Source organism: Clostridium thermobutyricum (assembly GCF_000371465.1).
Classification (GTDB): domain Bacteria; phylum Bacillota; class Clostridia; order Clostridiales; family Clostridiaceae; genus Clostridium; species Clostridium thermobutyricum.
Map to the genome: position 1 here is coordinate 1,493,989 of NZ_KB850956.1, position 57,671 is coordinate 1,551,659.

Below are 57,671 nucleotides of genomic sequence, written 5' to 3' on the forward strand. Positions count from 1 at the left end.
AAACTTTTTGGCTTTCTTGAATAATTAGTTGATATAAAATATAGGTTTATTTTTTCAATTTGCTTTTTTATATCACCTGATAATTTCATCATATATATTCTACTTGCATCAATCTTATTTAAAAATTTTAAAGCTGCATATGCTTCTTTAGATATATGAATACTATGGTCCTTATTACAATTTTCACAAATTCCACCATAGCTTTGTAAATTTATATACTTTGAAGTTCTAATTTTCCTTTTGCAAATAGAACATGTTTCAAGATTTATTCCATATCCAGTTGCTTTTAATAGTTTAAGTTCAAATGACCTTATTAAAAGCTCATAGTCTATTGCATCTGTATTTAAAAGATATAAAGTTTTAATAAATTCTATATACAAGTTCTTGTCTATTTCTCCATCTTCTAAACCTATATCTATAAGTTCACAAACATAAGATGCATATGTTAATTTATCTAAATTGCTCATTAATCCTTTAAAAGAATTTATTATCTTTCCTTCTTGAAGATTAAAAAGATTTTTTCCTTTAAATACCACATAATCACTATAACAAAGAGGAGATGTTACTGAAAATAATCTACTTTTATTTTTTTTTGCTCCTTTTGCTATAGCTGTAATTTTTCCAAGCTCCTCTGTATAAATCCAGAGAAGCTTATCATTTTCTTTATAATCAGCTGATTTTATTATTACCCCACTGGTTTTAAATAAAGACATTTTAAAGCTCCCAACAAACTTTATTTTACGTTTTTATAACCTAACTCTTTTAATAAGTTATTATTATCACGCCATTCTTTTCTTACTTTAACCCAAAGTTTTAGCATAACTTTAGTTCTTAAAAATCTTTCTAATTCATATCTTGAAGTTTCCCCTATCTTTTTAAGAACTGCTCCATTTTTCCCAATTATTATTCCTTTATGTGAATCTTTTTCACAAATTATATCTGCTTCTATATGATATATACCTTTTTCATTCTTTTTCATTCTTATTATGTCTACTGCAATTCCATGTGGAACTTCATCTCTTAAACATCTTAATGCTTTCTCTCTTACTATTTCTGATACAACAAATCTTTCTTGAACATCTGTTATCATATCGTCTGGATAATATTTAGGTCCTTCGGGTAATTTATCTACCATTAATTTAAGTAAAGTATCTACGTTTTTCCCTTTTATCGCTGATATAGGAATTATTTCATCAAATTCAAAAGCTTTTGAATATTTAGATAATGTTTCTGCAACTTTATCTTGTGTAAATTCATCAACTTTATTTAAAACTAAAAATATTGGACATTGTTTTCCTTTTAAACTTTCTAAAATAAAACTATCTCCTTTACCTAATTCTCCATCTGGATTAGTTAAGAAAAGGATTAAATCAACATCTTTGGTTGAGTCTTTAGCTGAGTTTACCATGTATTCTCCTAATTTATGTTTAGGCTTGTGTATACCTGGCGTATCAACAAACACCATTTGATAGTCATCTGTTGTTTTTATTGTTTGAATATTATTTCTTGTTGTCTGTGGTTTATTAGATACAATAGAAAGTTTTTCTCCCATAATATAGTTCATAAGTGTTGATTTTCCTACATTTGGTCTTCCTACTATTGATACAAATCCTGATTTAAACATTATTTCCTCCTACTCAAGATCTTTTCTAGTAAAGCTTCCTGGCATTAATTCATCTAAAGTTTTTACTAAATAATCTGTTTCATTTTTTACTATATATACTTTAATATCTCCATTTTCTGCAAATTCACTCATTACCTGTCTACACATACCACAAGGATAAGTGTAACCATTTAAATCTCCAATTAAAGCAATTGCTTTTAATTTTGTATTTCCTTTTGATACAGCAGTAAAAATAGCTGTTCTTTCTGCACACATTGTAGCTCCAAAAGAAGCATTTTCAACATTGCATCCTGTATAAATTTCATCATCTTCAAATAATACAGCCGCTCCAACTTTAAAATTTGAATATGGACAATAAGCATTCTCTCTTGCTTTTATAGCCTCTTTTATAAGTATTTTTTCTTTCATAAAAAACCCTCCCCTAGCCTTAAGTATATACTATTTTTATTTATTGTGCATAATATTATATCATTATTTTTATTAATAACAATATTTATTTTATATTTTTTATCTAAAAATAGTAAAAATTAATATTGTTATTAACATACCAAATATAGCTCCAACTATAACTTCAAAAAGTGAATGAACTTCTGCATCTACTCTACTTTGTGCTGTAATAAATGCCATTAAAAAACTTAACATCATACAAATTGGCTCTTCTGTTATAAATGAAATTGCTGTTGCTATTGAAAAAGCTAATGCACTATGTCCACTCGGCATTCCACCTTTTAATGGTGTTCCTTCTCCAAAAATAGCTTTTGCAATTATTGTAGCTATACTAACTATTACAAGTAATATAAATATTGTATGTGGTTCTGATTCTTTTATTTTATTTAAAAGTATATAAGATAAATTACTTAATTTATCCCAAAATATTATATACCCAACTAAAACTGCATTTAAGGCTGTTACTACTACTGCTCCTGCTGCTACATTTTTAGCTATTTTAGCTAAAGGATGATAATAATTTGTATTCATATCTATTACTGCTTCAATTGCTGTATTAAAAAGTTCTGCTCCTATAACCATTGCAATTGTTATGGCAAGTATTAACATTTCTATTTTCGATATATCGAAGAAAAGACATAAAATTAAAACTAATAATGTTACACACATATGTATTTTCATATTTCTTTGCGTTCTCACAGTGTATATAATTCCATCTATTGCATAATTAAAACTATCTACTATTTTTTTTAATTTCATGTCCAACCACCCTCTATCTTCTAATATCTAATTTATTTAATATTTCTTCTTCTCTTTTTCTCATTATAATTTTTTCTTCTTCTATCATATGATCATAACCCAATAAATGAAGTATTGAATGAACTATAAGATAAAAAACTTCTCTTTCATAACTATGATTATATTCCTTTGATTGCTCTAAAGCTTTCTCAAGTGATAGAACAATATCTCCTAACACAAGTTCTTCTCCATCTAAATATACTTCATCAAATTCTTTTTCTTTATATACATCTTTGAAAACTTTTCCTTTTGGATAATCTAGCATTGGAAATGAAAGCACATCTGTAGCCTTATCTATATTTCTAGTATCATTATTTATCTCTCTTATCTCATCATTATTAACAAGGACTAATGATACTTCACATTCATTCTCTACCTCTTCTTCTTTTAAAGCAAAATAAATTACTTTTTCCATATCTTTTATTAATTCTTCACTTACTTTTATTTCTTCTTGTCTGTTGTCTAAATAAATCATTTTTTACTCCTTATTTATATATATGTTAAAAGGGGAAGCTTAAAACCTCCCCTTTTTTTATTATTTTAAAGTTTTTACTTTTTCTGTTGGATACTCAATTCTTTGATGATATATCCCATTTAAAGCCTTAAGGAAGGATTTTCTTATTTTCTCTAAATCTTTTAATGTTAAATCACAATTATCAAGTTGGCCTGAATATAATTTATCTTTTATTATATTATTTACCATTTCTTCTATCTTTCCTTTACTTGGCTCTGATATTGATCTTACAGCTGCTTCTACACTATCAGCAAGCATTAATATTCCTGATTCTTTACTACTTGGAATAGGCCCTGGATATCTAAAATCTTCTTCTTTAACATCATCTGGATTTTCTGCTGAGTTTTTCATTTTATAATAAAAATATTTTACTAATGTAGTTCCGTGATGCTCTACTATCATGTCTTGAATTATTTTAGGAAGTTTATATTCTTTTGCAAGTTCAAGACCATCTTTAGCATGTGAAACTATTATTAAAGTACTTAAATTAGGCTTTATTTTATCATGTGGATTATCTTTTCCTAATTGATTTTCTTTAAAGAAATATGGTCTAATAGTTTTTCCAACATCATGATAATAAGCACCTACTCTAGCTACAACTGGATTAGCTTTTATATCTTCTGCTGCCATTTCAGCTAAATTTGCAACTAACATACTATGATGATAAGTTCCTGGTGCTTCCATTAATAATTTTTTCAATAATGGACTATTTGGATTTGAAAGTTCTAACAATTTTAGATTTGTTACTATATCAAATCCTGATTCAAAAAACGGTAAAACTCCAATAGCTAAAATGGATGATACTACTACTCCTACAGCTGATGCCATACTTAACAATATTATTTCACTTAAATTGTTTGATAATAATACTCCAGTTGAAAAAGTTAAAAATGCACTCATTATTATAAGCCCTATACTTGAGTATAAAATATCATTTCTTTGCTGCATCTTTCTTAATGAAGTTGCACCAATTATAGAATTTAGTATTCCAAGCATAATTATTTGAGGATTAAATCCAACTAGCGCTCCTATAATTATTACATCTAAACTTGTAACCATCATTGACAATCTATAATCTACAAGGAGAGTTAGAAGTATAGGCGCACATGCTAAAGGAATAGCAAAAGGTGTTATTATTCCTATAGCTCTTGCAACTATAAATGCTGTAATACTTATAGTATTTATCATTATTAACATTTTCTCATTTTTAAAAATTTCTCTATGATTTTTATAAATGTAAAAATGCTTTATAAAAATTATAAGTGCTGCAAATATTGCAATAACTAAGTAAAGAATAAATATACTTCCACCACCACTTTGATCTAAAAGACCTAAATCTTTTAATATGGCTATCTGTTCTGCTGTTACTGGCTCTCCTTCTGTAACAATTGTTTGGTTTTTCTTTATTATAACCTTACTAACTGCTTTTTCAGCTTCTTGTATCGCCTGTTCAGTCTTTTCTTTGTCATAGAAAAAGTTAGGTTGTATTTTTGGAATTATCATTTGTCTTAATACATTTTTTACAGCTAAACTTGTATCTACTTCATTTATTTTTTCTTCTGCAATTTCTATAGCATTATTTAAACTTGTTGGGTTATCTGCTGCTATATTATTGGCATATGCAGCTGATACAATTGACTTAACAGCAAATTTTAAATCTTTAATTTGATTTTGAGATAAATTTAATAAAGTTTTGTAGTTTTGTTCTGTTAAATTTGAATTTTCTATACTTGAAAGAATTTTTAATTGTTCACTTTGAGTATTTACATTAGTATCTACATCAAGAACTTTATTTAGTATTCCAATTAGATTCTCTTCTAGTTGAGGTTCAACCTCACTTTTTAATGTATATTGTTTATCTACAGCTTTTGCTGCTTCTTCTTCTCTTTTCTTTGTAGCAATTTGATCTACAGTATCTCTAGGAGCTTTAATAGTAACCTTTGCTATATCTCCCTCTTTCAAATCATATTCTTTTGGCGCAATTGCTGATATAAGTAATCCATATATAATTAAAAAACTAATTATATACATAAGAATTCTAATATTTTTTTCTTTTAAGTCTATATTAAATTTTATCCTTTTTTTCAATTCTCCACCTTCTCATCAAAACGCTGAATTACCTATGGGCTATATTTTGCTCCACAGTAAACTGTCCAATTATTTTTATCTTTCCATCCCCTAATTCTAAAACCTCATCCTCTGTATCTATTATTTTAGCATCTATCGGTAATTCTTTTTGTAATAACTTTTTTAATGACTCTAATGAACTTTTTATTTTTTCCTCTTTATTTACATTTATTTTTCTTTCTTCTTTTTCATAATAAGTAACTTCCTTTATTAATCCATCATTACTCTCTATTTTATCATAATTTTGGAATGAATTAGAGGATTTTTTCAAATAAATTTTCTTTCCCCACATATCTAAATAAATATCATTATCTTTTTTTCCTGTTCTAACACTCTCTTTTCCTGATACTAATACTTCAACTTCTTTTGTATAAAAAGTGTTGGCTAATACACTTCCATCTGCTTTTGTTTCAAAGACTGTATCTCCAGTTCCATTAATCCCTTCTATTAATAAATCACCTTTTCTCACTATATCTCCTGGCTTAGCTACTGCTGTCCCATTTTCAGCGTATATTCTTTTTATCTCACCATCCATTTTTGCATAAACATTTCCTTCTTCTACATTTAACTTCTCTGGTGGATTAACTTTTTCTTTTAAACTTATCTTAAGTGTAGATCCTTCTATTCTTGTTCTTATCCATAGCACTTCATCACATCTATTTTCTATTTCTTTCTCTATTTCATAAACATTTATTTTACTTTTTTGCATTCCCTGTTTAATACCTAATTGATTAAGGATTTCTCTTATTTCAAAAGGAGATAAATTTTTTTCTGTTTCTATATCTATAGCCCAAACAAAACTAGATAAAATAAATATTATTACTAAAAACCCTATTCCACTTACAAAAAAACTCAAACTTTTCTTTATTCTTTTAATTTTTATTATGTTCCCCATTTCCCTTGTTATTCTTATTTTTCCACCACATCTTTTAACTATTTTTTGTATGTCTTTATAATACTCATAAAATGTCTCAAAAGATATAAGTACTTTATTAATTTTTCTTACGTTACTTAATGGAATTCCATTTCGTGTACATAAATTTAGTATTTCTTCTATTTTTATTGCATTTATTTCTACTTCTATTTTATATCTAACTAAATTCTCTTTATTCATGGCTCTTTTCTCCATAATATATAGTATTAAAAGTTCCACTTACTATTATAGTTTCTTCTTCTATATACAGTATTTCAAGTCCAGTTCCTTCTATGGTTAATCTTCCAATAGTTGAATTTAAAGATATAAAATTATCATCAAACTTAATTATTCCTTTATGATTTTCTATATTTATTTCTTCTTTTCCTATAATTGTTATTTTAGGTTCTCCAGTCATAACTTCCTTTGGCAAATTAAGTTTTTTTATTACTTCATTTTTTCTATTTTTAAATTTATTTTCCATAAAATCTCCTTTTATTATTTCTATCATAGTAATCTATGTTAAAATAAAAAATTTTATGAATGATTTTAAATTAAAAAATAAGAGATATAAAGTTTCCTTTATATCTCTTATAAAAATAACAAAAAGGGCTCATAATGAACCCTTTTGCTATTTATTACTTAAATAATCTTTAACTATTTGACTTACAAGTTTACCATCAGCTTTACCTAAAGTTTTAGGTCTTACTAATGCCATTACTTTTCCCATGTCTTTTATGCAATTTGCACCCGCTTCTTCTGCTGAGTCTTTGACTATTTGTAATATTTCTTGTTCGCTTAATTGCTGAGGAAGGTAATCTAGCAAGATTTTAATTTCTTCATTAGTAGAATCTACTAAATCTTGTCTGTTACCTTTTTCAAACTCAAGCACAGCTTCTCTTCTTTGCTTGACTTCTTTAGCTAATATCTCTATAGCTTTTGCATCATCAACAACTATTTTATCAGTTTTTTCAACTAATAATATTGCTGCTTTAGCACTGCTTAAAACGTTAGCTTTAAACTTCTCTTTTGCTTTTAAAGCATTTTTCCAATCATTTTGAAGTCTGACTTTTATTTCTGGCATCTATTTCATACCTTCTTTCAAAAAGAAATCCTATTTGAACTTTCTCTTTCTAGCAGCTTCTGATTTCTTTTTCTTTTTTACACTTGGTTTTTCGTAGTGTTCTCTTTTTCTTACTTCAGTAAGAACTCCAGCTCTAGCACATTTTCTTTTAAATCTTCTTAATGCACTTTCAAGAGTTTCGTTTTCTCCAACTTTTATTTCTGACATTCATTATCCCTCCCTCCGCTAGCTTAAATTAATAAATTCAACTCAGCTACGGGCTTAATAACACACGCTAAATTATACAACATTTGCATAAGGTATGTCAATAATAAGATTTAACTTATTTTTCTTTAGCCTGGTGGCCATTTTAATTCTCTTCCACCTAAGACATGAAAATGTAAATGTTCTACAGTTTGCCCACCATCTACTCCACAGTTATTTACTACTCTATATCCTGCTTTGTCTATGTTAAGCTCACTAGCTAGTTTATTTATAATTTCAAATATATGTGATATATATTTGGAATTTTCATTATTTATATAATTTGCACTTTTAATGTGCTTTTTAGGAATTACTAAAAAATGAACTGGTGCTTCTGGATTTATATCATAAAAAGCATATACCATATCGTCTTCATATATCTTTTTTGATGGAATTTCTCCATTTATTATTTTACAAAAAATACAATCCAATTTTTTCACCTCCTTAAAATTCTAGTACTATTCTATTTTACCACGTTTCCTATAGAATAGTCACCCTTCTCTTCTAAAATTTTCACATTTATAATTTTTCCTATTTCTTTTTCACTTATTCCTTTTACATGAACTTTAACATAATTTCTTGTATATCCTTCATAAATGCCTTCTTCACCTTTAACTTCTTGTTCTATTAAAACATCCATTGTTCTACCAACTAAAGATTTAGTGAATTTTCTTTCATTTATCTTATTTAAAGCTATAAGTTTCTTACTTCTCTCTTCTTTTATCTTTCCATCTATTTGATTTTCCATATCATGTGCTTTTGTTCCTGTTCTAGGACTAAATTTAAATATATGAGTTTTTGTTAACTTATTTCTTTTTAAGAATTCATAAGTTTCATTAAACTCCTCCTCAGTTTCACCTGGGAATCCTACTATTACATCTGTAGTTATAGAAACATTCTTTAAATTATCTCTTAATACTTTTACTATTTCTTCATATTCATCAGCTGTATATCTTCTGTTCATTCTCTTTAAAGTACTTGTACATCCACTCTGAAGAGAAAGATGGAATTGTGGACAAAGCTTCTTCATATTTTTAATTTTTTCTACTACTTCTGGTGTAAAGAAAGCAGGTTCTATTGAACCAATTCTTACTCTTTCTATACCATCTATATTTTCTATTTCCTCTAAAAGAGAAATTAATGTAACATTTCCTTCTAAATCTAATCCATATGAAGCTGTATGTATTCCAGAAAGAATTATTTCTTTAAAACCATGCTCTGCTAATTGTTTTATTTCATTTAAAACTACTTTAAAATCTTTTGAGCAAACAGCGCCTCTTGTATAAGGAATTAAACAATATGTACAGAATCTATTACATCCATCCTGTATTTTTAAGAAAGCTCTAGTTTTTTCTCTATAATCTTCAATTTTTAAATTTTCAAATTTTTTATTTTTTAAAACTCCTGATACTTCTATTTGAGGTTTTCTTTCCTCTTTTGCTTTATTTACAAAATAAACTATATCACCTTTATTTCTTGTTCCTAACACAACATCTACACCTTCTATAGAAGAAACTTCTTTAGGTGCAATTTGTGAATAACAACCAACGGCAGCTATTATAGCTTCACTGTTTTGTCGTCTTGCTCTTCCTATTATTTGTCTTGACTTCTTATCTCCCATATTCGTTACAGAACATGTATTTATTACATATACATCAGCTTTTTCTGAAAAATCTACTACTTCATATCCTTCTCTAATAAATTTTTCTGTCATAGCTTCTGACTCATATACATTTACTCTACAACCTAATGTTGCAAATGCTACTTTCATTTATATTCCTCCTAAATCACCAAACTCATATTGAACTAGTGAAGTAGCTGTAAAACCTGCTGTTTCTGTTCTTAAAATTCTACTTCCTAAAGTGATAATATATGCTCCATTATCTTTCATTATTTCTATTTCTTTTTCTTCAAATCCACCTTCTGGACCTATAACTATTCCTATTTTAGATATTTCAGTTTTATCTATTTCTTGCATAAGTCTTTTTATACCAAAATTTTCTGCATTTTCATATGGAACTAAAATCAAATCAAAATTTTTCATTTCTTCTACTAAATTATCCATTGAAATTGGCTCTAAAACTTTAGGTATAATACTTCTTTTACTCTGCTTGCATGCTTCTAAAGCTATCCTATTTAATCTATCTAATTTTTTAAAATCACCTTTTAATTTAACATCTACTCTTTCAGTTAAAAGTGGCTGAAAAGTTTTTATACCTAATTCAGTTCCTTTTTGAACAATTAAATCCATCTTTTGTGATTTTGGTAAACCTTGAAAAAGAGTTATTTCTACTCCACTTTCATTATCAATATCAAGTTTTTCTATTATTTCTAATTCTACTTCTGTTTTTGTAATATCAATTATTTTCGCTAAATATTCATTTCCATTACAATCATTTAATTTAACTTTTTCACCCTCAGATAATCTCAGAACCTTATATATATGTTTTACGTCATCTCCTACTATTTTAGCTTTATTTTCTATAATATTATGGTCTGATGTAAAAAACTTGTGCATAAAAGTTCCCCCTTATTTTAATTTGGATACTATACAATTCCATTCTCCATCTTTATTTATTTCTTTAACCTCAAATCCTGATTCCTCTAATTTAGAAGTAACCATTTCGACTCTATCATGAATTATTCCAGATGTTATAAATAATCCATCCTCTTTTAAAACTCTCTTAACATCATCAATTAGTATACAAATTATTTCTGCTATTATATTTGCAACAACTATATCTGCTTTACCATTTATAACTTCTACTAAATTACCATAAAGAATTTCTATATTATCTAAATTATTGTAGCTTACATTTTCTTTTGCTGATTCTACTGCAACTGGATCTAAATCAACTCCTATAGCTTTTTTAGCTCCTAATTTAGCTGCTCCTATAGCAAGTATTCCTGAACCACAACCAACATCAAATACTGTACTATCTTTTTTTACATATTTGTCTAAAGCTTTTAAACACATACTAGTAGTTTCATGATCTCCTGTTCCAAAAGCCATTCCTGGATCAAGTTCTATAATAAGTTCCCCTTCATTTGCTTTATACTCTTCCCATATAGGTTTAACAACTAACTTATCAGTTATTTTTGAAGGCTTATAATATTTTTTCCAGTTATTTGCCCAATCTTCTTCATGAGTTTTTTCTATTTCAACAGCTCCTTCCCCTACATCTATCCCAAATCCTTTAAGTTCTTCAACTTTTTCTTTTACATAAGCTAAGATCTCTTCTAAATTATCTTCTTCAGCAAAATATCCTTTTACTACGGCATATTCACCTTTATGTTCTAATACATTTATATCTGCAAAATCCCAAGTTAATGGACCTTGTTCTCTTCCTAATATATCATTTGGATCTTCAATAGAAACACCTTTGCAATCTAGTCCATAAAATATTCCTGAAATAGGCTCTAATGCCTCACTAGTTGTTTTTATCTTAATTTCTGTCCATGTTCCTTCCATTATCGTCATTCCTTTCATTAATTCTGTTTATACTAATAATTTATTTTACACTTATGTAATGTTTATGTCTAGTTTTCTTATTAACATAAAGAAAGGTAGTTAAAATATTAACTACCCCAACTTAATATATAATTTTTATTTTATCTAAAAAAACCTTTTTTCTTGCTTGGCTCAGTAGAAGTTTCTTCTCCAGTTGCTTCCATAAATGCCTTCAATGCATTCTTAGCTTTTTCATTTAGATGTTTAGGAATATCAACTATTACTTTTACATATTGATCTCCTCTACCACTTCCTTGAACTTTAGGAATTCCTTTTCCTTTTAATCTAAATACAGTTCCAGATTGAGTTCCTTCTGGAATTGTGTATTTAACATTTCCATCTATTGTTTCAACAGTTATTTCTGTTCCTAAGGCAGCTTTTGCCATACTTATATGTGTTTCAATATGGACATCTGCTCCTTTTCTTGTAAATACTTTAGATGGAGTTACCATAATTTTTATATAAAGATCTCCTGCTGGACCTCCATTTATTCCTTGCTCACCTTGTCCTCTAAGTGGCATAACATTTCCTGTATCAACCCCTGCTGGAACATTTACTTTTATTTTTCTATTTTTTCTAACTCTACCTTTTCCTTTACAATCTGTACAAGGCTCTTCAATTATTTTTCCTGTACCATGACATTTATCACATTCAGAATTAGTTACAAAATTTCCTAAAGGAGTTTGTCTTTGAACACGAACTTGACCTGTTCCACCACAATTTGGACAAGTTTTAGGAGATGTACCTGCTTTTGCTCCACTACCACTACATGTTGAACAATTTTCAGTTCTTGTTACTGATATTTCTTTCTCAATTCCTCTTATAGCTTCTTCAAAAGTAAGTCTTATAGTATACTCAAGATCTGCTCCTCTTCTAGGACCATTTCTTCTTGAACTTGAAGATCCACCTCCAAATCCGCCTCCAAAGAAACTATCAAATATATCTCCCATATCAAATCCGCCGAAGCCTCCACCTCCGAATCCTCCACCGAAACCTGAACTTCCATCAAAATCAGCAGTTCCAAATTGGTCATATCTAGCTTTCTTTTCTGGATCTGAAAGAACTTGATATGCTTCATTTATTTCTTGGAATTTCTTTTGCGCTTCATCATTTCCTTGGTTTTTATCTGGATGATATTTGATAGCTAATTTTCTAAAAGCTTTTTTTATTTCTGCATCACTTGCACCTTTTTCTAAGCCTAATACTTCATAATAGTCTCTTTGTGCCATTTCTATATTTCACCACCAAATTAATTTTTAAATTTATAAAAGGGAAGACGACTAATCTGCCTTCCCTTTAGTATTATATAAGAATTTATCTATTCCTTACAAGGATTATTTGTCATCTTCTACTTTAAAGTCAGCATCTACTACATTGTCATCATGTGGTGCACTTTGAGCTCCAGCATTAGCTCCACCCATGTTGCTTGGATCAAATCCTTCTGCTCCTGGTGCTCCTTGTTGACCATATAATTTTGAAGATATTGCATAGAATTCTTGAGTTAAATCTTCAACTGCTTTTTTAATTGCTTCTAAATCTTCTCCATCTTTAACTGCTTTAACATCAGCAAGTTTAGCTTCTATTTTAGCTTTGTCATCAGCAGAAACCTTATCTCCTAATTCATTTAAAGTTTTTTCTGTTTGATAAACAACTTGTTCTGCATTATTTTTAACTTCTATAGATTCTTTTCTCTTCTTATCTTCTGCAGCAAATTTTTCTGCTTCTTTTACAGCCTTATCTATTTCATCATCACTTAAGTTAGTTGAAGCTGTAATAGTAACATTAGCTTCTTTACCAGTTCCTTTATCCATTGCTGATACTTTAACAATACCATTAGCATCAATATCAAATGTTACTTCGATTTGTGGAATTCCTCTTGGAGCTGGAGCTATTCCTGATAATGTAAATCTTCCTAATGTTTTATTGTCAGCTGCCATTTGTCTTTCACCTTGAACTATGTGAATTTCAACTGAAGTTTGACCATCTGCTGCTGTTGAGAACACTTGGCTCTTTTTAGCTGGAATAGTTGTATTTCTTTCGATTAATGGAGTTGCTACTCCTCCTAAAGTTTCAATTCCTAATGTTAATGGTGTAACATCTAGTAATAAGACATCTTTAACTTCACCAGTTAATACACCTGCTTGAACAGCTGCTCCAATAGCAACACATTCATCTGGGTTAACTCCTTTTGAAGGTTCTTTTCCTGTAAAGTTTTTAACTGCTTCTTGTACAGCTGGTATTCTTGTTGAACCACCAACTAATATTACTTTATCAACTTCATTTATTGAAAGTCCTGCATCACTTAATGCTTTTTTCATTGGCTCAATTGATCTTTGAACTAAGTCATGAGTTAATTCATTGAATTTAGCTCTAGTTAAGTTTAAATCAATATGTTTTGGTCCTGTTGTATCAGCTGTTATAAATGGTAAGTTTATATTTGTTTGAGTTGATGATGATAATTCTATTTTAGCTTTTTCAGCAGCTTCTTTTAATCTTTGAAGTGCCATTTTATCATTTCTTAAATCAATTCCATTTTCAGCTTTGAAAGTATCTGCTATGAAGTCCATGATTTTATTATCAAAGTCATCTCCTCCAAGTTTTGTATCTCCATTAGTTGATAATACTTCAAATACTCCATCTCCAAGCTCTAAGATAGATACATCAAAAGTACCTCCACCTAAGTCATATACTAATACTTTTTCATCTTTATCAGTTTTATCTAAACCATATGCAAGTGAAGCTGCTGTTGGTTCGTTTATAATTCTTAATACTTCTAATCCTGCAATTTTTCCTGCATCTTTTGTTGCTTGTCTTTCAGCATCATTAAAGTATGCTGGTACAGTAATAACTGCTTGAGTTACTGGTTCTCCTAAATAAGCTTCTGCATCTGCTTTTAATTTTTGAAGTATCATTGCTGATATTTCTTGTGGTGTATATTCTTTGTCATCAATTTTTACTTTATAATCAGTTCCCATATGTCTTTTTATAGAGATTATAGTTTTATCTGGGTTTGTGATTGATTGTCTTTTAGCTACTTGCCCAACTAATCTTTCTCCATTTGCTTGGAAAGATACTACTGATGGAGTAGTTCTAGCACCTTCTGAGTTAGTTATAACTACTGGTTCTCCACCTTCCATTACTGATACACATGAATTTGTTGTTCCTAAGTCAATTCCTATTATTTTTGCCATAATATATTTCCTCCTCAAAAACAGGTATCCCTGTCTAAAATTCTTTATTTATTCTAAATTATTTTTACTAATTAGCTGTTTTAACCATTGAGTGTCTTATAACTTTATCTCCTCTTTTGTATCCCTTCATAAACACTTCTACTACAACATTAGTTCCAAGTTCAGGATCTTCTATATGCATTATTGCATTATTAAAATTTGGATCAAATCCTTCACTAGTTTCTATTTCTGTAACACCAAGTTTTTCAAGAGAATTTTGGAATCCTTTTAAAGTCATTTCAACACCTTGTTTTAATGCTTCAATATTTCCTTCAGCTGCAATTGCTCTTTCTATATTATCAAGATTTGGAAGAATTTCTTTTAATACATCTACACAAGCATCTGTATATATTCCTTCCTTTTCTTTAGCAGTTCTCTTTTTAAAATTTTGATATTCAGCTGTTTGTCTTAAATATTTATCTTTTTCAACTTCAAGCTCTTCCTTTAGTTTTTGAATTTCTTCCTTGTATTTCTTAACTAAAGAAAGTTCATTTTCTTCTGAGTTTTCTTCTTTTGTTTCTTCAACTACTTCTTCTTTATTTTCTTCTACTGATTCTTCAATTATTTCTTCATTTAAATCTTTTTCTAGCTCTTCTTTGTCTTTACTCATTCCAGTAACCACACCTCTTTTTCTTTATTTATCAAAATTCCCTTTAAGAGTATTATTTAATTCTTTCATAACTTGTGCCATAATAGCTACAACTTTTGAATAATTAATTCTTCTAGGCCCTATAAGACCTATAGTTCCTTTTGCACCATCTCCTAGCGAATATTCAGCTGATATGATGCTACACTCTTTTGCTTCAGGAATAAAATTCTCTTCACCAATTTTAATTGTTATTTCATTATTTGGTTCTATAAGTTCAAGTACACATTCTTTATCATGAAGTAGAGAAAGTATTTCTTTTACTTTATCTATGTCATTGTATTCTGGATAATTAAATATATTTGTTGTTCCTTCCATAAATACTTCTTTTGAATCTTCTTCTTTTAAGCATGTGTATAAAGTTGGTAACATCGCATTAAAAAGCTCTTCATGACCATTTAAGTCATTTCTTAAATTATTTATTACCTCTAAATTTATTTCATCTATAGTTAAATTCTTAAGTCTACTGTTTAATACTGTATTTAAATTAACTATATCTTCTTCTAAAGGCATTTTATTTACTTTTATTAAATGATTTTTTATTATCTCACTGTCAGTAATGACTACAAAAAGTAAATTTTCTTCATCAACTTTTATTATTTGTATAGATTTTAATCTACACATTTTCATTGATGGAGTTTTTACAACACAGGTTAAATTAGTTAATTCTGAAAGTAATGCACTTGCATTTTTAACTATTTTACTAACCTCTAGCATTGCAGAATCAATTACATACTCTTTTATACGAAGTTCTTCCTCCTTACTTAGAATTGAATTTCCCATCATACTATCTACATACATTCTGTATCCTTTGCTTGATGGAATTCTTCCTGCTGATGTATGAGGTTGTTCTAAAAGCCCCATATCTTCTAAATCAGCCATTTCATTTCTAATCGTTGCAGGACCAACTCCTAAGTCGTATTTTTTAGCGATTGTTCTTGAGCCAACAGGTTCTCCTGTATTAATGTAATCATTGATAATAGCTTGAAGTATTTTTATTTTTCTATCATCAATAATCATAACATCACCTCTTATTGTTAGCACTCATTAACGTCGAGTGCTAATGACTATATTTAAAATATATTCTTCATGAGTAAATTTGTCAATAATATCTTATTTATTTTTAGCTCATTATTTTAAACTAAATATATTTTGCTCCATTTTTCTTCATTTTTCTAATTATCTTATGAAATCACTTAAAACATAATTTGAAACTTCTATTCCTTGTTTCGTTAACTTTAACCTTTCATTAGTTTGTATCATTAGTCCCTTTTTTATGTTAGAAATAATTTCATTTTCATAAACTTCTTCTATATCTAAATTAAATTTATCTTTAAAATCTCTTTTATCTATTCCTTCTAACATTCTCAGGCCTAAAAAAATATATTCTTCCATATTCTCTTTTTTACTATTTTCTAATATTTCTTCAAAAGCTTTTTTATTAATGTTTATATTATCTATATACTTCTTAACATTAGATATATTTTTTATTCTTTTATTATTTATAAATGAGCTTGAAGAAGATCCAACTCCTATATAATCCTTAAGTTTCCAGTATCCTATATTATGAAAGCATTCCTTATTAGACTTCGCATAATTTGAAAATTCATATTGCTTATAGCCATTTGATTCTAATATTTCTTTTCCTATTGAATACATTGCTCTTTCTTCTTCTTCGCTTGGAAGATTCAAAATATCTTTTTCATACATGTTATAAAATGCTGTTCCTTCTTCTATTATTAAGCTATAAAATGATATATGTTCAGGATTTAATTTTATAATGTAATTTAAGGTCTCTTTTAATTCATCTAACTTTTGATTTGGAAGTCCAAACATTAAATCTATATTTATATTTTTAAATCCTATATCTCTTGACAGTTTAAAATTCTCTTCAAAGGTTTCTAAAGTGTGTATTCTTCCTATTTCTTTTAATAAATTGTTGTTTGTTGTCTGAAGCCCAAAGCTTATTCTATTTATTCCTCCTTCTTTCATAATTTCAAGTTTCTCTTTATTTATAGTTCCTGGATTACATTCTATTGTTTTTTCGGCTCCATGAACAAATTTTACATTTCTCAAAATATTAAAAAGTTTTCTTAATTCTTCTTCTGTTAAATAGCTTGGAGTTCCTCCACCTATAAAAAGCGAACTAAATTCTATATCTTTACATCTGGACTCTATTTCTATTTTTAAAGCATTTAAATAATCTTCTCTTAGATATTCTATGTTTGCAAAAGATGGGAAATCACAATAAAAACATTTTTGTTTGCAAAATGGAATATGTACATATAATAATGTTTCTTTTTTCATACTTTAATCTCCTTTCTTAATAAAAAAGGTGTATCAATATAGATACACCCCTAATAATAATCATACTATATTAAAATAACTTTTCAGCTTCTGCTTCTAAATTTATTTCTTTTCCTTCAGTTTTTATAACAGATACTTTATGTATATTTTTAAAATTATAGAAAAAGTTTGCAAATGCAATTTTCTTTGCTCTAGTTATTCCCAAATCATTTGCTACTTTATCTAAATAATCTATTTCTTGTTCTTCATAATTTCCATCAACAAGAGCAAGACCTAATAATTCAAAGTAAGCTATTTTTTTTATTCTATCACTAGATTGTTTGAAATTATATACAACTTCTGCATATGTCATTTTAGAAAAATTTTCTTCTTTTATTTCTAATTCATTTAAATATTCTTTTATTATTTTTTTTTCATTTCTAGCTATTACTTTATCTACATCTGCTAACATATATATTAGATTAGCAAATGCCCTTTTTTCATTTGTGTTAAATTCTTTTAAAAACATTTTTTGTCCTCACTTTCACTTCCTATATCTTAATTTTACTATAAATTTTTTTCTAAATCATTCATTTTTTTAATTTGTAACCATTTTATCATATTTTCCATATTTTATGACTATTGTATTATTTATTCATTAAAATTTGATTAAAAATAAAAGAGATGTTCTTAAAACATCTCTTTTATTAAAAATTAATTCTAATCTACTTTTAATATTGACATGAATGCTTCTTGTGGAACTTCTACTGATCCAACCTGTCTCATTCTCTTCTTTCCTTCTTTTTGCTTTTCTAAAAGCTTTCTCTTTCTTGAAATATCTCCACCATAACATTTTGCAAGAACGTCTTTTCTCATAGCTTTAACAGTTTCTCTTGCAATTATTTTTGAACCAATTGCAGCTTGAATTGGAACTTCAAACATTTGTCTTGGAATTATTTCTTTAAGCTTTTCAGCAATACCTCTACCTTTATGGTAACTTCTCTCTTCTGGCACTATCATTGAAAGTGCATCAACAATATCTCCATTTAGAAGTATATCAAGTTTAACAAGCTTTGATCTTACGTAACCTTTAAATTCATAATCAAGAGATGCATATCCTCTTGTTTTTGATTTTAATGTATCAAAGAAATCATAAACTATTTCATTTAATGGAATATCATAATTTATTACAGCTCTAGTTTCCTCCATATATGTCATATCTATATATGTTCCTCTTCTTTCTTGACAGAATTCCATAACTGAACCTACATATTCTGTTGGAGTAATTATTGAAGCCTTTACTATTGGCTCTTCCATATAATCTATTTCTGTCATTGGAGGAAGATTAGTTGGGTTTGTAATATCTAATTCTTCACCATTTGTTTTTCTAATCTTATATATAACTGAAGGTGCTGTTGTTATAATATCAAGATTAAATTCTCTTTCTATTCTTTCTTGAATTATTTCCATGTGTAATAATCCTAAGAATCCACATCTGAAACCAAATCCTAAAGCTATTGATGTTTCTGGTTCAAAATTTAATGCAGCATCATTTATTTGAAGTTTTTCTAAAGCTTCTTTAAGTTCTTCATATTTTGCTCCATCTACCGGATAAATTCCTGAATAAACCATTGGTATTGCTGGTTTATATCCTGGAAGTGCTTCTTCTGTTTCATTTCCTTTTTCAGTTATTGTATCCCCAACTCTTGCATCTTTTACATTTTTAATTGAAGCAGTTACATATCCAACGTCTCCTGCTCTTAATTCATTCGTTGAGAAAAGTCCTGGTGTAAATACACCAACTTCTGTAACATCATAAGTTTTATCCGTTGCCATAAATTTTATTTTTGTTCCTGGTTTAACTGTTCCATCTATTACTCTTATATAACAAACAACACCTTTATATGTGTCATAATATGAATCAAATACAAGAGCTTTAAGAGGAGCATTTTCATCTCCTGATGGAGCAGGTATATCTCTAACTACAGCCTCTAAAACTTCTTCTACATTAAGCCCTGTTTTTGCTGAAATCATAGGTGCTTCATCAGCTGGAATTCCTATTACATCTTCTATTTCTTCTTTAACTTCTTCTGGTCTTGCTGAAGGTAAGTCAACTTTATTTATTACTGGTGATATTTCTAAATCATTATCAAGTGCTAAATAGCAGTTTGCAAGTGTTTGAGCTTGTATTCCTTGTGTAGCATCTACAACTAAAACAGCTCCTTCACATGCTGCTAAACTTCTAGAAACTTCATATGTAAAGTCTACATGTCCTGGAGTATCTATAAGATTTAAAATATATTCTTCTCCATTTTCTCTTCTGTAAATAAGTCTAGCTGCTTGTGATTTAATGGTGATTCCTCTTTCTCTTTCAATCTCCATATTATCTAAAACTTGCTCTTCCATTTCTCTTTTTGTAAGAGTTCCTGTAATTTCTAATAATCTATCCGCTAGGGTTGATTTACCATGGTCTATGTGCGCAACAATTGAAAAATTTCTTATAAATTTTTGTCTATCATTTTTCATATATATTAACTGCCCTTCTCTATGTATTAAGCAGTTCATTTCACCCCCAAATTCTAAAATCAAGCTAAATTATATCATACTTCTTTTAAAATGTGTGAGTTATTTTATAATATAAGTAAACTGCTTTTTCTAAATTTATATGTTTTTAAAGTATATTTTCACTTATAAATGTACCAAGACTTTCTGTTATATTTATTATTTTTTCTTTAATTCCTTCTAAAAATTCAGATTTTTTCTTTATTTTTAAATTTACATCACCAAATTTTATTAATCTCCCATCTTCTTCATCATATATTTTTACCTTTGCTTTATCTTGAATAAAATTTTCAAAATCTTTTCCAAATTCTGAACTTACCATTTGGAAATTATCTTCTGATGAAATTCCTATTGGAGATAACGCTTTCGTATTTTCTACATTTATTTCAGTTAAAAATATAAAAACAAGACCTATTAGTAAAATCGTATATAAAGTAAACCAAAAATTTCTACTCTTCATAAAAATAATCCTCCTAAACCTATATGTTTAGAAGGATTGACATTTTTAACTACTTATATACTATTTATTGTTAATATACTCTGCAATTATCCTAGCTATATATTTTCCAGTATTTTGTGCTTCTTTTGAAGTGTTTGAATTTGCTCCAACTTCAATAAGTACTGAATTCTTAGCTATTTGTTGTGCTAATCCATACTTTCCATGATTATATGTCATTGGCTCACTTTGTCTTGTTAAACCTGGAAATAGCTTATCTGAAATTTTTATCATTTCTCTTGCTACTTTATCATTATAAGAGAAAAATGGTGAGCTTTTACTATTTACAAACATTATCTTAGCTAAATCATCTCCATTTATTTTTGTATAAAATGGTGCTTTAAGTGATAAATCTTTAACTCCATCTCTATGAATATCTAAAACTAAGTCAAAATCATTTCCATATTTATTTACATATCTTTTTATAGTTTCTTGAGTTCTTAAATAAGCTCCATTATATGAAATATCATGTACAGTTTTATCATGTATAACTTCAATTCCATATTTTTCTTTCAATTCTTTTGCTATAACTTCTACTACTCCAACTACATTATGTTCTGAATTAGTTGTAAATTTTTTAGAATCTGAATAGTTTTCTGTTGAATGAGTATTATATATTAAAATTTTAGGTTTATTATTTTTTAATTCTTCTTTTAACTTTTCATTATAAGGACCTTTTTCATTTTTATCATATTTTGAAACTGCTTCATCACCTAATTTAAAATCATCATAATTAGGAATATCATTTTTTGCTATAGTACTATTTGTTTTTACAAAAGGTAATTCGCCATTTAAAATAGATTGAGGGCCTATTTCTGATAATCCAATTGCTTCTAACGCCACATTTTTAAGTGACATTTCACTTTCTGCAAAATCTTCTTCATCATAAGTTAATTCTTCCACTAGTGGTAATCCATAGTTTAACATTTGTACATAAGCTAAACCACCTCTTTCAAAGCTATTAGCCATTACATTAAAGCATCTACCAAAAAATATTAATAATATTATCAATAATCCTAATATACTAAAATCTAAATTAAATCCTTTCTTTTTTCTTTTACTATTTTTTACTCCTAACGCTGCTGAACTCAAGTTAATCCCCTCCCTGCTTCTTTCTAAATATATGAGAGAATTAACATAATTATTATACTTTTTTTATTAATTCATAAATTTATTTATTTCTTCTACATCCAAATTAGGCTGTATTCCAATATTTATGCTCTTTGATATTATTTTTGAAAATCCATCAATAACTAAGTCAACTTCCTTTGGAGTTACCATAAGTTGACCTAAGTAAGGTTCTAATAATTCTTTAATAAGTCTATTCTTCTCTTCTTTATCAAGTTCAATTAATTCCTTATAAAATATACTTCCTTTTTCAGTTTGATTTAAAAGTTCATCTATTATTAGATCCATACTATCATTAACTATAGTACTCGCATCAACAACAGTTGGTACTCCTATTGCAATAACTTTAACTCCAAGATTTTCTTCATTTATTTTCATTCTATTATTTTTAACTCCAGCTCCTGGAGAAATTCCTGTATCACTTATTTGAATAGTTTTATTTATTCTTTCTACTTTTCTAGATGCCAATGAATCAACACAAATAACAACTGAAGGTTTTATTTTTTGTACAATCCCTTTAATTATTTCAAATGTTTCTATTCCTGTTATCCCCAAAACTCCTGGTGCTATTGCGCAAACTGAGTTTATTTCTTCATCAAATTGATCTGGCATTAGATTTTTTAAATGTCTAGTTATCATTATTTTTTCCATGACTTTGGGTCCTAATGAATCAGGTGTAACTTTCCAATTTCCAAGACCTACAACAAGAGCTGTTTTTTCTTCATCTGTTCCAATTAATTTTCTTAATATTTGTCCCCCTACAAGTGCTACCTCTTCCATAAGTTCACTATCATAAACTGTATTTTCAGATATATCTAAAGTTATATAATTTCCTATAGGTTTCCCAAGTTTTTTACTTCCTTCTTCATTTAGTACTCTTATGCTTGTTATTTTTATATTTTCTAACTCTTTTTCCTCTAAAATTATTCCATCTATTTCTTTTTTGTTTATTTTTTTATAATTTTCGCTAACCTCTACAGCTAAGTCAGTTCTTATGTTAAGCATACTTTTTCTTCCTCCTTATTAACCTATTTAAAATTATTTTTCCTTTTTGTTTGAATTTAATACTTGAATATATAATATTTCAATGCTATAATATGGTTTGTTGAATGTACACTCGACGTAGATTGCTTTTAATCTACATCGAAACCCTATAAAATCTAGAGGGGGTGAAATTGAATGGCAAACATAAAATCAGCAAAGAAAAGAATTAAAGTTACTGAAACTAAAACTTTAAGAAATAGAATGGTTAAATCAGCTTTAAAAACTGCTATAAAGAAGTTTGAATCTGCAGTTGAAGCTAAAAACGCTGAAGAAGCTAAAACTTTATTTGTAGCTGCTACTAAATCTTTAGATATGGCTGCTTCTAAAGGAATCCTTCACAAAAACATGGCTGCTAGAAAGAAATCAAGATTAGCTGCTAAGTTAAATGCTATGGCATAGTATATAAACCGACCTATGGTCGGTTATTTACTTTTATAGCATTAATTACATAAAAAATACCTTGCATTATTAATGCAAGGTATTTTTTATTTTTTCGCAAGTGCCATATTTAAAATTAATAATTCTAATTCCATCTTTTTATCTCTACTAGTTGTTTTAAGAGATCTTTCTGTGTCGATACAATGCTTCATACTTTCTTTTAATTGATTAAAAGAAAATTTTTTACTTTGATTAACTGTTTTTTCTACTACAAACCTAGGAAGTCTAGTTATCTCTTGAATATTATCTATTGACTTCCCCTCTTTTAATAAAAGTTTATAATCATAAAGCTTTTTTATTTGGTTTTCTATAGATACTAATATAAGCATATGTTGATCAGCTTTAAATAAAAGTTCATTTACTATTTTTATAGCTTTTTCAGTTTTCTTTTGTGCTATAAAATCTACTAAATCAAAAACATCATCTTCATTTTTATTTAGAACCATCTTATCTATATCTTCTCTTTTTATTTCTCTTCCATTGGTATAATCAATTAATTTTCTAACTTCTTTTCTGGCTATCTCCATATTCATAGGAATTTTCTCTGCATAATATTTTAAATTAACATTATTTATTTCTCCTCCCATCTCTTTAAACATGGAATCTAATCTTTTATAAAATCCATCTCTTCTAAGTTTTTCAACTTGAACAAGAGTTGTTACTTTTTCTAATCCCATAAAATTTTTATTTCTTTTTACGTTTTCTCTTTTATCTCCAAAAACATAATACATAATAAGTATTGTAGTAGGAGGTATATCCTTTAAATATTCTTTCATTAATTTATAGAAAGCTTTTCCTTGTGAATCAGTTTTTTCTTTTAAAAATGGACATCTATATAATAAAACTACTTTTTTTTCACCCATTAATGGAAATGTCTCGCAAGCATTTCTAACTTCTTCAAATTCACATTTTCCACCATCAAATTTTTCAAAGTTTAAATCATCTTGCCCACTTACATATTTTTTTATTATTTTATCTATACCTTCTTTTATTAATTCTTCATCAGGTCCACAAATAACATATGAATTTTTTTCTTTTCCATTCTTAATATCTTTTAAAACAACATCTAAATTTACCAAATTAATCACCTAAAACCTTTAATCTATTCTGTAACTATAATACCTTCTTTTAAGATACTTAGTTCTTTTTCCTTTCCATCTTTAAAATTTATTATATCATAGTCTTTTTCTATTTTCTCACTAGACATTTTCAAAAAATATTCTTTGTCCCCTGTTTTAAGTAAAAAATTTTTTCCATCTCTTTTTATAGTTCCTAAACTATTTATTTTTAAAGTGTAATATTTATATAATTTGCCACCAGTTTTATTTTGTATTTCTTCAATATTTATATTTTTATTAGATGCCATAATTACTTTTTCTCCTTTATAAGAAATCAAAAGTGCTCCTTCTTTTCTATATTCAATATTAGGTGATAAATTATAACTACTTATTATTAAAAATATAGCATATGGTATTGGTATATATTTAGCATATTCCACTTTCCTTTTATAAAGATAAAAGCTTACAATTATAAATATATAAAAATATCCAACTATCTCTCCTAAATAAACTTCTTTTAAATTTAAATACCCAAGTCCTCTTACAAATGAGTCTAATATATCTAAGAAAATAATTAATATATAGGATATAAAGTCAAATATAAATTTTACTTTTAAAAAGACAAAACCTAATATTCCAAATATAAGAATCAAATTTATCCATGGAACAAGCAGTAAATTTCCTAATATAAATGCAGTTAAAAAAGTATTAAAATTTATTATTAATATTGGAAAAATAAATATTTGAGCTGATAAAGATATACTAATACAGTCTCTTAAAATCTTATTTAATTTATAAAGTTTATCATTTATTTTTCCATTAAATAATATTATGCCAAGAGTTGCACCAAAGGAAAGTTGGAATCCAATATTAAAAATGCAATATGGTTTCCAAAAAAATATCAATATTCCGCTTATGGCTATAGCTCCTAAACTACTTTTTGTTTTTCTATTTAATATAGCTAAAGAAGAAAACATAATCATTATCCATGCTCTTAAACTAGAAAATCCAATTCCAGTAATTAATACATATATAAAACTTAGAATTAAACCAGCTTTAATATTAATAATCTTTTTTATTAATAAAAATATCATAGCTATATGAAGACCTGATACACTCATAACATGTATAACACCAAGCTCTTTAATATCTTCTTCATCTTCTTTATCTAAATTTTCATCTTTACCAAATATTATTGATGATACAATAGTAGCATTTCTTTCTCCTAAGTTTCTTTTTAATTCTTCTTTTACTCCTTCTCTTAAGTAGCTTAATTTTGTAAATATACTCTTTTCATCAATGCTATAACTCTTTACTTCTATATGACCAATTCTTCCTTTTTCTTTATTTATATCTTTTTTAAATTCACCCTTTAAAAAAACCTCTTCCCCTTCTTTTACTCCAGAAATTTTCCCAGTTAAATTTATTTCTCTTCCCTTAAACTCTCCTATAGCAAAATTATTATAGCTTTTAACTATTCTTATACTTTTATCATTGTTAAATTTAATATTATAAAAACTATTATTAATACAAATTCCAAGCAAAAATACTATAATAATTATAATTAAAAATTCTCCACTTTCTCTAAAAGTCACAAATATAAAAAATAGGCTAGTTAAAATTGTAACTAGCCCCAAATTAAAGTCATAATACGAATAGAATATACTGCTAACAAAAAAACTTAAACAAATATATACTATTGGATATCTTGTTTTTTCTAAATTTTGAAGCTTCATTTATATCACCTCTTTTCTGAATTTTTGCCAAAATTAATAGCTTAAATTCATTAAATAAATGAAACTCCTAAAAATAAGATTAGATTTATAATTATAAATCTAATCTTATTTTTAAATATAAATTTTAAGCTTTCTCTTTTTATAAGGAATAATAAATAAGTAATATATAAAATAACAATTATTACATTTAATTTTATCAAATCAAAACTAATATTAGCTCCAATATTCAAAATTACCATAAATAGGCTTAAAGTTATAAATTGTAATAAGATTATACCGCCTAATTCTTTTATTCCATTATAAATATAATCACTTTCATTATATAATTTAAATATTTTAGTTAAATAATCTTTAGTAATAATTGCATCACTAACTTTACCTACAATATTAAACTTTAAATCTTTACAAATTCCAACATCACTTTTTGTTAAAAATGATATATCTCCAATACTTTCACCTATAACTAAAGTTTTATATCCTTCTGATTTAAAAATATCTATTATTCTGTTTTTTAAATTTATATTTAAATTAGAATATATTTTTACTTTTGATAATAATTTTATAAGTTCCTCATCTTTTAAGTTTTCTATTTCTACTACAGATATAACTTCATCTTTACTTTTTATAAGTCCAATTTTAAATCCTAAATACATAGCAGATATTTTATGCTCTTCTGTAAATAAAATAGGTGTAATATTTTTATTTTTTATTTTTTCTATTCTCTCTTTTGCATCATTATATAATTTATTTTCTAAAGCTGCTATTCCAACAAAAGTTAAATTACTTTCTATATTTTCACCTAAACTTGGTTTATAATCAAAACTTCTATATGCTAATCCCTCTGTTATAAGCCCTTCAGTTAATAAATTATAATTATTTGTTTTTATTATTTCTATATATTCTTCAGTTAGTTTTTTTTCTACACCATCAATCATTATATAAGTGCATCTTTTTAATATATCTTCTAATTTTCCTCTTGAATATGCTCTATATCCTTTTTTATTTTTATTTAATGTTGTAAGAAATTTTTTATCCCATTCTATTTCTATTTTAAAGATTTCTCTATTTCTATTTTTTATTAAATCTCGTAAGCTTTCTTTTTCTGCAAGAAATTTTAGATATGCAATTTCTATTAAACTGCCTTTATTATAATTATTTTCACTATCATAAATTCCACAATTAACTAAAGTTATTATATCTAAAACTCTCTTCAAATTTATATCATTAGAATATTCTATTTCTTTACTATTTTTAAACTTAAAATCAGTAAATATCTTTTTTAAATAAATTTCTTCTTTAGACATAGAACCTACTTTTTCTAGAAACATAACATTTATATTTCTTATATTTTCTATTATTGATATGTTTCTTATGTCTATATCATTTTTAATATAATATCTTTTAATGTAATTTATATAAAAAATTATTATTCCTATGAATGATATTGAATATATTAAATAAAATCCATTTAAAAGATTTTTATAATTATAATTAGATATAATGAACATTAAAATATTTATTATAGTTAAAATACAATATGTTTTATTTATATTTTTCTCAATTTTAGATAAGAAACTTCTTTTGTTAATATTTTTTAAGTTTCTAAACATACTTCCTAAAATAGAATTATTTCCTGTTTGTATAACTACTCCAATACCATTTCCTTCTTTTACTATTGAACCTTTAAATAGCATATTATTTATTTCTCCAATATTTGAAGGAATGTAATCTAACTTATAATTATATTTTTCCTTTATAAATTTTTCTCCTGTAATATTGCTTTCGTCTACTTTTAAATCTTTAGATTTTAATATTCTTATATCTGCTGCTATAAGAGAATTCTTTCTAAAATAAATTATGTCTCCTAAAACTAAGTTGCTACTTTTTATTATTTTTTCTTTGCCATCTCTGAGCACTTCAACACTAGCTGTATTTATTTTATCTATATATTCAATATTTTCTTTATTTTTCATTAAAATAAAAAATTTAGTATATATATTTATAAATAATATAAAAGATATAATCCCTAATTTAAAATATTCTTTAAATAAAAACATAAAAATACATATTATTAAATTAAGCAAAATATATATATTTTTTAATGAAAAAATATTCTTAAATAAATTTTCTTTGTAAAAATATATTTTATTATCTCCCCATTTTTGTTTTCTATATATACATTCTTCTTCTGTTAACCCTTTTTCTAATGAAGTATCTAAACTTTTTAATACTTCTTTATAGCTTTGGTTATACGGTTTTACCATTTATTCATCCCCCATTTTATCCCCATCTAAATAAATTATAATGTATCTACCAAATCTTTTAAAGTTTATTTACTTTTTGGATTAAATATAATTGCCATTAAATATCCAAAGATAATTGCTGCTGTTATTCCTCCAGCTGCCCCTTTTACTCCTCCTGTAAAAGCACCTAACAGCCCTTCTTTATTTACTTCTTCAATTGCTGCTTTAGCAAGTGTATTTCCAAATCCAGGTAATGGCACACTTGCGCCACCTCCTGCAAAATCTATTAATTTATCATATAATCCAAAAGCTCCAAGTATTACTCCTAATATTAAAAATGAAACTAATATTCTAGCTGGTGTAAGTTTTGTTTTATCCATTAATATTTGTGCTATTACACATATTCCTCCACCTACACAAAAAGCTTTTACATATTCCATAAAAAATCCTCCTTTTACATTTCTATACTAACTGCATGTGCAATTCCAGGAATACTTTCTCCTTGCAATGATGATGTTGTACTCATTAAAGCTCCTGTTGAAATAAGAAGTATACTTTTTATTTCTTTTCTCATAAGCTTTTTATAAAAATATCCTGCTGCCACTGAAGCAGAACATCCACATCCACTTCCACCAGCATCTGTTCCTTGAGCTTGGTTATTAAAAATCATATCTCCACAATCCATATAGTTATTTCTTATATCATAACCATATTCAAGTAGAAGTTTTTGTGTTATCTCTTTACCTATACTTCCTAAATCACCTGTAACTATAACATCATAATATTCTGGTTTTCTTCCAGTATCTTTAAAATGATTATAAAGTGTATCTACTGCAGCTGGAGCCATTGCTGCTCCCATATTATTTGCATCTTTTATTCCATAATCTTTTACAACTCCAGTAGTTACATATGTTATCTTAGGAAAATTTCCTCCTTTTCCTAAAACCATTGCTCCAGATCCTGTTACTGTCCATTGACAAGTTTGACTTCTTTGTGAACCATATTCAAGTGGAAATCTAAATTGTCTTTCTGCAGAACAAAAGTGTGATGCTGTTGCACAAACTACATATTCCCCAATATCACTATCTATTAAAATACTTCCTAAACTTAGAGACTCTGTCATCGTAGAACAAGCTCCATAAAGTCCTAAAAATGGGATTTCTAATTGTCTTGCAGCAAAAGATGATGATATTATTTGATTTAATAAATCTCCAGCTAAAAGATAATCTATATCTTTATTTTTTAAGTTTGCTCTTTTTATTGCTTCTTGTATTGTATTAGTCAAAATTTTAGCTTCTGCTTTTTCATAACTCTCGGTTTCATATAATTCATCTTTTAATATTTCATCAAAATATTGTTTTAAAGGTCCTTCTCCTTCACGTGGTCCTACTATAGAAAAGGCACTTATAATTCTTGGTTCATTTTTAAGTTGTACTGTTCTATTTCCAATTTTCTTATTCATATTCCACCTCTAAAATAGCTTAATTATATAGTATATAAGTCCTACAATTACTGATGAGCCAATTCCATATACAAGTACTGGTCCTGCTATCGTAAATATTTTTGCTGCAACACCAAAAACAAAACCTTCTTTTTTAAATTCAATTGCAGGTGCTACAACTGAGTTAGCAAATCCTGTTATAGGAACTACAGTTCCAGCTCCACCAAAAATCGCAATTTTATCATATATTCCAACACCAGTTAAAAGTGCACCTAGGAATATCATTACAATAGATACTATAGTCCCTTTATTTTCAGCTGGAATTCCTAACTCTAAAATAATCTTTCCAAAAAATTCTCCTATTACACAGATTATTCCTCCAACTATAAAAGCCATAATACAATTTTTAGCTAACTTTGGTTTTGGTTCACTTTCCTGAGCTAATTGTTCAAATTTTTTTTGTAGTTTTTTTTCTTTTTTATTATTTTTATTATTCATAATTTCAATCACTCCTCTATCTTATTATTTCAAAATAATCAAATTTTATTAAATTAAAAAAATCAGCTTAAAAGATTTCTCTTTTAAGCTGATTTAAAATTTTACTCTTCTAATTTTTGTTTCATTTTCTTTAATACTTTCTTCTCTATTCTTGACACTTGAACTTGACTTATACCAAGCAATTTGGCTACTTGTACTTGTGTTTGGTCTTTAAAATATCTAAGCATTATTATTTGTCTAGATTTTTGATCTAAACATCCGATTGCTTCTTTTAGTGCAATTTTATCTATTAAAGAAGTATCTTCCTCTCCATTTTCACTTAATTTATCTATTAAAAGTACTGGTGAACCATCATCTTGATGTATTGTATCATATAAATATTGAAGGCTTGATGAAGCTTCAATAGCAATTACTATATCTTCTTTTGGAATTCCAGAGTATTCTACAATCTCTTCTATAGTTGGCTCTCTATTTAAAGTTTTAACTAACTCTTCTTTATAAAAATGAATTTTTCTTCCTAATGTCTTTACATTTCTACTTACTTTTATTATTCCATCATCTCTTAAGAATCTTTTTATTTCACCTATAATCATTGGGACTGCATAAGTAGAAAATTTTACGTTAAAAGAATCATCAAAGTTCTTAATAGCTTTAACTAATCCTATAGAACCAATTTGAAAAATATCTTCATAATCATATCCTCTATTTAGAAATTTTTTACTTATCGAAGATACTAAAGGTAAATTCATTTCTATAAGTCTATTTAAAGCTTTTTCATCTCCAGCCTTAGCTAAAGGCAAAAGTTTACAATTATTATCATAATCATATTCCTCTCTACTTAAATTCTCAATATTCATGCTTTATACCTGACCTATTACTTCAATTTTTTTTCTAATAACCACCCTAGTCCCCTTATTTTTTTCACTATATACTTCTAAAGAATCCATAAAGCTTTCCATTACAGTAAATCCCATTCCTGAACGCTCTAAATCTGGTCTTGATGTATATAATGGTTCTTTTGCCTTTTCCACATTTTCTATTCCAACACCAAAATCACTTATAATTATTTCAACTTCATCATCTATTAGCGCAGCATCAATTCTTACTCTACCATCTTCTCTATTTTCATATCCATGAATTATTGAATTAGTAACTGCTTCTGAAACAGCTGTTTTAATATCAGTTAATTCTTCTATAGTAGGATCAAGCTGTGCTACAAATGCAGACACTGCAACTCTAGCAAAAGCTTCATTTTCAGATTTACTTAAAAATTCTATACTTATTTTATTATCGTACAATTTAAACCCCTCCAATTTAAATGCAATTTAATGCTTCCTCTACAGTACTGAAGTTTTTTATTATTTTATATAAGCCTGATAATTCAAAAACTCTATTTATACTTTTATTAGCTCCTGCTATGTAAAGTTCGCCGCCATTTTTACTTACCTTTTTTTGTCTCCCCACAACAACCCCAATACCTGAACTATCCATAAAAGTAACTGAATTAAAATTTAGGATTACTTTTTTTATATTTCCTCTTTCTATCCTATCATCCATTTTAACTCTAGCCTCTTTTGCATTGTGGTGATCTAATTCGCCAATTAAGGCTATTTCTAATATATTATCGTAGTCATTAAACTTAAGATACATACATATCACTCTAATATCTTATATTAGAGTAGCTCACCTCCCTATTTATTTTACTGTTCTTTTCTTCCATATTTTAACATATAATAATATTTACAGTCAATACGTTCGTTATTTTTTAGAAATAAAAAGCAATTTACTTATTTTCATAAATAAATTGCTTTTAAATTATTTCGTATACTCTTCAATTTTATCCACTAAATATCTATTAAAATCAGCTACACTTTCATTTTCATCTAAAATTAATATTTCTATAGCTTCATCTAATTTATCCATATAATATATAGAAAAATTTCCTTTTAGTATTTCTTCTTCAACTTCATCATTTAATACTAATTCATTTATATTTGTTCTAGGAATTAACACTCCTGAACCCTTCAATAAATTTAATTCTTTACAAATTTTAAAGAATCCTTCAATTTTTTCACTTACTCCACCTATTGGCTGTACTTCTCCAAATTGATTTAAAGATCCTGTAACAGCTATATTTTGTCTTATACCTCTCTCTGTTATAGCCGATAGCATACATATCATTTCTGCAACTGATGCACTATCTCCTTCTATTAATCCATAACTTTGTTCAAAACTTAAATAAAGATTAATAGGCAAATTTTGTGTTTTATCCCATTTGCTCAAAAGTATACTTTTCAAAATTGAAATAGACTTTTCATGAATTTTTCCACTTAACTTAGCTTCTTTGTGTAAATCATGTACAGTCCCATCACCTTTGAATACATTACAAGTAATTCTCATAGTTTTTCCAAAAGTATGAGTTCCAGTATCTAATACTGCTAGTCCATTTATATCTCCTACTCTTTTTCCTTTTAGATTAACAAAGACTTTATCTTCTTTATACATATTGATATATTCTTCTTCAATCATATCATCTTCATATATGACTTTATTTATTATATCTTTATCAATTATTTCTTTTTCTTCGCTATATGCAATTTGTTCACTTAACAAAATAATTTTTTCAATTTCTTTATAATCTATATTTATATTTTCTCTACTAGAAGCAATTCTAACAAAATACTTAATTATACTATTTATTCCTTCTTCAGTTATTTCTAAATCACAATTTTTTTCTCTTATATTTTTTATAAGGTTTTTAATTTCTTTAACTTTGTCATTTAATTTAACTTCTATAGGAATCTGAACTTTAACTGGAAAAAGATTTTTAAAATCTTCATCATTATTATATAGAATATTATAGCTTTCATAATCACCTATTAAAATTACTTTAACATTAATATTTATAGGTTCAAGCTTTAATCCATTAATAGATAACACTTCTAAATAATTTCTATTTGAATCAAAAGTTAATTTTTTTGATAATAAAGCCTTTTTTAAATATTGATATGAATTATTTGCTATAAGATCCTTTAGCCTTAATATTACACAACCTCCATTAGCTTCTAATAATGATCCTGCACTTATAAGAGATAGATCTGTTGTATAATTTCCATTTTGATTTTCATATTCTATGGTTCCAAGTAATTTTCCTATATTAGGATCATCTTCAAATATTACTCTAGGGTGATTATACTCACTATTATCTACAATCACCTCAATAGAATATTTTTCTATAATCTTATCTAATTCTTTTTCTTCTTCCTCTATATCAATATTATAAATTTCTATAAGCTCTTCCTCTATTTTTTTATAAAATGTGTCCAAATAATTATATACATCATCATCTACAATATATTCTAATAGAATATCGTCTTTAAAATCTTTTAACTTTTCTTCTATATACTCACCTAAAATATTTTTTAATTTTTTTAAAGATGTTACCTCTACATCTTTTAATGCTAATAAAATTTCAGATGATTCTTCTTTTAGTTTTTCTGCTTTATTAATTAATTGATCTTTTATCTCTTCATCTAAATTATCATAATCATTTTCACTCATTTCTTTTCCATCTTTTAAAGGTATAAACACAAAGCCGTCATTTGTTGCTTTCATCTCAAATCCTTCATTTGTTGCGAGTGTTATAAGTTCATTTAAATGATTATCTCTACTTTCTTTTAAATTATTTAATATATCATCTTTTTCTTTTGTATAACTATCTGATGTAAACTCTAATATAGTAGTTTTATATTTTTCTTTTAAAACTTTAATATCTTCTTTTAATTGAATCCCACGACCATTACTTACAAATATCGGAAATGGTTTTTCTTTATCATTTATAGAAGCATAACAAATATCATTTGGAGCTTCTAAACTTTCATATTCTTTTTCTATAATTGATATTAATGTATTTACTTTTTCTTTTAAAAATGAATCTATAAGATAAATATTATATTCAGATTTTTTTATCTTTAAAATTCGTTTTATTTTATCATAAGGAGTTTTAAATTCTTGTACATCCAATAAATCAATATTCTTTTCACTCACATTATCATCAGAATTTAAACAAAATATTATTTCATTAGGATTTAATTTGTTTTTCATATCTATATTTGAACCAATTTACAAAATAAATTGATCTAATTCCTCCTTAAAGAATTCATATATTATATTAATATTCCAATATTTTGTTTTAGGGATACTTTTAACGTAAAAAGATATAATTTTATGAAACATAAAAAAGCTAACTAGAAAATTTCTAATTAGCTTTTTTTTTAATAATCACTATTTGATTTTTTTCCTTCACATATTTCAATTGAAGCTGATGCTCCGATTCTTGAAGCTCCATTTTCTATTAAAGCTAAAGCAAACTCTCTGTCTCTAACTCCTCCTGAAGCTTTAACTCCCATATCACTTCCTACAGTTTTTCTCATAAGTTTTATATCTTTTTCTGTTGCTCCTCCAGTTGAGAAACCAGTTGAAGTTTTAACAAAATCAGCTCCTGCTTCTTTTGATAATTTACATGCGATAACCTTTTCATCATCAGTTAAAAGACATGTTTCAATAATAACTTTAACTATACCTCTTCCTTTTGTTTCATTTACAACAGCTTGTATATCTTTTTTAACAAATTCAAGATCTCCATCTTTTAATTTTCCTACATTTATAACCATATCTATTTCATTTGCACCATTGTCTAAAGCATTTTTTGTTTCAAAAGCTTTAACTTCTGTTGTTGTTGCTCCTAAAGGGAACCCAATAACAGTACAAACTTTTACTTCACTATCTTTTAAAAGCTCACTAGCTTCTTTAACTCTAGTAGGATTTACACAAACTGATGCAAATTTGTATTCTAAAGCTTCTTTACAAAGTTTTTCTATTCCTTTCTTTGTAGCATCTTGTTTTAATAAAGTATGGTCTATCATTTTAGCCAATTCATTTTTATTCATCCTTGGTCACTCCTTAACCTTTTATTCACATTTTAATTATAGAAGCTTATATACTATTATGTCAATTCATTAAACTCCTATAATAAAATGTTTTCATTAAAATAATTTCAATTGTACTTCCTTTTCTTCCCTAAACGAAGAAATACTAAGTCCTATAAGCCTTATCTCTTCTTCTATAGGCGTTTCCTCTAAAAGCTCACACCCTACTTCATATATATCTTCAAAACTTTTTATATATTTAGATAACGTTTTACTTCTAGTATGATTTTGAAATTCGCCTGTTTTATATTTTAAAGTTATAGTTCTTCCACTTTTATCTGTCTTGTCTAAAATTTCATTTATTTTTTTAGCAAACTCAATTAGATATTCTTTTAATTCATCTATATTATTTGTATTACTTTTTAAAGTTTTTTCTTTTCCTACAGATTTTCTATCTCTACTTACTTTTACTTCTCTTTTATCTATGCCTCTTATTCTTTCATATATTTCAATTCCATATTTCCCTAAATATTTAATAAAAAATTCTTTATCCATCTTATAAAGATCTTCTACTTTAAATATTCCCATATTATTAAGCTTTTCACATGCCTTTTTTCCAAGACCGTGTATTCTTCTTATTGGTAAAGGAAATAAAATATCTGGTAGCATATTTTCATCTATAATTTTTATTCCATTTGGTTTATTCCAATCAGATGCAAGCTTTGCTAAAAATTTATTATATGAAATTCCAATAGATAAAGTTAATCCTAGTTCTCTATAAACTCTAGTTTTTATATACTTTGCTGCCTCTTCGCCTGTCTTAAAAGTACTTTCTGATAAATCCAAATAAGCCTCATCAATTGATAAAGGTTCAATTAATGGTGTTACTTCTCTAAATATTTTAAATATTTTTTCTGACACCTCTTTATATCTATTGTGTCTAACAGGTAAAAATATACCAGTAGGGCATTTTTGTCTTGCTATAAAGGCAGGCATAGCAGAGGAAACTCCATATTTTCTTGCCTCATATGAGCAAGTTGAAACTACTCCTCTTTCACTTACCCCACCAACAATTACTGGTTTTCCTCTTAAACTTTTATTATCTACTTGTTCTACTGATGCAAAAAACGCATCCATATCTACATGTAAAATAATCTTTTTCATCTCTTTCCTCTCTAAACATAAGCTTCTTCAAATAGTCCTTGCTTTCTGCTTAATAAAAAAGAATATACTGAAAAAGCTAAAAGTTCTTCTAAATATTTATTGTAATTTTGATCTATTCTTCTATTATAAAATTCAATTATAGATATACCTATCATAACTCTAAAAGTTTTATCCATATAATATGAATAAGCTCCTTCTTCTTCACAAAGATATTCTATAACTTCATTTACTTTAAAAATATAATTTTGAATATCTTCATTTCTACCTGCAGCTCCTACTAAGGATAAAAATTCATCACCAACTACCATATCATGTTCTCTAAAAGTTCTTATTAAGTCTTTTACTTCAAATTGAGATTCTATATTTTCATTTAATAAGACACTTGTAGCTAACATTTGAAGATGATTTTTAGAGTAATGTTTAAGACTTAATAAGTAATTAAACATATATTCAACAAATTCCCCTGTTTCTCTTGCATCCTCATTTTCTTTTGCACATTTTATCCCTAATAAAGCACAAATCAAATAATCATTTTCATCAGTTATATCTTTAAATTCTTTTCTTAAAAGATCATATATAAGCTTTGTATTATTAAAAATCTTATCTTCTAATCCATTAATTCCATGCTTACATATTGCATATGATGCTAATATCAAGCCTGGTGAATCTTTAAAGCCTATATTTTGCAAATTTTCATTTATATTAATTAATTTATCAGAAAACAACTTTGGATTTTCTTCCTTACTAATAAGTATAGAAATCATATAAAGAGTATCTCCTCTAAAATTTGATAATTGACTTGTCATTTTCTTTATATATTTTCTTATTTTTTTTATTTCTTCTATATTTATCTCTTTTCCTTCACCCCCAAATATAATTGAAGAAAAATGATTTATATATTCTCCATCAAATCGTAAACCCTCTTTTACTATTTTATAAGTATCCATTACGCTATTACATATATCTAATAACCCAACATTCATTTTTTCCGCTTCCTTTTCCCCCATTAAGATTTTCACTTTACTTATTAATTATACTATAAATCTATTTTCTTTTAATGCCCATAATTAAATTTATATATTTTATTGTTAAAATTCTCCCTTCATTAACAATTAGTATTTTATATTCATCCTCTTATAAAATATTACTTAAACCCTATTATTTATGCTACATTAAATAAATTTTGATATTTTATTAAAAATATTTTTATGTTATAATAGATTTGTTATGTTCTATAACAAAAGCTAAGGACTTATTTTTATTATTTAATAAAGGAGAATTAATTATGGGATTCAAAGATAAATTTAATAATTATTTTAGAGATTCATACTTTCAAAAATACGGAGACAGAATAACAAGTACAGCTGGTACTGTTGTTTCATTTAAAATAGAAGAAAAAAATTATATTTTCTTTCACAGATTAATTGTAGATATTATTGTTAAACCTGACGCTGGTAAAGGTGCTGTTAAATGTAAATACAAGAAAAATAAATGGTTTAAGAAACCTGAATTTATTCCATTAAATAAAGGGCATAAGGTTATGATAATGGGTCTTACTGGTGTTAAAGGTAAAGCAGATGCTTCTGTAATTCAAATTCAAAACATATTAAACCTTACTGCTAAGAGAGATTTAATTCCAATAGACCATTCAGAAATCAAAAAAGCTCGTCAACAAGCTACAAGAATTCAAAGACGTTAATAAAAAGCACTCAAATCTGAGTGCTTTTTTTATTTCCATTCTAATTTCAAAATATTTTTTCTTATATTAAAAACTATCCCTGTACCAATTACACCTATAAAAATTATTAATAATATATCCGCAATTATTTTATAATTACCAAAAATAATTATATTTAACACTTGGAAGTAATTTGTAAATTCCATACCTAGTACTATAAGTACAGATAATATCCCACATAAAACACTTAATTTAAAAATAAATTTTTTTCCGGCATTTAAATTATTACTTGTAAATATTCCTACTTTAATTCCTAATAATCCTGATAATAAATATATTCCTACTATTTGAATTATTCCAAGTACCCCATAATTTCCAAAAATTCCTTCTAAGTTAAATAATTTAGATATACTCAAAATACATGAACAATATACTGTTGCCATTATTAGTGAACCTACTATAATATCTTTAAACATCTTTCCTCTTGTATATTTCATCATATTACTTAATTTAATATATTCTGTAATTATACTTGAATTAAATATAAAAAATATAAATACCATCATGTCTCCATGACTATTAAAATAATTAAAGACAGATAAAAAAATTAATAACACTATATATTCTAATTTAAAAAAATATTTTAAATATCCACTCTCTTTTATCATTCAAATGTTCCTCCAATAACCTTAAACCTTTTAACTCTCCAATAAAATACAAAAATTAAAATTCCACTTAATAGACAAATGCTTGAAATAATAAAATTTAAACTTAAAGGTATATTCAAAATTGAGTCCTTAATCATTTTAAATAATATAAACATTGATATAATACTAATTAAACTAAAAAACTTATTTTCTCCTACTCTATAAATTAATAAAGCAAATATCCATATACAAAGCAATCCTATAAATGTTATTCCAAAAACAAATACAAATTTAAAATATATTGTATTTAAATCTATATAATTTTCTATTATCATAGTTCCATTTAAGATGTAATCTATTAAATTTACAATTAAACCATTTATACTTGATAAAGTAATTCCATAAAATAAATAAACTATTCCTATAGTTCTTCTTTTGAAATTATTTCCTTTTAGAAATAAAAAATCAAATAAAATCTTACCACTATTAGGTATTAAAATCACTAAAGCACCTATTATTTCTACTCCACTTATCCTCTCAATTAAATTAAAATATTTAAGAGAATACATAATCATTAAAAACAATATTAAGCTAAGAAAATAAACTAATAAATTAAATTTAATATCCTTAAATACATATTTAATAACCCTTTTATCCATTTTACACCTACCTATTCGTAAAGCTTAAATACAAATCTTGTAGTTTAATTTTTTCTATCTTAATTTCTGATATAGCTTTCTCTTCTATCTCATCATAAATTACTGCTTTTGTTATTCCATTAAAATTCTCTTTACTAATAACATTTTTAGTTTCTATAAATTTTTCTACTGCCTTACTTTCACCACTTATTTTAAAACTCTTAAATAAAATTTCATCTATATACCCATCTAAAATTATATTTCCTTTATTTATTAAAATAGCTTTTTCGATTATTCCGCTTACTTCTTCAATTAAATGTGTTGATATTATAATAGTATTTTCATTTTTATCATAGCTCTTAAGAAGCTCTTTATAAAATAATTCTCTATGATTTACATCTAAACCTAATACAGGTTCATCATATATTATAATTTCTGCATTAGATGCAAGTGCTCCTATAATTTTATAAATTGTTTTATATCCAGTTGATAAAGAACCAAACTTTTTATTAATATCTAAATCAAATTTCTTACACAGTTCCTTTGCATAATTAACATCAAAATTTTTATAAAATTTACTCATCCAATTAAAAAATTCTTTTACTTTCATTGATTTAATCATATAAATATTTTCACTCATAAAATAAATTTTTCTAAGAGCCTTTTCATTTTCATGTACATCTTCATTAAATACTTTTACTTCTCCAGACTCTTTGAATATTCTATCTGTTATAAGATTCAAAATAGTTGTCTTTCCAGCACCATTTCTTCCGATAAGTCCATATATTTTTCCTTCATCAATACTAAAAGATATATTATCTAATACATTAACTTTTCCATAAGACTTACTTACATTTTTAAATACTATACTATTTCCCATAATTACCTCTCTCTTTAATTAATTCAATTATATCCAAGCTAGATATTCCTAGTTTTTCTCCCTCTTCTAAAGTTTTTTGAATATAATTTATAAAAAATTGATCTTTTCGTTTTTTCTTTATTTTTTCTCTACTTCCTTCTTTTATAAACATTCCAATTCCACGTTTTTTATAAATTATATCTTCATCTACTAATATTCCAAATGCTTTTCTTACAGTAGCTGGATTTATCCTATAGTTAGTTGAATATTCTGTTGTCGAAGGTATCTTACTTTCTTCTTTAAATATTCCTTTTAAAATGTAGTCTTCTATTTCTTCTGCTAATTGTTGATATATTGGTTTATTTAATTCATCAAAATCCATTTTCCACCCCTTGGTTAGTTACTTATATAACTAACTATATAACAAGCTAAGCTTATTGTCAATATTTAACTTTTATAAAAAATAAAAAAGCTATCTCAAAAAATTTTGAGATAGCTTTATATTAAACTTCGTAATCTACTACTTTTCTTTCAGTAACAACTGATTTTACAAAATTACTTGTCTTTACATGATGTGGATTTACTTGATAACTATTTAAATCATTCATATTATCAAATTCTGAATAAAGGACAACATCCATCGCTGCACTTGTATTATTTAAATTTATTCCAACTTCTATATGTTTTATTTCTGGTATAAAATCTTTTAAATCTTCTAATGCAACTTTTATTTTTAATGCATTCTCCTTTTTATTTTCTTCTTTTAATTTCCAAGCAACTATATGCTTTATCATAATAACACTCCCCAATATATATTAAATTAATAATTAAAATTAATTATTTTTCTATAAAAAATGGTTGAAGCCATGCTCTACATCCATCTTCTCTATAAACTTCTACTCTAACATAGCCTTCATCACCTTTTACTCTGTAAAACCCTTTAATTCCTTTTTCTTCTTTTAAAACTCGTCCATCTTTACCTATAAATTTAAAATAAACGTAAGGCACTCTATCGTCACCTTTTTCTACTGAAATGATATCATTATAAACTTCTATATTTTTTACTTTTACTCCAAAAGATGCATAAAAACTTCCTCTTCTTATTCCATTCATAATAGAATCTATTGTTTTTTCTTCTGCTAATACATAATTACATCCTCCACCAACTCTAGAAAATATATGCATATCATCATTAGCAAAACCATAAACTTTTCTTCCATTAGATAAAAGTTCATCCCAAACATCAGATGCAACAGCTATTCCTTTGCAATCCATTCTAACATTATTATTGAATACTTCTATTCCTACATAGCCTTCTAATTTCATTAATTCTTCAGTTGTCCAATAATCTAATGCCCCTAAATGTGGATGACAAATTATATTTATTCCACCTTGTTTTTTTACCTTTTTAAAAAGCTCATTATGATTTGTATAATCTTTTCCATCATCATCATATTCTTTAACATTTATACCTAAAGTTTGTTTTTCCTTTATCTTATATTCTACTCCAGGTATTAATAACATATCAGTTTTATCTTTTAAATAGCTTAAATCAGTTATCATACAATGATCTGTTATACTTAAAAAATCATATTCTACTTTATAAAAAGTATACATATCTATTATTTTTTCTAAATCATAATGACCGCATGGACTATTTTCTGAATGAGTATGAAGATTACCTTTAAAAAAGGTTCCTTCATACTTATATGGGTTAATTATTTTCATCTTTTGTTCACCTTCTAGTTATTCTATTTCTGGGAATAAAAGTTTTATTACCTTTTCACCAGCTTTTCTATTTTCTCCTTTATATGGGAAGCAATGAATATGAATAGCCGGATTAAAGTTTATCTCTATTATTCCATAGTTATCTCCATTTTCTTCTTCATATATATTTTTTATCATCATATCAACACCAGTTATTTTAGCTCTTGCAGCTTTTGCACATTTTATTGCAACTTCTTTATAACTAGTATGAATCTCATCTGTAAAATCTACACTATCTCCACCAGTGCTTATATTAGAGTTTTCTCTTAAATAAACAATTTCATCTTTTTTAGGAATATAATCAAAATCTAATCCATTATTTTTTAAGAACATTTCTTCACTTTCACCAAGTCTTATTTTTTCAAGAGGTGTCTTATATCCTTTTCCTCTTAATGGATCTTTATTTTTTTCTTTTACAAGTTCTCTTATATTAGATTTTCCATCACCTTTAACATTTGCAGGAACTCTATGAAGTATTCCTACCACCTCATCATTAATAACTAAAAATCTATATTCTTTTCCTTCTATAAACTCTTCTATTAAAACAGAATTATCTTCTTTAAAAGCTAACTCTAGTGCTTTTTTATATTCTTCTTCTGTTGGAGGATTCTTAAATATAGTTATTCCTATTCCAAAATTTGTTGTTTTTGGTTTTATAACTATCTTTCTTCCTTTATATTTTGAAAAATCTTTAATAGCCTTACCTATAAAAGTATAATCATTTCCTAATGGAACTCTTATATTTTCTTTTTCTAAAACTTTTTTAGAAACAAGTTTATTTTCCATTATAAGAGCTGTTATATAATTATCTTTACTTGTCTTTGTTGCTTGTTTTACATATTCAATTTTACCATTAAACTTTAATGCAATAAAGTTTTCTTCTCTATCTAAAATTTCAAATTCTATTCCATGTTTTAAAGCTTCTATTATTAATATTTGTGTTGAAAGTTCTAAATCTTCGTATCCAACTAATTTAAAAGCATTTCTCTCACTTTCTTTTCTATTTTCTATAGCTATTTTTGTATAATAATCTATATAGTTACATTCTTTTATACCTTGAATAAGTCTACTTGCAATAGTTGCATTACTATCTTCAAATCTTAATCTAGATTTTTTAAGTATTCTTGAGAAAATTTCTTCATATTCAGTATTATCAAATGCTATTGTTTTTATTTTTTCCATTTCCTCTATTATTTTAAGTCCTGCTTCTTTAACAGTAGTTTCTTTTCCATTTATTATTAAAGTGCTTTCCTCACTATTTTTAATAGCTCTATTATCATTTTCTATACATTCATTATGAACTTCTAAAGTATATTTTTCATCTTCTTTAAAAAGACAGAAAAGTGTATATAAATGTATTAAATATAGAGAATTTTTTGATATTCCAAATTTAGTAGTTGGGTCTAAATCAAGAAGTCTAATTTCTATGTATCTAACTCCATTTTCCTCTAAATTATCAAGCATATCTCCCGCTTCTTTTGATTTAAATCTAATTGAACTATAATATTCTTTCGCTTGTTGAATGCACTTATCATTTATAAGTTTTCTTATATCCTTTATGTATTCTTCTAAAGAATTATATGAAACAAAAAAGTCTTCTTCATTTCTATATCCGCATCTACTGTTTCTTAATGATCCTACTCCTTTAAAGTAAAAATCGTCACCATTTAAATTTTCACTAGAGTTTCTACACTTCTCTACATAACTCTTATGAAAAACTGGACTTGCACCAGTTAAATAGTTTAAGAACCACTTATACTTCAAAAAGTTCCTTCCTATTTTAAAATATAAGTCATTTTTAAATTCTCTAATAGATTCTTTTCTGTCTTGTAATTTATATAATTTTTCTATAAATTCATCTCTAAATGAAAAATTATAATGTACTCCACTTACAAGTTGTCTTTTCTTACCATATTTCTTAACTAAATTTTCTCTATATTTTTTTGCTTTTTCATCTTTTAGTTCTGCCACTTTAATTTTCTCTTCGCAATCTGGAAGTGCTGGTGGGTTACTTTGTGGCCATAAATATTCATCTTCTAATTCTAAAGAAGCTATATTATTTAAATTTTCCATGAAATTATATGCTTCATCTATTGAGGGACATATTGGAGTAACCATTTCCATTTGACTTTCAGCAAAATCTCTTTTTATAAAAGGATTATCTTCTTTAAAAACTTTTGGATGACTCTTTAAAGAAATCTCTCCATTTTTAGTTACTCTTATATTTTCTTTTTCTAAACCATAATTACATTCTATTAGTCCATCTAAAATAGAACTTTCTGCTATTTTATTTAATAAATCTATCATTATAAAAATCCTTTCTTCTTCCCTATACCTATTATTAACTTCTACTTCTATTATTATAAAGTTTCATTTATAAATTTATATTACACATTATATCATAATATTTTTAAATAAAAATAAATGCTTATAGTATATTATCCCTTTTAATTCTAATATAATATTTTTCATATATCCTTAATATCAATTTAATAATTAATTCATTATTTGTTCATTTTATTTCATTTTTATGCTAAAATTTAATTAAATTCAATTTTTTGTAAAGGGGGTATTTATATGAATCTGAATTATACATTAACTAAAGAAGAATTTAGGGATATTTGTAAATTCCAAGAGCTTGATATTATTAAACCTATTAAATTAATTACTTGTATTCAGTCAACCTTTTTATTATTATTACTTATAATTTCTACTAAACTAATTGATATTAATTTAAATTATTCTTTTCTTTTAACACTTATTATATTTACTATTATTAGCATTTATATTAATTTAGAAAAAATAAGAAAAATAATTTCAAATAAAAGTAATTATAAAAGCAAAAAATATACCAACTTTTCTAATGCTGATATATTTGATAAAAAATTAATAATTAATTCTGATTCCGTAATACTATCTTCTAAAATTTCAACTACACAAATATTCTTAAACTCAATAAAAAAAGTGAAAATAAAAGATGATTATATAGTTTTAAATAAAATATATATTCCTACTCGTTTGTTTGATACTGAAGAATCATTAAGACATTTTATAGATTTTTTAAATGATTCTATAGATAACTCTAAAGCTAACTTAAGTTTTGATTTAAATAATCCTGAATATGTTGCAACTTTACAAATGTATCTACCTCATAAAATATATTTTCATCTTCATATCACTAGAATTATAATTTCAATCGCTATTTATTTCTTTATTGTTATATGTTTAATTTTAGACCTATTAAAAAATTATTACATAGACTCCACTCTAATATTTTGTGTAATTTTATATTTTGTTGTCTTTTTAATATTTACTATTTATTTTTTACTATTGATAAAAAAATTAAGAAGTGAAAAATATTTTTTTAATTGTCCAAAATTAAAGAAAACACCTTATATACAAACTAAATATAGAACTTATATAAAAGGTGACTATATATATTTTGTAGAATCTAAAAAAGGACAAGATATTAGTATTCAAAAAATTCATATTTATACTTACTCTCAAATAGAAGAAAAAGGAAATTTATTATCATTAAATGATTCCGCTTTATTTATACACAAAAATAGCTTTGAATCTGTGGAAGATAAGAATAAATTTATAGAATTTTTTAATAAATAAAAGGCTGCCTTTTAGGCAACCTTTTATATTTTTAAGTTATTTTATTTTTATAGAAATTCTAGTTAAATAATCCTGTTCATCTTTAACAGCAAAAAAATCTAATAAACTATCTTCATAGCTACAACTATCTATTGTATAGTTATTCTTTTTTATAAAATCTAAAAGCTTTTTATAAGACCTTCCTGTCTCTTCATATGGTCCTTTATGATTTATACAAGCATATATTCCTTTTTCTTTTTTATAATTTCCTTTATCTGTTTTTAAGTACATTTTGTCTATGTTTAAGAAATCTTCATTTTCCAATTCTTCAACATCTAATGTAGTACCTATAGAATAACCTCTATCTATATTTTTTTCAGAACAATAATTTATAAATTGTATGAACTCTTCCATATCTTCGCTATTTTTTACATTCTTTATATAAAGCTCTTCTTCTTCAAATTCTTTTAAATATGGCTCATTATTTTTTTCCTCTTCAATACCTTTTTCAGTTATTTCAATTTTAGATTCTATCTTTTGCTTTATATCATCTAATATTTTTAATTTTTCTATGACTCTTTCTTTTTCTTTATCTAAAATATTTAAATATTCTTTTGGATTTCTGTCTCTTAAATATTCTTTTATTTCATCTATTGAAACACCTAACTCTCTAAATGCTTTTAATATATTAAAAGTTTCATATTGATTTATATTGTAATATCTATATCCATTTTCCCCTATTTTCTCTGGAGAAAATACACCTGCATTATGATAATATATTAATGTTTTTCTATTTACATTGCATATTTTCCCAAATTCACTTATACTTAAATATTTTTTTCTCATAAAAGTTCTCCTTTTCCTCTTGACTGTATATCTACTATACACTTTATAATTGCTATAAGAATAACAAATGTTAGGGGATATTTCAAATGGAAACTACTTTTTCGAAAAAATTTAATTTTTTTCAATTTTTAAAATTCGTACTGCCCGCTATAGCATCAATGGTATTTTTATCTTTATATACAATAATTGATGGAATTTTTGTCTCAAACTTAGTTGGGGCTGATGCTTTAGCTAGTATAAATATAATTCTTCCACTTACAAGTTTTATTTGGGGTATATCAATTATGTTTGGTACTGGTGGCGGTGCTATAATTTCTAAATTTCTTGGAGAAGAAAATTTAAAAGAAGCAAGTGAATCAATGTCTCTTTTTACTTTCTTCCCAGTTTTACTCGGTGTAATTTTTGGTGCTTTAAGCTTTATTTTTATAGAAGATTTATCTTATTCTTTAGGAGCTACAAATAATCTTATATCTTATTGCATACCTTATGGTTCTATAATTTGTATTTTTACACCTATATTTATTTTTAAGACTATTTTAGAATTTTATATAAGATCTGATGGTAATTTTTCTTTTAGTTTATTTCTTTCTATAATCGGTGGAGTTATAAATATTATTTTAGATTATGTTTTTATAAAAATTCTAGGTTTTGGTATATCGGGTGCAGCTTTAGCTACTGGCCTTGGAGTACTTTTTTCAACTCTATGTGGAATTGGTTATTTTTTATCTAAAAAATCTACTCTTAAATTTAAAAAATTTAAATTTGACTTTAAAAGATTATATGAAGCTATGTTAAATGGATCATCACAAATGGTTACAGAATTATCTACTGGAATAACTACATTTTTATTTAATCTTTTAGCACTTAAATATGCTGGTGAAACTGGTGTTGCTGCATTAACTATAGTACTTTATGCACAATTTTTCCTTGTATCAACTTATCTTGGGTTTGCTACTGGAATTTCACCTTTATTTAGCTATAATTTTGGAGCACAAAATTATCCTAAATTAAAAGAAACTTTTAAACATTCAATTAAATTCTTAGCCTTATCGTCAGTTTTAATATTTATACTTTCAATAGTATTTTCTAAAAATCTTATAGGGATATTTGTTTCTAGTGATAATGAAGTTTTTTCTATTGCTTTAACTGGACTTTTAATATTCTCTTTATCGTTTTTAGTAATGGGATTTAACGTATTTGCCTCTGGACTTTTTACTTCATTCGGTAGTGGAATAATTTCTTCTATTATTTCATTTTCAAGAGCTTTTGCATTTATATTAATTGGTGCTGCTTTCTTACCAAACCTTTTTGATTTAAATGGTGTTTGGCTTATAGTTCCTTTTGCTGAAATTTTAACTTTAGCTTTATCATTTTATTTAATAAAAAAATATAAACCTAAATATAATTATTAAATAAAAAAACTTCACCTAAATTTATAGGTGAAGTTTTTATTTTACTTCTTTATAAGCAAATATACACTATTTATAAGTGCTATTGTACCTGAGAATACTAATACTATTGTCCAATGTTTGAACATAAGTGGTACTGTATGGAATATTCCTTGTAAAAATGGAATGTATAATATAGAGCAAAGCATTAATATAGATACTAAAACTGCTCCTACAAGATATGGATTAGTAAATAATTTTATTTCAAATATAGAATGTCTTTCTGAACGACATTCAAATACATGGAAAAGCTGAGACATTACAAGTGTTGAAAGTGCTATTGTTCTACATGTATCTAAATTCATTCTAAAATATCTTCCAACCATAAATGAAAGCAAAGTACATACTCCTATAAGACTTCCTCTAACTAATATTTTTTCTGTTAATCCTCTTGCAAATATACCTTCTTTTTTATCTCTTGGATTTTGTCTCATTATATCATTATCAGCTGGATCAACTCCAAGTGCTATTGCTGGTAATCCATCTGTAGCAAGATTTACAAAAAGTATTTGTATAGGTGTCATTGGATTTGGAAGTGTAAAAAGTGAAGCTAAAAACATAGTTAAAACTTCTCCTAAGTTACAAGATAGAAGATATCTTATAAATTTTCTTATATTATCATAAATATTTCTACCCTCTTCTACTGCATCAACTATTGTACTAAAATTATCATCCATAAGAATCATAGAAGAAGCCTCTTTTGTTACATCTGTTCCTGAAATCCCCATAGAAATTCCTATATCAGCTTCTTTTATTGCCGGTGCATCATTTACTCCATCTCCAGTCATAGCAACTATATTTCCACGACTTTTAAAAGCTTTTACTATTCTAAGTTTATGATTTGGAGAAACTCTCGCAAAAACTCTTACATTTTTTACTTTATCTCTAAGTTCCTTTTCTGTTAATTTTTCTATGTCACTTCCTTCTAAAACTTGATCATCACTTTTACATATATTTAATGATTTAGCTATAGCAAGTGCTGTATTTTTATGGTCACCTGTTATCATAACTGGTGTTATTCCAGCAAGTTTACATTTTATAACTGAATCTCTTGCTTCTTTTCTTGGTGGATCAATACTACCTACAAAACCAACAAAAATTAAATTTTCTTCTACTTTTTCATCTCTTCTAATCCCATCTTCTCTATAAGCTCCTGCTAAACATCTAAGAGCTCTAGAAGACATAACATCAAGAGATTTTTCTATACTTTGTTTCTTTTGATGAGTTAACTCCTTTACTCTTCCATCTTCAAATATATATTTACATTTTTGAAGAACTCTCTCTGGAGCTCCTTTTACATAACAAGTTTCTTTATCTCCTTCTTTAACTATTACAGACATCATTTTTCTTGTAGAATCAAAAGGTATTTCATAAACTCTTTTTACTTTATTATTGAAAGAAATTGCTTCATTAGAATCTTTAAAAAACATTCTTATAAGTGCTGTTTCAGTAGGATCTCCATGAAGAGCACTTTCAATTTTTTTATTTTTACTATCTATTGTACAATCATTACAATAAACAAGAACCTTTCTTAACTTTTCTATTCCTTTAATTTTACTTATGTCTTCTTTTTCTATTTCAAATATTTTTCCATTTAAATATGTTTCTTTTACAGTCATTTTATTTTGAGTTAATGTTCCTGTCTTATCTGAACATATTACAGAAGTACAACCTAAAGTTTCAACAGCTGGAAGTTTTCTTACAAGGGCATTTTTCTTAAGCATTCTTGAAACTCCAAGAGCTAATGCAACTGTAACTATAGCTGCAAGCCCTTCTGGTATAGCTGCTACAGCAAGAGAAACTCCAAGTAAAAACATTTCGCCTATTTCATTTCCTCTAAATATACCTAAAATTGTTACTACCGCACATATTATTAAGCAAAGAATAACTAATATTTTTCCTAAAGATTCTAATTTTATCTTTAATGGTGATTTATCCTCATCAATATTTTGAAGAAGATTTGCTATTTTTCCCATTTCAGTGTTCATTCCTACTGATATAACTTTAAACAAAGATTTTCCTTTCAGAATATTAGTACCCATATATCCTAAATTTTTTCCTTTTTTATCTTCTTTGTTTACTCCAACAGATTCACCAGTTAAAAGAGATTCATCAACAACTATTCCTGAACACTCATAAAATTCTCCATCAGCTGGGACTCTATCTCCTGCTTCTAAAATAACTACATCACCTATAGTTAATTCAGCTGATTGAATAACTTTTATTTTTCCATCTCTATAAACTTTACAAGTAGGGGCTGCTAAATCTTTTAGTGCCTCTAAAGATTTTTCTGTTTTAAATTCTTGAACAAATCCTAAAATTGCATTTACTAAAACTATAATAAGTATAGTTATTGCATCTGCAACATCTCCCATAAGTCCTGAAATTACTGTTGCTCCTATAAGCACCCAAACCATAAAATCATTAAATTGAGATAAAAATACTTTTATTAAAGATGCTTTTCTTTTTTCTGATAGTTGATTTAGACCAAACTTTTTTAGTCTTTTTTGGGCTTCTGATGTAGATAATCCTACCATAGAATTTTTCTCTCCTACCACTTTACTCTCCTCCTTTTTCTACCCTCTACTATATGTATATTTAAAAGAAGAAAACTTATGAAGACTTTCTCTACATCTTTTCTTTACAAATTTCGATTAAGGTTTTACAATTAGAGTAGAAATTTTATATTTTAAGGAGGAAAATAGATGAGAAACGTAATTTACGTAACTGGTCACAAAAATCCTGATTCTGATTCAATTTGTGCTGCTTACTCATATGCAGACTTAAAAAATAGAATTGGCGATGTTCCAGCCATTCCAGTTAGATTAGGAAATGTTAATCCAGAAACTCAATTTATATTAGATTATTTTGGGGTAAATGCACCTCAATTATTAGATACAGTTAAACTTAAAGTTGAAGATTTAAAAATTGATAATATAAGCCCTGTATCACCAGAAATTTCATTAAAAATGGCTTGGAATATAATGAAAGATAAAAATATCAAATCAATTCCAGTAGCTGATGGAAATGAACATTTAGTAGGGGTTTTATCTCTTTCAAACTTAACTTCTTCATATATGGATATTTGGGATAATCAAATATTAGCTAAAAGCTGTACTTCAATAGAAAATATAATTGATACACTTTCAGCTAAAGCTATAACTATAAATGAAGAAAATAAAATCTTCAAAGGTAAAATTTGTGTTGCTGCAATGCAACCTAATTCAATGAAAGAACATATAGATGCTGAAGATATTGCAATTGTTGGAGATAGACCAGACGTTCAAGAAAATCTTATAAACGTTGGTGTATCATTAATGATTATCACAGGGTCAAATGCTTTATCAAATGAATTAGTTGAAAAAGCTAAAGCTAAAGGAGTTACTGTTATTTCAACTCCTCATGATTCATTTACAGCTTCAAGACTTATAATACAAAGTATTCCAGTAGGATTTGTAATGGCTAAAGAAAATTTAGTTTCATTTACTACTGATGACTTAGTTGAAGAAGTTAAAGAATCTATGCTTGAAACAAGATACAGCAGCTATCCTGTAACTGATCCAGATGGAAGAGTTATTGGTACAATTTCAAGATATCATTTAATTTCAAACTTCAAAAAGAAAGTTATTCAAGTTGACCATAATGAAAGAGGTCAATCTGTAGATGGACTTGAAGAAGCAGAAGTTCTTGAAATAATTGACCACCATAGAGTTGCTGATATCCAAACAAATAATCCAATTTATTTTAGAAATGAACCAATTGGAAGTACATCTTCAATAGTTGCTAAATGCTTCTTTGAAAATGGTATCAGACCTTCAAGAGAAGTTGCTGGTCTTTTATGTGGGGCTATTATTTCAGATACTTTATTATTTAAGAGCCCAACTTGTACACCACAAGACAAGCACATATGCCAAAAACTTGCTGATATAGCTGGTGTAAATATAGAAGATTTTGGTACTGCTCTTCTTAAAGCAGGAACATCTTTAAAAGGTAAAACTGTTGAGCAAATATTCAACCAAGACTTTAAACCTTTCTCAATGGGTGATATAAAAGTTGGTATTGCTCAAGTTAATACTATGGATATTGATGGATTCATGCCTTTAAAAGAAGAAATGCTAAATTACATGAATAAAAAAGCTCAAGATAATGGATTCCATACAGTAGTGTTATTATTAACTGATGTATTAAATGAAGGTTCACAAATCTTAGTAGCTGGGGAAAGATCTGATTTAGTTGAAAAAGCATTTAATGTTAAGCTTGAAGCTTCAACTGCTTTCTTACCTGGAGTTCTTTCAAGAAAGAAACAAGTAGTTCCACCATTAACTAATACAGCAATGGGAAACTAATTAATAATAATAATAAGAGATAGAAAAATTTCTATCTCTTTTTTTTATCTTCCACGCATATTATTAATCATTCCCCACATTTCATCTGCTGTAGTTAAGCTTTTTGAACTCAATTGAAATGCTCTTTGTGTTACTATCATATCTGTAAATTCTTGTGCAATATCTACATTAGATCCTTCTAAAACTCCTTGATAAATATCACAATCTCTAGTTCTATAAACATTAGCTGAATCCACTGGTAAATATAAATTTTCTCCTATAGATTTAAAAGATTCATCACCTATTGCAATGTATGTTGGAATTTCAGCAACTTTATTAAACTTTCCTTCTTCTTTTAAGAAAACACTTCCTTCTTTATCTATTAAGAAATTATTTGTAGTAAATTTAGTATTTACTTCATTTCTACCATTTATATATTCTAAATAAACTTTATTTCCTCTTCCATCTACAAGTCTTCCATTTCCATCAATTGAAAAGCTACCATCTCTTGTATATGCACTAGATCCATCTTTAGCAATAATTTTAAAGAAACCTTGTCCATCTATTGACAAATCTGTTCCTCTTAAAGTCTCTAATAAATTTCCTTGGCCATTATCTCTATACCATTCTGAAGTTTTAACTCCAGTTCCCATATTAGCATTCTTGTTATTAATAGGATATCCTTTTCTATTTAAAGATTCATTTAATAAATCTTTAAAACCAACATCTACTTTCTTATATCCTATTGTATTTGAATTTGCTAAATTATTTGAAATTACATCTAATTTATTTTGATTTGCATTCATTCCACTTTTGCTTGTATAAAGGGTTCTTATCAAATTAAACTCCCTCCTATCTTATAGCCCCAATTTCACTTGCTGCTTTTCCTAAAGATTCATCTATCATTGAAACAAATTTTTGGTTTGTTTCAAAATTTCTCATAGTAGTTAGCATATTAACCATTTCATTTGTTATATTTACATTTGAAGTTTCAATAAATCCTTGATAAACAGTTACATTTGCATTATATATAGGATTTTTTCCTTTATAATAATTATCTCCAATTTTATCTAAAGTTGAATAATCTCTAAAATCTGCTGTTGCTAAATTATGAGTTTTTCTTCCACCTATATCTAAACTCCTATCTGAATGTAAAACAAATTTAGAATTACCAACAAATATTGGTTCTAAATTTCCTGTATTTCTATTAACTCCTAAAACATTATCTCCTGTAGTTGTTATTAAAAACCCATCATTATCAACTCTAAAGTTACCATCTCTAGTAAACAATCTTTCACTCCCTCTTTGTACAACAAAAAATCCTCTTCCATCTATGGCAAAATCTCCGGCTTTACTTGTTTCTTTAAAATTTCCTTGAGTAAATACTGTATTTACATTATCCATAGCCACCCCTAAAGATAATTTTCCTAATTTATTTTGTACATTTTGTCCACCAACTATTTTATCTTTATTTTGTATCATAACATCTTTAAAACTTTTAAATGATAACTCTTCACTCTTAAAACCATTTGTATTTGCATTTGCCATATTATTAGATATAACTGCTTGTTTATTTTCAAGAGAAATTAATCCTGAAACAGATGTATAAAGACTTCTTATCATTTTTTCTCATCCCCTTTAAAAAACACTTTACATTCAGATTCATAATGCATTCCAAGTGCTCTTGCTTTTTCTTCTATTTTCATTTCTTTAATATTTGAATTATTTTCATTAAAAACTCCAACTAAAACTCCTATTATTATTCCAATACCAATACCTAATAATACTTTTCTATCACTAAAAAAACTAAGTTTCTCTACTAATTTAATAAACCTCTTATTAATAAAACTTCCCCCTTACAAATATCTAAGCTTGTACATATTTCTTCATCTGTTAACCCATCTTCTATAAGTTTTTTTATTTTATCTTTTTTAGATTTATTTTCAAAATTTATTTCATTTATTACACTATCTTCTAACTCTTCTTTTATTTCATTTTTTTCCTTTTTTTCAATTTTATTATATCTTATATTTGTCAATTCTTCTATATTTTTATTTTTTTCTAACTCATTTATTTTAAACTTCAAATAAGAAACTTGATCTCTTAACTCTTGTATTTCTAATTGTAAATCTGTTAAACTTTCACCCATATTTTTTCTTATTTTAGCTATATCCAAATTTATATCAGAAAAATCTTTTTCTTTTTCATTTATAACCGATAAAAAATTATTTTTTTTATCATCTTTTAATTTATTTATATTTAAAGCTATAAGTGCTATTCCTATACATAAAAAGATTATTGTCATTTATTAAATACCTTTTTAAACCTTTATATCAAATTTATTTTTAATCGTACTCTTTAAATTTCTTAATGCTCTACTATGAATTTGACACACTCTAGATTCGGAAATATTTAAAATTTTTCCTATTTCTTTTAAAGTAAGTTCTTCATAATAATAGAGATTTAAAATTATTTTATCTTTTTCTTTTAGCTCATCTATGGACTCTTTCAAAATTTCTTCTAATTCATCATTTAAATATTCCTCTTCTGGTGTTTTACAATTTTTATCTTCTATCGTATTCATAACAGCCATTTCATCTTCATCTCCAAGTATAAGATTATCTAATGATACTACTGCCATTATGTTTATATATCCTTCAATTTGTAAAATCTCTTGAATGCTTATATTTAAATATTTACTTATTTCTTCTGTTGTAGGTTCTCTAAGTAATTTATTTTGAAGAAATTCTATTCCTTCATTATATGTTTTTAATTTATCCATAGCGCCCTTAGAAATTGGTCTATGTTTTCTTAATTCATCAATCATAGAACCTTTTATTCTTATAGAAGCATAAGACGAAAATTTCATTCCTTTTGTTTCATCATATCTATTAATAGCATCCATAAGACCAATCATTCCATACCCAACTAAATCATCATATTCAATTGTTTTATTTCTCCCTATAGAAACTCTCGAAGCTATATACTTTACAAGTGGTATATATTCCTCTACTATATGTTTCTTTACATCTATAGATTCTAAGGTTGCCATATTCTTTCACCTCTTTTTAAACTCTCTTTCTTTCCTTTACGATTATTGTAAATACCCTTTTTACAAGTTTATCCCTTTTACGCTCATCAATATTTTTAAACTCTACACCATATATTTTTTCTGTTTGTTCTACCCTAACTACTTCACCTAATACTGAAATTTTCTCTCTATTTTCTTCAATTTCTAATTGAATCTTTTCCCCAATATTAATATCATCTTTTAAGTAGACTTTCATTCCTCCACCACTTAAATCTAACATTATTCCATCTTTCCATTTAGCATCTTCTGAATTTAATTTATATTTTATAGATTCCAAAGTTTTTGCTCTAACAAAATTTCTTCTTTGAATTCTTTTTAAGTTAATTGGTCTAGTTAGCATGTACATATTTATATTGTTTTTATATCTCTTAATTACTGTACATAATCCACTATAATAGCATTCATTTTCTACTAAATATAAAATATCTATTTTTTGATTTTTACTTAAAAATAAATATTCATGCCCAGATACTGGAATATCTATACTTATAGTGTCTTCATTTTCATCTAAAACTCTACATTGATATTTCTTATTATCTTCTTCAATTTCTATTATTGTATTAAGTTTTATTTTGTCATTAACCATAATTCTCTCCTCTAAGAAAAAATATTAAAAATCCTAGAAAATATATTTTCCTTTTTTTCTCTATAAATATTTTTATTATTTAAAATTCTCTCACAAATATGCTCTATACTAATAGAAGCTTTACTATTCTTATAGTTGGTTAAAACCGGAGTTTGTAATCTTACACTTTCAACTAATTTTCTATCTTCTGGTATACACCCTAAATACTCTAAATTCATAGATAAAAACTTATTTACTACAGCTTTAAATTTACTATAGGTAACTAGTCCTTCTTTATCAGTAAGTGTCCTGTTAACTACCATCTTTATTTTAGTTTTTACATTGAAGTGTTCTGTTACTTTTAAAAGTGAATATGCATCAGTTAATGCAGTAGGCTCAGAAGTCGTTATAATTATGAGTTCTTCTGCTGAAGAAATAAATTCTAATGAAGTTTTATTAATACCTGCTCCAACATCAATTAAAATATAATTAAATTTATCTAATGAACTTAACTTTTCCAAAAAGATTTTTCTTTCTCTATCATCTATTTCATGCATACTATTTATTCTTGATCCACCTGATAAAAGCTTTATTCCTTCAGTTCCTTCTTCTAAAACTTCTTCTATAGATTTACCTTTTATAACATCAAATAAATTGTATTTAGAGTAAATTCCCATTAAAATATCATCATTTCCCATTCCCATATCAGCATCAAAAATTAAAACTTCTTTACCTTTTCTCTTTAATGCTATTGCTAAATTTACAACAAAATTACTTTTTCCAACTCCACCTTTTCCTGATGCTACTGTTATTATTCTCGTTTCATTTTCTTTCTGTTTCGCTAAATTACGTAATTTTTCAGCTTGATCCATAATCATATGCCTTCCTCCAAAAATAAAAGATCTAATACTTTTTCTTTTTTTGCATCTATTATGTCATCAGGAACATTTTGTCCAACTGTTAAATATCTTATTGGTTTTCCACTTAATTTCTGTAAATTATAGATATTCCCATAAGAAGTTGTTTCATCTAATTTAGTTATAATTATTTTGTTGTATTCTAATCCCTTGTAGCCTTCTATTATATTTTTTAAATCTTTATTTTTTGTAGTTCCACTAATAACAAGATATGTGCTATCTACTTCAGCTTTTCCTATAAGATTTTTAAGCTCTTTTATTTGCATTATATTTTTACTACTTCTCCCTGTAGAATCTATTAAAATAACATCTAAATCTTTCATAGCTTGTACAGCTTCTACCATTTCTTTATTATTTAATACAACTTTAAAATCTATATCCATTATTTCTGCATAAGTTTTAAGTTGATCAACTGCTCATATTCTATATGTATCTACAGTTATTAAACCAACTTTTTTTCCTTCTTTCAGAGCTAATTTTCCTGCAAGCTTTGCTATTGTAGTAGTTTTTCCAACTCCTGTTGGCCCTACTAAAACAATCTTCCCTTTTAATTCTTCAGTATCTATAATTATTTCTTTGTCTATTATTTCTCTTAAAGAATTTCTTACTTCTTCTTTATCATTTATATTTTTTATTTTCTCTTTAAATTCATCATAAAACTGCTCATATATATCTAACTCTTTTAATAATTCATGTAAATAATCTATTTTTTCTGTTTTTATTAATGTTTTATTTAGAATTTCTTTTATATCTGAAATTTCATGTCTTAATTTAACTACTTCTTTATTATTTGATTCATTAATATTTTCTATTACTTTATTATTATCTATTGTGTTATTTAATTTTTTATCCTCAATTGATTTATTTGATAATTTTTCTTCCATTAATTTTTTTATGCTATTTATTGAATTCTCCATATCTTGTTTTTCATCTAAATTAGTATTCTTAACTATTTTAGAATTTTCTACTGCTGCTGTAACTTCTATTAGTTTAGGTTTAAATATTCCTAAAACTCCTTCTTTTCTAACTTTTCTTTGCGTTATTATAACTGCATTTTTTCCAAGTTCACTTCTTATCATTGTTAGAGCTTCATTCATATTAGAAACAATATATTTTTTTATAACCATCTAT

The 57,671-nt window shown here is 26.2% G+C and carries 58 protein-coding genes and 1 pseudogene (2 of these 59 only partly in view); 5 read left to right on the forward strand and 54 right to left on the reverse strand.

Annotated features, from left to right (window positions below; translation table 11 throughout):
- The 24 genes from recO to gpr form a co-directional block, all read right to left on the reverse strand.
- A protein-coding gene (gene recO, locus HMPREF1092_RS06920) for a DNA repair protein RecO (protein WP_002597930.1) crosses the window boundary here: on the reverse strand, positions 1–713 show its 5' portion. It extends 28 nt beyond the left edge of the window; the window shows 713 of its 741 coding nt (coding positions 1–713); the start codon lies at positions 711–713; its stop codon lies off the left edge, out of view.
- A 20-nt stretch (positions 714–733) separates the two neighbouring features.
- Positions 734–1,624, reverse strand: a complete 891-nt coding sequence (era, locus tag HMPREF1092_RS06925) for a GTPase Era (protein WP_002597931.1) — start codon at positions 1,622–1,624, stop codon at positions 734–736.
- A gap of 9 nt (positions 1,625–1,633) precedes the next feature.
- Positions 1,634–2,032, reverse strand: a complete 399-nt coding sequence (locus tag HMPREF1092_RS06930; protein ID WP_002597932.1) for a cytidine deaminase — start codon at positions 2,030–2,032, stop codon at positions 1,634–1,636.
- A 99-nt stretch (positions 2,033–2,131) separates the two neighbouring features.
- A complete protein-coding gene (locus tag HMPREF1092_RS06935) occupies positions 2,132–2,830 on the reverse strand; it encodes a diacylglycerol kinase (RefSeq protein WP_002597933.1) in 699 nt (232 codons plus the stop codon).
- A gap of 13 nt (positions 2,831–2,843) precedes the next feature.
- Positions 2,844–3,344, reverse strand: coding sequence for an rRNA maturation RNase YbeY (ybeY, locus tag HMPREF1092_RS06940; RefSeq protein ID WP_002597934.1), 501 nt, complete (start codon positions 3,342–3,344; stop codon positions 2,844–2,846).
- A gap of 60 nt (positions 3,345–3,404) precedes the next feature.
- Positions 3,405–5,471, reverse strand: a complete 2,067-nt coding sequence (locus HMPREF1092_RS06945) for an HD family phosphohydrolase (protein WP_002597935.1) — start codon at positions 5,469–5,471, stop codon at positions 3,405–3,407.
- Positions 5,472–5,499: 28 nt separating this feature from the next.
- Positions 5,500–6,624: a sporulation protein YqfD gene (yqfD, locus tag HMPREF1092_RS06950; protein ID WP_002597936.1), complete on the reverse strand. Its 1,125-nt coding sequence runs from the start codon at positions 6,622–6,624 to the stop codon at positions 5,500–5,502.
- Positions 6,617–6,907, reverse strand: a complete 291-nt coding sequence (gene yqfC / locus HMPREF1092_RS06955) for a sporulation protein YqfC (protein WP_002597937.1) — start codon at positions 6,905–6,907, stop codon at positions 6,617–6,619. Before yqfC ends, yqfD begins: the two co-directional genes overlap by 8 nt.
- A 147-nt stretch (positions 6,908–7,054) precedes the next feature.
- Positions 7,055–7,507, reverse strand: a complete 453-nt coding sequence (locus tag HMPREF1092_RS06960) for a GatB/YqeY domain-containing protein (RefSeq protein ID WP_002597938.1) — start codon at positions 7,505–7,507, stop codon at positions 7,055–7,057.
- A 30-nt stretch (positions 7,508–7,537) separates the two neighbouring features.
- A complete protein-coding gene (gene rpsU, locus HMPREF1092_RS06965) occupies positions 7,538–7,714 on the reverse strand; it encodes a 30S ribosomal protein S21 (RefSeq protein ID WP_002597939.1) in 177 nt (58 codons plus the stop codon).
- A 125-nt stretch (positions 7,715–7,839) separates the two neighbouring features.
- A complete protein-coding gene (locus HMPREF1092_RS06970) occupies positions 7,840–8,181 on the reverse strand; it encodes a histidine triad nucleotide-binding protein (RefSeq protein WP_002597940.1) in 342 nt (113 codons plus the stop codon).
- A 32-nt stretch (positions 8,182–8,213) separates the two neighbouring features.
- Positions 8,214–9,521 (reverse strand): tRNA (N(6)-L-threonylcarbamoyladenosine(37)-C(2))-methylthiotransferase MtaB, encoded by a 1,308-nt coding sequence (mtaB, locus tag HMPREF1092_RS06975; protein ID WP_002597941.1) that lies wholly within the window; start codon positions 9,519–9,521, stop codon positions 8,214–8,216.
- The gene (locus tag HMPREF1092_RS06980; RefSeq protein WP_002597942.1) at positions 9,522–10,268 is read right to left on the reverse strand and encodes a 16S rRNA (uracil(1498)-N(3))-methyltransferase; all 747 of its coding nucleotides are present in this window, start codon (positions 10,266–10,268) and stop codon (positions 9,522–9,524) included.
- A 12-nt stretch (positions 10,269–10,280) separates the two neighbouring features.
- Entirely contained in the window at positions 10,281–11,222 is a 942-nt protein-coding gene (gene prmA / locus HMPREF1092_RS06985) for a 50S ribosomal protein L11 methyltransferase (protein ID WP_002597943.1), read from the reverse strand.
- Between the two features lie 140 nt (positions 11,223–11,362).
- A complete protein-coding gene (dnaJ, locus tag HMPREF1092_RS06990; protein ID WP_002597944.1) occupies positions 11,363–12,490 on the reverse strand; it encodes a molecular chaperone DnaJ in 1,128 nt (375 codons plus the stop codon).
- A gap of 105 nt (positions 12,491–12,595) precedes the next feature.
- The gene (gene dnaK, locus HMPREF1092_RS06995) at positions 12,596–14,452 is read right to left on the reverse strand and encodes a molecular chaperone DnaK (protein ID WP_002597945.1); all 1,857 of its coding nucleotides are present in this window, start codon (positions 14,450–14,452) and stop codon (positions 12,596–12,598) included.
- 67 nt (positions 14,453–14,519) lie between these two features.
- Positions 14,520–15,101, reverse strand: a complete 582-nt coding sequence (grpE, locus tag HMPREF1092_RS07000) for a nucleotide exchange factor GrpE (protein WP_002597946.1) — start codon at positions 15,099–15,101, stop codon at positions 14,520–14,522.
- Between the two features lie 24 nt (positions 15,102–15,125).
- Complete coding sequence (gene hrcA / locus HMPREF1092_RS07005) at positions 15,126–16,157, reverse strand: heat-inducible transcriptional repressor HrcA (RefSeq protein WP_002597947.1); 1,032 nt, start codon at positions 16,155–16,157, stop codon at positions 15,126–15,128.
- A 159-nt stretch (positions 16,158–16,316) separates the two neighbouring features.
- Positions 16,317–17,444: a radical SAM family heme chaperone HemW gene (hemW, locus tag HMPREF1092_RS07010; protein WP_002597948.1), complete on the reverse strand. Its 1,128-nt coding sequence runs from the start codon at positions 17,442–17,444 to the stop codon at positions 16,317–16,319.
- A gap of 70 nt (positions 17,445–17,514) precedes the next feature.
- Positions 17,515–17,952 (reverse strand): hypothetical protein, encoded by a 438-nt coding sequence (locus HMPREF1092_RS07015; RefSeq protein WP_002597949.1) that lies wholly within the window; start codon positions 17,950–17,952, stop codon positions 17,515–17,517.
- A gap of 191 nt (positions 17,953–18,143) precedes the next feature.
- Positions 18,144–19,949, reverse strand: coding sequence for a translation elongation factor 4 (lepA, locus tag HMPREF1092_RS07020; protein WP_040414055.1), 1,806 nt, complete (start codon positions 19,947–19,949; stop codon positions 18,144–18,146).
- A 145-nt stretch (positions 19,950–20,094) separates the two neighbouring features.
- The gene (locus tag HMPREF1092_RS16465; protein WP_002597951.1) at positions 20,095–20,445 is read right to left on the reverse strand and encodes a hypothetical protein; all 351 of its coding nucleotides are present in this window, start codon (positions 20,443–20,445) and stop codon (positions 20,095–20,097) included.
- Between the two features lie 60 nt (positions 20,446–20,505).
- Positions 20,506–21,573, reverse strand: a complete 1,068-nt coding sequence (locus HMPREF1092_RS07030) for a stage II sporulation protein P (protein WP_002597952.1) — start codon at positions 21,571–21,573, stop codon at positions 20,506–20,508.
- Positions 21,574–21,639: 66 nt separating this feature from the next.
- The gene (gpr, locus tag HMPREF1092_RS07035) at positions 21,640–22,614 is read right to left on the reverse strand and encodes a GPR endopeptidase (RefSeq protein ID WP_002597953.1); all 975 of its coding nucleotides are present in this window, start codon (positions 22,612–22,614) and stop codon (positions 21,640–21,642) included.
- Positions 22,615–22,788: 174 nt separating this feature from the next.
- On the opposite strand from gpr, the gene rpsT reads away from it, so the two are divergent.
- A complete protein-coding gene (gene rpsT, locus HMPREF1092_RS07040; RefSeq protein WP_002597954.1) occupies positions 22,789–23,052 on the forward strand; it encodes a 30S ribosomal protein S20 in 264 nt (87 codons plus the stop codon).
- Positions 23,053–23,138: 86 nt separating this feature from the next.
- Here rpsT and holA read toward each other — a convergent pair whose 3' ends face one another.
- The 13 genes from holA to HMPREF1092_RS07105 form a co-directional block, all read right to left on the reverse strand.
- On the reverse strand, positions 23,139–24,179 hold the full coding sequence (holA, locus tag HMPREF1092_RS07045; protein WP_002597955.1) for a DNA polymerase III subunit delta: 1,041 nt from the start codon (positions 24,177–24,179) through the stop codon (positions 23,139–23,141).
- A gap of 14 nt (positions 24,180–24,193) precedes the next feature.
- Complete coding sequence (locus tag HMPREF1092_RS07050) at positions 24,194–25,885, reverse strand: ComEC/Rec2 family competence protein (RefSeq protein WP_002597956.1); 1,692 nt, start codon at positions 25,883–25,885, stop codon at positions 24,194–24,196.
- Between the two features lie 50 nt (positions 25,886–25,935).
- The gene (locus HMPREF1092_RS07055; RefSeq protein WP_002597957.1) at positions 25,936–28,149 is read right to left on the reverse strand and encodes a P-type ATPase actuator domain-containing protein; all 2,214 of its coding nucleotides are present in this window, start codon (positions 28,147–28,149) and stop codon (positions 25,936–25,938) included.
- A 65-nt stretch (positions 28,150–28,214) separates the two neighbouring features.
- A complete protein-coding gene (gene spoVAE, locus HMPREF1092_RS07060) occupies positions 28,215–28,568 on the reverse strand; it encodes a stage V sporulation protein AE (RefSeq protein WP_002597958.1) in 354 nt (117 codons plus the stop codon).
- A 14-nt stretch (positions 28,569–28,582) separates the two neighbouring features.
- Entirely contained in the window at positions 28,583–29,590 is a 1,008-nt protein-coding gene (gene spoVAD, locus HMPREF1092_RS07065) for a stage V sporulation protein AD (RefSeq protein WP_002597959.1), read from the reverse strand.
- 9 nt (positions 29,591–29,599) lie between these two features.
- Entirely contained in the window at positions 29,600–30,067 is a 468-nt protein-coding gene (gene spoVAC / locus HMPREF1092_RS07070; RefSeq protein ID WP_002597960.1) for a stage V sporulation protein AC, read from the reverse strand.
- A gap of 101 nt (positions 30,068–30,168) precedes the next feature.
- On the reverse strand, positions 30,169–30,924 hold the full coding sequence (sigF, locus tag HMPREF1092_RS07075; RefSeq protein ID WP_002597961.1) for an RNA polymerase sporulation sigma factor SigF: 756 nt from the start codon (positions 30,922–30,924) through the stop codon (positions 30,169–30,171).
- A 3-nt stretch (positions 30,925–30,927) separates the two neighbouring features.
- Positions 30,928–31,365 carry an anti-sigma F factor gene (gene spoIIAB, locus HMPREF1092_RS07080; protein WP_002597962.1) on the reverse strand — a complete coding sequence of 146 codons (438 nt, stop codon included), beginning with the start codon at positions 31,363–31,365 and terminating at the stop codon, positions 30,928–30,930.
- Between the two features lie 16 nt (positions 31,366–31,381).
- On the reverse strand, positions 31,382–31,717 hold the full coding sequence (gene spoIIAA, locus HMPREF1092_RS07085) for an anti-sigma F factor antagonist (RefSeq protein WP_002597963.1): 336 nt from the start codon (positions 31,715–31,717) through the stop codon (positions 31,382–31,384).
- Between the two features lie 165 nt (positions 31,718–31,882).
- On the reverse strand, positions 31,883–34,171 hold the full coding sequence (locus tag HMPREF1092_RS07090) for an AAA family ATPase (protein ID WP_002597964.1): 2,289 nt from the start codon (positions 34,169–34,171) through the stop codon (positions 31,883–31,885).
- A gap of 170 nt (positions 34,172–34,341) precedes the next feature.
- Positions 34,342–35,016, reverse strand: a complete 675-nt coding sequence (gene deoC, locus HMPREF1092_RS07095) for a deoxyribose-phosphate aldolase (protein WP_002597965.1) — start codon at positions 35,014–35,016, stop codon at positions 34,342–34,344.
- A gap of 96 nt (positions 35,017–35,112) precedes the next feature.
- Positions 35,113–36,159, reverse strand: a complete 1,047-nt coding sequence (locus HMPREF1092_RS07100) for a DNA polymerase IV (RefSeq protein WP_002597966.1) — start codon at positions 36,157–36,159, stop codon at positions 35,113–35,115.
- A gap of 11 nt (positions 36,160–36,170) precedes the next feature.
- Positions 36,171–37,142: a DUF4003 family protein gene (locus HMPREF1092_RS07105; protein WP_002597967.1), complete on the reverse strand. Its 972-nt coding sequence runs from the start codon at positions 37,140–37,142 to the stop codon at positions 36,171–36,173.
- 302 nt (positions 37,143–37,444) lie between these two features.
- Here HMPREF1092_RS07105 and HMPREF1092_RS07110 point away from each other — a divergent pair, with 302 nt between their 5' ends.
- Positions 37,445–37,858: a hypothetical protein gene (locus HMPREF1092_RS07110; RefSeq protein WP_002597968.1), complete on the forward strand. Its 414-nt coding sequence runs from the start codon at positions 37,445–37,447 to the stop codon at positions 37,856–37,858.
- A 29-nt stretch (positions 37,859–37,887) separates the two neighbouring features.
- Here the strand turns inward: HMPREF1092_RS07110 and HMPREF1092_RS07115 are convergent, their stop codons facing one another.
- From HMPREF1092_RS07115 to gshAB, 7 genes are all read right to left on the reverse strand, one after another.
- The gene (locus HMPREF1092_RS07115; RefSeq protein ID WP_002597969.1) at positions 37,888–38,505 is read right to left on the reverse strand and encodes a hypothetical protein; all 618 of its coding nucleotides are present in this window, start codon (positions 38,503–38,505) and stop codon (positions 37,888–37,890) included.
- Entirely contained in the window at positions 38,502–39,143 is a 642-nt protein-coding gene (locus HMPREF1092_RS07120) for a hypothetical protein (protein ID WP_002597970.1), read from the reverse strand. The genes HMPREF1092_RS07115 and HMPREF1092_RS07120 overlap by 4 nt, the downstream gene beginning before the upstream one ends.
- Before the next feature lie 7 nt (positions 39,144–39,150).
- The gene (locus HMPREF1092_RS07125) at positions 39,151–40,002 is read right to left on the reverse strand and encodes an ABC transporter ATP-binding protein (protein ID WP_002597971.1); all 852 of its coding nucleotides are present in this window, start codon (positions 40,000–40,002) and stop codon (positions 39,151–39,153) included.
- Positions 39,992–40,363, reverse strand: coding sequence for a GntR family transcriptional regulator (locus HMPREF1092_RS07130; protein WP_002597972.1), 372 nt, complete (start codon positions 40,361–40,363; stop codon positions 39,992–39,994). Before HMPREF1092_RS07130 ends, HMPREF1092_RS07125 begins: the two co-directional genes overlap by 11 nt.
- A gap of 121 nt (positions 40,364–40,484) precedes the next feature.
- Positions 40,485–40,775: a Dabb family protein gene (locus HMPREF1092_RS07135; RefSeq protein WP_002597973.1), complete on the reverse strand. Its 291-nt coding sequence runs from the start codon at positions 40,773–40,775 to the stop codon at positions 40,485–40,487.
- Between the two features lie 43 nt (positions 40,776–40,818).
- The gene (locus tag HMPREF1092_RS07140; protein ID WP_002597974.1) at positions 40,819–41,709 is read right to left on the reverse strand and encodes a CehA/McbA family metallohydrolase domain-containing protein; all 891 of its coding nucleotides are present in this window, start codon (positions 41,707–41,709) and stop codon (positions 40,819–40,821) included.
- 18 nt (positions 41,710–41,727) lie between these two features.
- Complete coding sequence (gshAB, locus tag HMPREF1092_RS07145; protein WP_002597975.1) at positions 41,728–44,055, reverse strand: bifunctional glutamate--cysteine ligase GshA/glutathione synthetase GshB; 2,328 nt, start codon at positions 44,053–44,055, stop codon at positions 41,728–41,730.
- Positions 44,056–44,325: 270 nt separating this feature from the next.
- Here gshAB and HMPREF1092_RS07150 point away from each other — a divergent pair, with 270 nt between their 5' ends.
- Complete coding sequence (locus tag HMPREF1092_RS07150; protein WP_002597976.1) at positions 44,326–45,369, forward strand: hypothetical protein; 1,044 nt, start codon at positions 44,326–44,328, stop codon at positions 45,367–45,369.
- A gap of 36 nt (positions 45,370–45,405) precedes the next feature.
- On the opposite strand, the gene HMPREF1092_RS07155 is transcribed toward HMPREF1092_RS07150, so the two are convergent.
- Entirely contained in the window at positions 45,406–46,194 is a 789-nt protein-coding gene (locus tag HMPREF1092_RS07155) for a MerR family transcriptional regulator (protein ID WP_002597977.1), read from the reverse strand.
- A gap of 86 nt (positions 46,195–46,280) precedes the next feature.
- Here HMPREF1092_RS07155 and HMPREF1092_RS07160 point away from each other — a divergent pair, with 86 nt between their 5' ends.
- Positions 46,281–47,606 (forward strand): MATE family efflux transporter, encoded by a 1,326-nt coding sequence (locus HMPREF1092_RS07160; protein ID WP_002597978.1) that lies wholly within the window; start codon positions 46,281–46,283, stop codon positions 47,604–47,606.
- Positions 47,607–47,647: 41 nt separating this feature from the next.
- On the opposite strand, the gene HMPREF1092_RS07165 is transcribed toward HMPREF1092_RS07160, so the two are convergent.
- Positions 47,648–50,179 (reverse strand): calcium-translocating P-type ATPase, SERCA-type, encoded by a 2,532-nt coding sequence (locus HMPREF1092_RS07165; RefSeq protein WP_144054955.1) that lies wholly within the window; start codon positions 50,177–50,179, stop codon positions 47,648–47,650.
- Positions 50,180–50,347: 168 nt separating this feature from the next.
- Here HMPREF1092_RS07165 and HMPREF1092_RS07170 point away from each other — a divergent pair, with 168 nt between their 5' ends.
- Positions 50,348–51,988 (forward strand): putative manganese-dependent inorganic diphosphatase, encoded by a 1,641-nt coding sequence (locus HMPREF1092_RS07170; RefSeq protein ID WP_002597980.1) that lies wholly within the window; start codon positions 50,348–50,350, stop codon positions 51,986–51,988.
- A gap of 44 nt (positions 51,989–52,032) precedes the next feature.
- Here HMPREF1092_RS07170 and HMPREF1092_RS07175 read toward each other — a convergent pair whose 3' ends face one another.
- From HMPREF1092_RS07175 to flhA, 8 genes and pseudogenes are all read right to left on the reverse strand, one after another.
- Positions 52,033–52,806: a flagellar hook-basal body complex protein gene (locus HMPREF1092_RS07175; protein WP_002597981.1), complete on the reverse strand. Its 774-nt coding sequence runs from the start codon at positions 52,804–52,806 to the stop codon at positions 52,033–52,035.
- A 13-nt stretch (positions 52,807–52,819) separates the two neighbouring features.
- Positions 52,820–53,590, reverse strand: a complete 771-nt coding sequence (locus HMPREF1092_RS07180) for a flagellar hook-basal body complex protein (protein WP_002597982.1) — start codon at positions 53,588–53,590, stop codon at positions 52,820–52,822.
- Between the two features lie 196 nt (positions 53,591–53,786).
- On the reverse strand, positions 53,787–54,272 hold the full coding sequence (locus HMPREF1092_RS07185; protein WP_002597983.1) for a hypothetical protein: 486 nt from the start codon (positions 54,270–54,272) through the stop codon (positions 53,787–53,789).
- A gap of 15 nt (positions 54,273–54,287) precedes the next feature.
- Positions 54,288–55,019 carry a FliA/WhiG family RNA polymerase sigma factor gene (locus HMPREF1092_RS07190; protein WP_002597984.1) on the reverse strand — a complete coding sequence of 244 codons (732 nt, stop codon included), beginning with the start codon at positions 55,017–55,019 and terminating at the stop codon, positions 54,288–54,290.
- Positions 55,020–55,035: 16 nt separating this feature from the next.
- Positions 55,036–55,644, reverse strand: coding sequence for a flagellar brake protein (locus tag HMPREF1092_RS07195; RefSeq protein WP_002597985.1), 609 nt, complete (start codon positions 55,642–55,644; stop codon positions 55,036–55,038).
- Positions 55,645–55,655: 11 nt separating this feature from the next.
- Entirely contained in the window at positions 55,656–56,498 is an 843-nt protein-coding gene (locus HMPREF1092_RS07200) for a MinD/ParA family protein (protein ID WP_040414061.1), read from the reverse strand.
- Positions 56,498–57,667, reverse strand: a pseudogene (gene flhF, locus HMPREF1092_RS07205) (flagellar biosynthesis GTPase FlhF). The gene HMPREF1092_RS07200 and the pseudogene flhF overlap by 1 nt, the downstream one beginning before the upstream one ends.
- Positions 57,668–57,671 carry the 3' end of a flagellar biosynthesis protein FlhA gene (gene flhA, locus HMPREF1092_RS07210; RefSeq protein WP_002597989.1) on the reverse strand. The gene runs 2,063 nt beyond the window's last position, so 4 of the gene's 2,067 nt are visible here — the last part of the coding sequence; its start codon lies off the right edge, out of view; its stop codon occupies positions 57,668–57,670.

Excerpts from the sequence above, each read along its gene's own strand:
- spoVAE (WP_002597958.1), bottom strand. The coding sequence starts at position 28,568 with ATGGAATATGTAAAAGCTTTTTGTGTAGGTGGAGGAATATGTGTAATA.
- HMPREF1092_RS07100 (WP_002597966.1), bottom strand. The coding sequence starts at position 36,159 with ATGAAAAAGATTATTTTACATGTAGATATGGATGCGTTTTTTGCATCA.
- HMPREF1092_RS07050 (WP_002597956.1), bottom strand. The coding sequence starts at position 25,885 with ATGAAGCTTCAAAATTTAGAAAAAACAAGATATCCAATAGTATATATT.
- era (WP_002597931.1), bottom strand. The coding sequence starts at position 1,624 with ATGTTTAAATCAGGATTTGTATCAATAGTAGGAAGACCAAATGTAGGA.
- HMPREF1092_RS07160 (WP_002597978.1), top strand. The coding sequence starts at position 46,281 with ATGGAAACTACTTTTTCGAAAAAATTTAATTTTTTTCAATTTTTAAAA.
- HMPREF1092_RS07180 (WP_002597982.1), bottom strand. The coding sequence starts at position 53,590 with ATGATAAGAAGTCTTTATACATCTGTTTCAGGATTAATTTCTCTTGAA.
- gshAB (WP_002597975.1), bottom strand. The coding sequence starts at position 44,055 with ATGATAGATTTATTAAATAAAATAGCAGAAAGTTCTATTTTAGATGGA.
- HMPREF1092_RS07125 (WP_002597971.1), bottom strand. The coding sequence starts at position 40,002 with ATGGGAAATAGTATAGTATTTAAAAATGTAAGTAAGTCTTATGGAAAA.
- HMPREF1092_RS07090 (WP_002597964.1), bottom strand. The coding sequence starts at position 34,171 with ATGAAAAACAAATTAAATCCTAATGAAATAATATTTTGTTTAAATTCT.
- HMPREF1092_RS07155 (WP_002597977.1), bottom strand. The coding sequence starts at position 46,194 with ATGAGAAAAAAATATTTAAGTATAAGTGAATTTGGGAAAATATGCAAT.
- yqfC (WP_002597937.1), bottom strand. The coding sequence starts at position 6,907 with ATGGAAAATAAATTTAAAAATAGAAAAAATGAAGTAATAAAAAAACTT.
- lepA (WP_040414055.1), bottom strand. The coding sequence starts at position 19,949 with ATGAAAAATGATAGACAAAAATTTATAAGAAATTTTTCAATTGTTGCG.
- HMPREF1092_RS07055 (WP_002597957.1), bottom strand. The coding sequence starts at position 28,149 with ATGGTAAAACCGTATAACCAAAGCTATAAAGAAGTATTAAAAAGTTTA.
- HMPREF1092_RS07150 (WP_002597976.1), top strand. The coding sequence starts at position 44,326 with ATGAATCTGAATTATACATTAACTAAAGAAGAATTTAGGGATATTTGT.
- spoVAD (WP_002597959.1), bottom strand. The coding sequence starts at position 29,590 with ATGAATAAGAAAATTGGAAATAGAACAGTACAACTTAAAAATGAACCA.
- HMPREF1092_RS07130 (WP_002597972.1), bottom strand. The coding sequence starts at position 40,363 with ATGGATTTTGATGAATTAAATAAACCAATATATCAACAATTAGCAGAA.
- spoIIAA (WP_002597963.1), bottom strand. The coding sequence starts at position 31,717 with ATGTATCTTAAGTTTAATGACTACGATAATATATTAGAAATAGCCTTA.
- gpr (WP_002597953.1), bottom strand. The coding sequence starts at position 22,614 with ATGCTTAACATAAGAACTGACTTAGCTGTAGAGGTTAGCGAAAATTAT.
- ybeY (WP_002597934.1), bottom strand. The coding sequence starts at position 3,344 with ATGATTTATTTAGACAACAGACAAGAAGAAATAAAAGTAAGTGAAGAA.
- HMPREF1092_RS07185 (WP_002597983.1), bottom strand. The coding sequence starts at position 54,272 with ATGACAATAATCTTTTTATGTATAGGAATAGCACTTATAGCTTTAAAT.
- grpE (WP_002597946.1), bottom strand. The coding sequence starts at position 15,101 with ATGAGTAAAGACAAAGAAGAGCTAGAAAAAGATTTAAATGAAGAAATA.
- HMPREF1092_RS07115 (WP_002597969.1), bottom strand. The coding sequence starts at position 38,505 with ATGATAAAAGAGAGTGGATATTTAAAATATTTTTTTAAATTAGAATAT.
- prmA (WP_002597943.1), bottom strand. The coding sequence starts at position 11,222 with ATGGAAGGAACATGGACAGAAATTAAGATAAAAACAACTAGTGAGGCA.
- HMPREF1092_RS07105 (WP_002597967.1), bottom strand. The coding sequence starts at position 37,142 with ATGAATGTTGGGTTATTAGATATATGTAATAGCGTAATGGATACTTAT.
- hemW (WP_002597948.1), bottom strand. The coding sequence starts at position 17,444 with ATGAAAAAAGAAACATTATTATATGTACATATTCCATTTTGCAAACAA.
- deoC (WP_002597965.1), bottom strand. The coding sequence starts at position 35,016 with ATGAATAAAAATGAATTGGCTAAAATGATAGACCATACTTTATTAAAA.
- hrcA (WP_002597947.1), bottom strand. The coding sequence starts at position 16,157 with ATGATTATTGATGATAGAAAAATAAAAATACTTCAAGCTATTATCAAT.
- dnaJ (WP_002597944.1), bottom strand. The coding sequence starts at position 12,490 with ATGGCACAAAGAGACTATTATGAAGTATTAGGCTTAGAAAAAGGTGCA.
- HMPREF1092_RS07165 (WP_144054955.1), bottom strand. The coding sequence starts at position 50,179 with ATGGTAGGATTATCTACATCAGAAGCCCAAAAAAGACTAAAAAAGTTT.
- HMPREF1092_RS07140 (WP_002597974.1), bottom strand. The coding sequence starts at position 41,709 with ATGAAAATAATTAACCCATATAAGTATGAAGGAACCTTTTTTAAAGGT.
- yqfD (WP_002597936.1), bottom strand. The coding sequence starts at position 6,624 with ATGAATAAAGAGAATTTAGTTAGATATAAAATAGAAGTAGAAATAAAT.
- HMPREF1092_RS07195 (WP_002597985.1), bottom strand. The coding sequence starts at position 55,644 with ATGGTTAATGACAAAATAAAACTTAATACAATAATAGAAATTGAAGAA.
- sigF (WP_002597961.1), bottom strand. The coding sequence starts at position 30,924 with ATGAATATTGAGAATTTAAGTAGAGAGGAATATGATTATGATAATAAT.
- HMPREF1092_RS06935 (WP_002597933.1), bottom strand. The coding sequence starts at position 2,830 with ATGAAATTAAAAAAAATAGTAGATAGTTTTAATTATGCAATAGATGGA.
- HMPREF1092_RS07190 (WP_002597984.1), bottom strand. The coding sequence starts at position 55,019 with ATGGCAACCTTAGAATCTATAGATGTAAAGAAACATATAGTAGAGGAA.
- dnaK (WP_002597945.1), bottom strand. The coding sequence starts at position 14,452 with ATGGCAAAAATAATAGGAATTGACTTAGGAACAACAAATTCATGTGTA.
- rpsT (WP_002597954.1), top strand. The coding sequence starts at position 22,789 with ATGGCAAACATAAAATCAGCAAAGAAAAGAATTAAAGTTACTGAAACT.
- HMPREF1092_RS16465 (WP_002597951.1), bottom strand. The coding sequence starts at position 20,445 with ATGAAGAGTAGAAATTTTTGGTTTACTTTATATACGATTTTACTAATA.
- HMPREF1092_RS07170 (WP_002597980.1), top strand. The coding sequence starts at position 50,348 with ATGAGAAACGTAATTTACGTAACTGGTCACAAAAATCCTGATTCTGAT.
- HMPREF1092_RS06930 (WP_002597932.1), bottom strand. The coding sequence starts at position 2,032 with ATGAAAGAAAAAATACTTATAAAAGAGGCTATAAAAGCAAGAGAGAAT.
- HMPREF1092_RS07135 (WP_002597973.1), bottom strand. The coding sequence starts at position 40,775 with ATGATAAAGCATATAGTTGCTTGGAAATTAAAAGAAGAAAATAAAAAG.
- HMPREF1092_RS07120 (WP_002597970.1), bottom strand. The coding sequence starts at position 39,143 with ATGGATAAAAGGGTTATTAAATATGTATTTAAGGATATTAAATTTAAT.
- HMPREF1092_RS07015 (WP_002597949.1), bottom strand. The coding sequence starts at position 17,952 with ATGTTTTTAAAAGAATTTAACACAAATGAAAAAAGGGCATTTGCTAAT.
- HMPREF1092_RS06980 (WP_002597942.1), bottom strand. The coding sequence starts at position 10,268 with ATGCACAAGTTTTTTACATCAGACCATAATATTATAGAAAATAAAGCT.
- mtaB (WP_002597941.1), bottom strand. The coding sequence starts at position 9,521 with ATGAAAGTAGCATTTGCAACATTAGGTTGTAGAGTAAATGTATATGAG.
- HMPREF1092_RS06960 (WP_002597938.1), bottom strand. The coding sequence starts at position 7,507 with ATGCCAGAAATAAAAGTCAGACTTCAAAATGATTGGAAAAATGCTTTA.
- HMPREF1092_RS07110 (WP_002597968.1), top strand. The coding sequence starts at position 37,445 with ATGGGATTCAAAGATAAATTTAATAATTATTTTAGAGATTCATACTTT.
- spoVAC (WP_002597960.1), bottom strand. The coding sequence starts at position 30,067 with ATGAATAATAAAAATAATAAAAAAGAAAAAAAACTACAAAAAAAATTT.
- rpsU (WP_002597939.1), bottom strand. The coding sequence starts at position 7,714 with ATGTCAGAAATAAAAGTTGGAGAAAACGAAACTCTTGAAAGTGCATTA.